The sequence below is a fragment of the Salmonella sp. NW884 genome (assembly GCF_051700745.1).
In the GTDB taxonomy this organism is placed as follows: Bacteria; Pseudomonadota; Gammaproteobacteria; order Enterobacterales; family Enterobacteriaceae; genus Salmonella; species Salmonella enterica.
Genome location: NZ_JAMMDE010000016.1, coordinates 1 through 52,968 on the forward strand (window position 1 = coordinate 1; position 52,968 = coordinate 52,968).

The window sequence follows — 52,968 nt, forward strand, 5'->3', positions numbered from 1 at the left end:
TTTAGTCCCCTTTGGCTTTGCAGGGCGATGGCCCCACTACGTGATGCCATCACCCCGCCAGCAGGGTATTTTCTGTGCAGTTGTCAACCACTGAATCGGAACCCCAAAGGGGCCCCCACGATTCAGCAGTTGACAATTTTAGCTACCGTGACGTCATACGATCCTTTTGATCCATCCTCTGAACGTAACAGGAGCCACTCAGAACCGTTTTAAGCAGCTCACCCTGGCAAAGTACCAGCAAAGCAGAAAAAATTGCTCAGAACGCGATACAGGGGTTGTAAACAATTAGGCTTCAGACCCCTAAGCGACAAGCTGCCAATATTATGTATCGCAGAAATTTCGGCGGTTCCGGCATAAAACCTCATCAGGAATAGTTCTGTCATTACCCCTTCCGGTTAAGTCCCTTCGTTAGGACTTAATTATCTTTCGGCGTAACTCCCCTTTTTTGTGAAAAGTTAAATAAATTCTTGCAACACCTGCATTTGCAGGTATAATAAAAACATCGAAAGAGGAATAGTTTCTCTTTCTTCCAAAGCCCAAATTGGGCAGGAGCATAAGATGAGTAAAGAAATTGCTGTAGAAATTCTCAATCAGTTAGGCGGAAACAAGTTTATCGCAATGACCGGAGCTAAAAACTTCGTTTGGTTAGAGAAGGGTGGCTTAATTTTCAAACTACCTTCTAATTTTGCCAGAAATGGTATTAATCTTGTCAGGATTAAACTCGAACCATCAGATACCTATAATATAGATTTTTTAAAATCAAGAGGTGCATCACTTAAAATTATTGCATCATTTGAAATGATTTATTGCGATCAGCTTCAGGAAATTTTTACCGAAACGACCGGACTTTATACTCATCTGTGATAAATTATGGAGACGCCCCGAAAGGGGCGGTAGATAAATGAGTATCATCCAAAGAAAACATGACCGGAAAAAAGATGGCACCCGGTTTTATCACTCTAAAAACGGAAATATCCTTTGTCGTCTTGATGCAACGCTGAACCGATATGATTGGGAGCAGCTACAGGTTTTATTCAATTTTATCTATAGCCAGGGGAAAGCAGCGGGAAGTGAAGAACGCGCAGCAGAAATACGTATGGCGCTTGGATTTGAGGATACAAAATAAATGAATAATCAACGTCGTAAATGGATATCAGAAATTAGTAATAAGCTGGCAGCATTGAAGGATGATTTATCAAATGTTCTCGATGAGGAACAGGAATATTTTGATAATATGCCTGTTAGTTTCCAAAGTGGTTCTAATGGTGAAATTTCACAAATGGCAATCAGCTCAATTGATAATGCTTTATGTCATATAGAGGATGCTATATACTCTCTCAGTGAGGTTGAGTAATTGATTGATAAATCATGTTTATTATTAATAGCGCCTTATGGCGCTATTGTCTTTCTTTATTCAGGAGACGGTTTTTATGAATGAAGATATTTTAAAAGTGAATAAAGGAAATTATTCATATACTATAACATTCGTTAAAAATAATGTTAGCGAGATGCTACATGTTGTCAAATACGTAAAAACAAGAGGAAAACATACTTCAGGAAAAACAAAGCGAGAACTTGTTTTTGATAAGCTTTTAAGCATGGAGCAGGCTTTAGTTTTAGATGAAGGAGTTTTGAGAGAGCGTATTCAAAAATTTTTAAATGAGGGAAATAATGAAGAATAAACCAACACCTGAACAGGTAAAAGTTGCAAGAATTGCCGCTGGTCTGACTTTGAAAGAGGCTGCGGATACTTTTGGATATCAATTAAATTCCTGGCAGATGAAAGAAAGTGCTGGTAAAGCAAGTCGATCATTATCAGTTGGAGAATACGAATTACTTTTACTTCTGGCAGACTTACATCCTGATTATAAAATAATAAAAAAATAAGTTGCCATACCTTCATTTGCAGGTATAATAAAAGCATCGAAAGGGGAATGGTTCTTCTTTCATCCAAAGCCCAAATTGGGCGGGAGCTTTTAAATGAACTTATTAAAATTTAAAAACGGTACTGTTTCTGTTGGTGATATATTTGTTTCGTCCTGGGGATATGAGCAAACTAATGTGAGTTTTTATCAGGTTATTTCTCTCCACGGTAAGACCACTGTTACTGTTCGTGAGATCCGCGCCAATACTCATCATACCAAATCAATGATGACAGGATATAAGATACCACGATTAAATGATTTTTGTGGGGAACCATTAAAACGCCGTGTCCGTGAATTTTCCTGTGAACCTGCGATCTGCATTGAGGAGTTTGAAACAGCATACAAAACACAGCCGGAAGAAGAGTTCGAATTTACATCTTATTACTGATTCATCAGGGGAAGAAATTCCCCTTCTTAATTTCTCTTTTCATTCATACCCCAAAAAGGGGTAGTAAGCGGGAACCCGCCAAAATTTTGTCACGTTTGTCTCTAAACTCAGTAAGGCCACAGAGGATAAGGCTTTGAGGTGAGTGATGCTTCCAGAGCCTTCCTTTTGCAAAGCTGGCAACCGTACGCAAAGGGGAGCATCACTGATAATTAAACCGTACCATTCAAATGATACTATTCATATTGGCTTTTAGCCTGAATTTATGTGCCAATGAAGTGTCCGTTCAACCACCCTCATACGGACGGATAAAATTACGATAGCAAAATTTTGGACGGTTCCCGCTCACAACCCCAAAAAGGGTCAGTTTGGAGAACGGAAATTTTTGTACGTTAAGTGCATTATTTAATCAAGCACCCGGAGGCGTCAGGCAGGAACAACCACCCCTGGTTAATCGGTTCCTGAGCCTTCCGGGCTGCGTCATTGTAACACTGGCAAATGACGGAACGGAGGCGGCAGCAGGGGAAAATCTTCTTCAGTAAAGCTGAATGAATCCGCTTCCGACCGCGTCGCCGGTCGCAGATGGCCAGCGTCCCGCAGCGGCTGGCGCCAGTGATACTAAATAAGTAAAAACAACAAGTTAAAAAATTCAGCCGGAAATAAATGCTCGTCAGAAAAACTGAAAGAAAAATGGCAGGTCGCGGTATTCGGTAAACTAGGCGTTTTGCCGAATGGCAGGGATAATGATTGTCGATCTGTCTGGTTAATGCTAATGTACGCATACATTAGCATTAACGGGAATTCGGCTTATGCGGGATGAAACGAAAGAGGCCATGCGATTGTTTATCGATGGCAGATGTTACACGGTGGCGAACCTCGAAAGGGATTACCTGGCCGAAGTGGCCAGGTACAGTGACGACCGCTGGGAAGCGCCCCAGCGTGCCGCACGCCTAGCGGCGGCGGTAAAGCGTTACAAGACCTCAGAAATGCTGCGCTTTATCTTTGCCACCGTTGCATACGATCCCGACCCGGATTTAACCCCGCTGGCCGTGAAGCGGCTGTGTAATGCCCTGTTCGGCAGAACGGGGAGCCAGTGGCTGATTGTGGAAATTTTCGGGGAGAAGGGGCGGCAGCGGCGCAGTGACGACAGCAGCTCGGAGGCCGTGGAAAAAATGGCCGCCAGATACCGGCGTGATGCCGGTCTGCACTGGTCGGCAACGCTGGCCGAGATTGAGCGGGTAAAGCGGCTGTATCAGGCGGGAATCCGGGAATCCAGAAAAGAAGAGGGCTAGTCACCCTCGTCATTAATGATAATGTATGCGTACATTAGCATTAATGCAGGCACAAAAAAACCCGACTGGTGAGATCGGGTTTTCATGTTTTGCCCCAGATGGGGGCGGGAACGACCAAAACAATTGACTATAAAATATTACGTCATGGATGGCGTAAATGCAAACAACCTGAAATGGGGTATACTGCGCGGGTCAATCTGTTGGCGTACTCTCTCCAGTCCTCCGCTAATGCGGCATGAACGGATTAAAGTCCTGGTTGAAAAACAGGTGGTGCTGTTTCAATGCCCTGGCTGGAGTGGGAATGACCAAAACAATTGACGTTCGGGTAGCCGCTGTGACAGGCAATGTAAGGGTAATCAGCGGCGTTCCTGCTCTGTATGGAGCAAACGGATGATTAACGTGTTAATCGTCGTTCTGCGGGCGGTTGTTGCAGTGTCTAACGCTGTAATAGCTATCCTGGAACTGATCCGCCGGTTTGTCGATTGATGAATGCGGAAACGTAGCTAAAGGCGGGGAGACCACTCCCCGCCTTTTAACAACCCCACATTTACTCGTTAGTTGTGTATTTACGCTGTAAATGAAAATTCTGAAATACAGTGTATTTACTGCGTAAATACACTGTATTGTTGGTTAAGGGGGGACCTGGTATCAGAAACCTATGGACCGGCATTCGTGGGCTACCAGTGTACTTAACAGTCCTGTTAACCCGTCAGCAAAATGCGGTTTTTGTTCCAGCAGTGCTTCATAATCATCAATTGAGGAATACATTACATCCCTTATCGTGGGAAGTCTTACCGGTTTCTGCGGAGCACTGGCGACGGTTCCCGGTGTGTTGTATGATACTTGTGACATTTTTTCGATCTCCCTCTAGTGGATCGATGTGTTAAATGCGGTGAGGTGGCCGCCTCACCGCATCCCTTCAGTGTAAATCCGTTGTATTTACACTGTGAATACCATGTAGTTACATTTTGTTTGATTGCAGTAACCAGTGATACTTGGTGTTATCATCCATACTGTTCCATGCTGTCAGGGCGGCTTTCAGTATATCTGTATTCCCCTGTCCCATACGTTGAGCATCAGCTTCCATTACATCAATAAAAACCTGATTCAGACGATAGGTTCGGGATATCGCCCTGCCCTTTGAAGGGCGCTTGTCTCCTTCAGCAATGAACCGGGCCACCTCATGAGCACTGGGCTTTTCGTCCTGTGGCTGCATGACAGATGGTCTCTTTAGTTTTAATGACATAAATCACCACTAAGTTAGTGTACATACAATGCAAATACATTAACGTAAATACATGGTATTTACAATATGTATTTACAATGTATTCCTACAGTATTCCTATTTCTGCTGCGTACAGCTCAATCTGACCTTTCGCTTCACCCAGCTTACTTCCCCTGGCGACATCATGCACTCCTGCGCCTTCATTACATGCGCTTTCGAAAATATCGAGTGACGCAATGCGGGTTTTTAATGGCTGAATCCAGACCGGATCTGAACGTAAAAATTTGTCCAGATCTATTGCATCACGGACTTTTGTTGCCTTGTTGTTTTCAATACGCGTGAAAAGAACCCAGGGCTGTAATGATGGATTGACTCGCTGTGCTTTGCGGACTTTTTCTGTGACGTCTGTAAGCGTATCGCGTTCAAAAGCTGATGAGGGTTTAACCAGCGTGACCAGCACATCGGCCACTGTCAGTGCGCTTCGGAACTCCTGACTGTCATGACCGGCACAGTCAACTAATACCGTTTCATGCAGTGCTGTGAGTCGCTTAATTTCCTTACTGATGTCGCCATAGGCTTCGTAGACAGGGACCGGAGGCAGACCATTTTCCTGGCGGCGTCTGTTCCAGTTGAGTACATCCGGGTTTTTGTCCGTTTTCAGGATGGCTACTGATTTGCTTTTATTTACCAGTGCCGATGCTGTGTTAGTCACCGTCGTTGTTTTTCCCACACCACCTTTGTCAGAGGCATATATTACTGACTTACCCATAGTGCTCTCCATGTTCGGCAATACGATGTATGTACAATGTAAATACAGTTGTGTATTTACATTGCATTTACGATGTATTGTATGGATTGTATTCCCATTGTCAATACATTGTATTTACTGTTTTGTATTTACGCCGTAAATATAGTGTATTTACTTTTTTGTATTTATAGTGTAAATACGGTGTATTTACTTGCCGTCAAGCAGTTTTCTGGCAATGTCTGAATCGATGGTAAATGTCAGTGAATGAGTGGTCAGCACATCGAGCGCGAAAACCCTCGTATAAGTCTCCGTACTGCGGGCGTAACGATGTCCGAGCAATGACTGGAGTACCTTCTCCGGTACGCCGGACATTAAAAGGTGCATTGCAAAACTGTGTCTGAAAGTATGAGGAGTGACAGGGATCGGAAATGTTACGCCGTCACTCGCTGCCCGGTTCAATGCCTGATCCAGCCAGTTAACTGCTGTCTGCCGGGAACTGATATTCCAGACAGGCTGATGCCTGATGCGCTTTTTCCAGGTTGCGAGGTACTCCCGCATTCTCCGGACATAGGCGGCATCGAGCAGCGGTACAATCCGGGTGACGGGGTCCGGTGGTTTACGGTAGCGCGGATCGGGATGTGGTGGCTCCGGTTTTGTGGGCGGGCGTCCCGATCGCGTTGTTTCAGTGTTTTCACCACGGCCAGCGGCTGTGGTGAATGGCGGGAGGGCTCCAGCTCAAAATCAACCGGCCTCATGGCGCGGGCTTCGCCGGGACGGGCTCCGGTGTTCCATAGTGTGTCGAAATACATTCGCTGATGTTGATTGTCAAAGTAAGACAGCAGAACGGCCACTTCCGGATACAGCAGGTATTTCGGCATACGGGCTCCGAGCTGTGCGGCGTAATCGCGCATTGTTCGGGCTTTTTCCAGGGAAAAGTAACTTCTTTCTGGCTCATTACCGGTGACGCTACGTGAAATCTGGAACATTTCGCGGGGCAAAGTGCTCAATTATTTAATCTCCGCACATTTAAAACAGGTTGCCGGACGTGCCTCTGGCTGTTTACCGGCGCACTTAACCAGGGATGGCTCAGGGCCGTATATGTACAGGCATAATTATGACGTAAAGCGCGGCGAAGTCCGATCACATTAATTCCGATCTGCGTAACTGACACAATGGACATTTTTTCCGAATATGCTGTTTCGTCCATGTCTGCGGCGCGATTTTTCCGGGAAACAGAGGAGGGGAGGAGGCAACGACAGCGGCACGGACACAAGATGTGGTGTGCCGGACAGATGCGGACGATACCATATGTTGATTATCCACAGAAGCCGGGGATAAGTGCGGGATAACTGGACAGAATAACCTGTATGTCCAGGTGTGCGAGGAATTAAAGAAAGGAGTCCGGGAACCGGAACAAACTAGGACGCAGCCCTAGAGCGTCAGAGAACTGGCGCGGAGTGATCGTACTGCAAGCAGTGTCACCCCTCCCATAATGCAGATAATCTTCTATAATTTCTTTCAATTCTGTTGCAATGTCACTAAGGAAAAGAGGTATTTTTTATGGAAATGAAACACATCAGCGCCAGTGAAGCTAAAAAGATTAGTTCTTCCGTGATACCTGACGCAGACAAAACACTTGATCTGATATTTGGAGAAATAAAGCTCCGGGCAGGATTGGGCCAGACATCCTTTAATTGGCCTGTCCATGAAAACATTCTTGAGCAAGTGGTCAAGGTTCTAAGGGAGTCTGGTTATAGGATTAACTCATCGAAGGCTAATGAGAATAACAAAATTATTATTGAGATTAGCTGGTAGTGAAATAGAATCTACTTTTGTCTTTATTTTACCCTTGACGCCACACATTAGTGTGGCTTTTTATGGATAAAATTACCTGAACGTCCAGGCTGGCGCGGGGATTAAGGAGAATAGGTAGTTGGTATATTGAGATTGAGTCCAATCTGCTTTATGAGATTGTAAGTATTTTCTCCGGACTTACCTTCAAGTTTTGATGCTACCAAATTCAGGGTTTGCGCTGACTCAAGAATTTTAGATTCTGAGGGTATAAATCTCATTCCTATATAGCTTCTTTTTAAACTATTAGGCAAGGCTGAATACTTCGCCATTAGCTGAGCAGCGGCATCTTTCAAATCGTGGATGATTTCAGCGTCAACATTAGAATTCGTTATTTTGGCTTGCTCACGCAATAGCAGAACAGTAATCCTACCCAATTGTTCCCTGAATGATACATAAGGTTCAACGAATCTTTTTGCGATGAGTTGACCGACAACAAAAACGGTTACACCGGTGAGAACGGTTACGGTAGCAGATGATCTCATAATTGTACCTAGAGGTTGAATCATGGGGCTATCCTATCTGGAAGGTAACTGCCTGTCTACTGGACAGAATTTCCTGAACGTCCAGGTAGGGCGGTTATACTAGTTACTGCCCGGTTTTTTCTTCCCCGGTGTTAGTAAACACAGGGCTTTGAATGTTCCCGTTAGGGCAAATGTAATCGAGATTCCATTCACCGCCATTCACTGATGAACCTGATACACTGGCTAAAGAGCACCCGGCCTTTTGCTTATTGAAAATATCACGTAGCTGGAACGCTGTGAAATCTGGACCATTTATTCGTTCAGGTTCCTTGCTTATGTTATAGATAGATGCGGCGAGAATACCGCAAAAAAAACAAATCAAATACCAAACTGAATTTTTCATTTTCATTATCCTGTTTTCATCACACAATAATATCAGGCCAGATCACACACAGCCAGCAGAACTGGACGGAAACACCTGAATGTCCAGGCTGGCGCGGTGTGACCAATTACGTTTTCCGTTCGTCTCACTAATCGTAACGGTAATCATCAATACCTCACTTTAGAAGAGGGACTCGATCCATTGAAACAAGCTCTTCGAATTTTTCTAAGGCATCATCCCGGTATTTATTTACCTCATTCCACTTAGATAAATCTGATTCCTGACGCACAATGAAACTTGCCAGTCTTCGCCAAAAATTCAGGGTGCCTACGGCCCAGTTGAAAAACATTTCTGCCTGCCATTGATCTTTGGCATCTATTGCTTTCTGCATATCTTCTGTAATTAATTTTTCTGCTTCATCAGTAATTTGCTTTATATTCATTTTATCACCCGAATTATCTCATTCTTTCGCTGGCAAGATTATAAACGTCACTACGTTCACGTTTACCTACAGCTACAACAGCGATAATCCTCATTCTTTCAATAAAGGCACTCGCTCACGATCTGTCATTTTCTGAAACTCTTCATGCTGCATTTCGATTTTCCTTCTTAAATCATAACTCGCATACCTGTTCTTTTTATGTATATCTATATCTATTTTTGTGACGAGTTCAAACCACAATGATCGCACCCCCCATGCAGCGTTGTGAAACATTACCGCAACGTCTTTAGAGTCAGTATTAACGGCTTCGGTCATGTAGTCGCTTATACGTTCAGCGGTGATTTTTGTTATTTCATCATAGTTCATTTTATCCCCCTGCAAGGCTATTTAATGGAATTACGGTAATATTTCTTTTGCGAATTTTGGCATCGTTTCACCTCTGTTATAGTCCAATGAATCAACGACTAATAAATTCATATTACACATCATCATCAATGTGAGCAATAACAGGGATAATTTCCTGTGAAACTCTTCCTGTTATAATCAAAAAACGTCTCCATACCCCATAAGGAACCGGACGTTCACCATTTCTGAAGGATCTTATACGGCGGTCAGTATTTCCTGTTAATCCGAGTAATATCCCTAACTTTTTGTCAGACTTGTATTCCGGGAATGAAGTTTTAAAGTGTTCAAACCAGGCATTAACTACCTCAGTTGCCGGAGGTGCCCATCCCTCATTTTCTGTTTTCAGGTGAGCCAGATCGAACTGACGGTAATTAAAGCCAGTCGGTCCGGGAATGTGTTTAGCCTGAAGATTGTTTTTCAGTTGTGCGCAAGCCTGGCGTACAGCCTCTTTGCGCACGATATCTTTTTGTGTTTTCAGGTCCGGAATATCTATTTTTATCATTCATTTTTCCTCTACTGATGTTGTGCTGGTTAAGGTGGGGACTACCCCCACCTTCGTTATCAGCGTGGATTCAGCACGATAGATCTTACGTCTGAAACCCTGATGTTGACCAGCTCCAGTGTACCAGTGGCTAACGGTTCCCAGACACCTTGTGAGTGAAGCCATTCAAAACACACGAAAAGGTAGTCAGGTAACAGCAGGTCTGTTCTTTCAACCTTTACCCCTATGTGTTCTGGATTGTACTGGCGGGTTGGTTTGCCACAGGTTTTTAAAGAGCCCCGGCGAGTAATCCAGAAATCTGCTTCCTGAAAATTCGTCCGGATGGTCGCGACATCTGACAGCTTCATTCGTTTCCTTATCGGCGGCTTGGCCTTCCCGGAACGAGTGACCTTCTGTTGCCACCGTGATAACCATAATAGGCGCATTGCGCCTATTTGTCAAGTGTGTTTAGCTCCTAAAATTAATAAGTTACATGTTTTGTCTGGTCTGAATTATTTTATAAAGCTGGTTGCGTAACAAAGGAGTTATCTTATTGATTTTTATAGATGTGCTTAAAAAAGAGTTTTTATCTACAAACCGATCTTCGGACGATCGATTCGTTTATGTTTTGTTGTTTTTATAGATCGAAGATCTGATTAATTTATGTTAAACAGAATTATATTCTGATTTATTTGTTGTGATTGGATGTAAGATCTAGTTTTTGTGTGTTTACAAGTTTAATGTTTTGATCAAAGATGTTTGTGCAATTAAAGATTTTGTCGACACCGTACAGCCGATTCCTCTGGCTGTATAAAAATCGGACCGAGGTCATCCGAGTCGAAGGAGCGCACGAAGGGAAAACCTATATGAAATGGTATGTTCTTCAGTTTACCGCTACACGGTTTCAGACAGTTTTTAAGCATCTTGAAAATATGGGCGTGAAATTTTATTGCCCTATGGATGTATCCAAATGTTACCGGCGTCCTGATAATCAGATCGGTTTCAGAAAAAGACCAGTACCTTTATTCCCCGGTTATTTGTTTGTGAATGTTGATTTTGGTTTTATCCATTCCACTAAAATTACGGCGCTGCCGTGGACTCAACGGTTTATCTCATTTGGTGGGGAACCCGTTCCGATCAGTGAAGAAGATTTAACAAATATGCTTGTTTTTGAGAAAGTGCGTAGCAAGTCACCATCGTCAGAACAAGTACCTGAAGATATTGTTAAATCTATTCCTCATAAACTGGCGGTTGTGCTCCTAGAAGATAATCCAGAAAAACGAAGCATGTTGCTTCTACGTTATCTGGATGAGCGCTTCCGTTCGTCAGTGGAAAAAACCGAGAGCCTTAGCGCTTAGGTCGTTGTGTTGATATCATCCGGTTCTGGCTTATGTCTGAACCGGAGATTTTTTGTATGAGTGAAGATAAAGATGGGGTGCCGCAGTGGTATCTGATCAAGCATGAAAGAGGGGAAAGCAATAAAGAGCTTCTTATGCAGTGGCTGTCGCTCAGGGAGATAGAGTCCTGGGCACCAGTGATGATCCGCAAAACTCCTCGTGCAGATAATATAGTTGGATTCCGTAAACGAAGTGTACCTGTATTTCCAGGGTATATTTTTGTTTATGTAACAATGAATAAAGATGTTCAAAAATATATAATGTCGAGTTCTGCTTTTCATCATATTATTTCCGCCGGAAAAGCTTTGTTACCAGTTAAAGCTGATGTAGTTGAACGGCTGAAAAGAATTTTCCCTGAAACTGGAATTAAAGAAGATATTAATGAAAAAGATAAAGAAACACTGGTCTATCTGAATAATGAAAAGAATAATGTCATGCGTGAAGCATGGCTGATGAAACAAATACTTTCTTAATTTTTAAAATTAAATGCCTTCATTTTTCATAAAAAATGAGGGCCCTTTTTATCATAAAAAATATTATATATATGTGTGTAATATGTTCACAAAAAGCCCTAAGCAAAAACGTAGAGACGCATTAAGTAAATTGATTAATAGAGGTTACAGATATGTTCTGTTAAATGAAGATAAAGTATTTATGGCTTTCTGGTATGAACGAGAAGCTATCCCTTATAAACGTCGGGGAATGGTTCTAAAGAATATCACGGAGTTAATTAACGAAATTTAGTCTTTCGGTAATGTCAAATTAATACATGGGTGTGCCTGTTTACACAGGTGCTTTTTATTACTCCTGAAGGAGGAGATAATGACAACGTCAACATTAAAGAAAATGGTTTCGGGAAGGAAGAGTACTTCATCACGTCGAGGTAGGGTATTATATATTCCAGAAGATAAATATAAAGAGCATGATGATTTAGTATGGGAAGTGTGTCAGAGGGTAGGGACGGTTGTTGCTCGTTCAGCCGTTTTGCATGGCGTTATTGATATTGTTCTTCATACTCCAGAATTGAAAGAGCAGGTTATCAATGAAATCGTTAAACGGGAAAAATCATTCTGACAGAGAAATAATTGTTATTAGTCAGGGAGGAAATCAATATGTCGGTTATGACTACCGGTTCGTTTCTTGCGCTGGCGATACAGTGTGCGCCGAACGTACATCCGGATACGTCTTTGGATGTCGTAAGAGTTGAATCAGGGATGAATCCTTATGCTATTGCTGAAATAATTCCCAGGTCAGAACGTAAACACGGACAACGTGGATTTATTAGTTACTTACCAAAGAGTAAACAGGAGGCACTGAAGATAGTCAGTGAGATAGAGAAAAGAAAACATCGTTATTCTGTAGGGTTAATGCAAATAACCAGTACAAATTTTAAAAAACTCAATGTGACAGCAGATGATTTATTTTCTCCATGTGAAAATCTGAAGGCATATGAAAAAATAATCACAGATTGCTGGTTACGGGGAGGAACACTAAAAAGAGCACTCAGTTGTTATTATTCCGGAAATTTTTCAACAGGGCAGGAGTCTGAACCTGAACTGGATAATACCAGCTATGTGCAACGTATTGGCTATGTACCTCCAGACAAAAAATATGTTGTTCCTGGTACTAAAGATGATCAGCATCAGGGGAACTCTCTTCCTGTACAGACTTACGAAAGACAGCCTCCTGCGTTTGAAAGTTGGGATGTGCTGCGGGAATACCCGCTTCCCCCGTCAGGAACGCTTCCGCCAACTCCACAATCTGAAAAAATAAAGGATGATGTAAATGAACAAGCTGATGGCTCTGTTTAAAAATAAAAAAATCACAGCTACACAGTACATTACTGCCTACTATGCTCTGATTCTTATTTTTACTCCTGCTTATGCAAATGCAGCCTGGTATGACCCAATTTTAAATACTCTAAATGATTTGAAAACATTCATTATCATTGCCGGGGGTACAATTGCGGTTGCCTCTCTTGCATATATGGGGATTGCCTGGGTTGCTTCTCGTATATCAGGAAATATGGAAACAACAGCTATGGATTATTTTAAACATGCGATGGTTCTTGCTGTAGTCGGTGGGGCTGTATCTCTGGCTACCTGGGCTTATAGTTTATTTGGAGGATCTGTCAGTTGATGGAGCAGGAAAACGAAATCCTCAAGTTTGAAACCTATAAAGCGATGAGTCGGGTTCCTAATTTTGCCGGAGTTCCTGTTTTTGCTTTGTTGTTTCTTTCCATTGGCGGAGTTATTAGCACATTCCTTTCTGTGTATTTCTGGGGATGGTGGGGACTTCTTGTCGCATTACCTTTTGTTCTGATTATTCTCGGATTACGAATTATATGTGAACGTGATGATAAGGCGTTCCGGCGTCTTCGTTTCATTCTTCGTCGTCGAAAAATGAACCGTAAATATGGTCGACATCTTCTTATTACCCCCCGAAATCCTCGCTGGAGAGAAAGATATGCAAGACGAGTTATCAAGAAACGTATTCTCGCCGGAGAGTAATGCAAAGGTTCCCTGGTTGGGACATCACGTACATCCTGAAATCTGTACTCTTGGTTCGTCTCATTTACTGGCGTTGGTTCGTTTTACGGGCGTTCCGCATGATACGCGTGATCAGGCAACCCTGAATAATGAATTCAGTCATCAGGCTCGTTGTTTCAGGGCAATGGGGAAGAAAGAAGGCAGTAATCTGAAACTACAGACTTATATATTCAAAAAGCGTATTCACCTTGATCATAAATACCAGGTGGAATCATTAGTTCTTCAGGAACTGGTTGACACCTATGTTAAACCATTCCGGAACGGTACTTTCCGTCAGGTCGGCTATGCGATGGCGTTGATCCTCAAGTATCGTGATCTTGACCAGGGCATTGCGAACATGATGGATTTGCTGTCACTTTGTCGTGAAATGATGAGTGATTTTGGGCCTACCGTCATGAGCATGGAAGAACGTAATGGCAGACTCTATTCCCAAATTGGGCGATTCTACTCGTTTATTTTTAACGGCGTTGATGTTGACGTACCTGTCACCGATACCCCTCTTGGTGACGCCATTATCGAAAGCGAAACAGCTTTTGGTGCATATGACTATGTTGAAAACCGTCCTTACAGCGGCCAACGGCGTTTTGCGTCCACATATGATTTACGCGATTACCCGGAAGAATCATATCCCGGAATGTGGGATGAGGCGCTTGAAGAGCCTTATGATTTCTGTCTGGTGCAGAGTTTCCTCTTTGAGGACAGAAACCGTATTAAACGTCGTCTCAGGGTTCAGATGGCCGATCTGGCATCTACGGAAGGCCAGTCCAGCGATACTGAAGATTTGGCCGATAGCGTACAGGAAGTGACACAAGGGAAAAGAATATTTGGTGAATACAATGCCAGTCTTATCGTTTTTGGCGATACGCCTGAAAAAGCGGTTGATCATGGTGCCAAAATGCAGTCCCTGATGATGTCAAAAGATACTGGTTTTGTACGTTCAACGAGTACCAATTATGTTTCCTGGCTGACGCTCTTTCCGGGATATGGTGATGTTATTTACTCGATGCCGAAATCCACGGATAACCTGGCGTGCGGGTTTTCTCTGCACGCCACACCATCCGGCAAAGCTACCGGAAATCCTCCTGGTGATGGCTCGGCGCTGATGCCAATGATGACCGAGAACGGAGGCCTGTTCTTCCTGAACTCGCATGTCAGTCCGTTGGGGCAGTTCAACACGGGTCAGCCGCTCCCCGGACATAAAACCACGATTGCCATGACCGGTGCAGGGAAAACCACTGTTGAAGCGATGGAACTGCTGTTTTTCAGTCGCTGGAATCCCATGATTTTCACTATTGATTACAACAACTCACTGGAACACATATTAGTAGCGCTTAAAACTCAATACTTTAATGTCAGGGTCGGGGCTTTTACCGGAATACAGCCTTTTCAGTGGCCGGATTCTGAGGAGTTACGTATCTTTCTGTTTTCCACTGTGGTTCAGTGTGCGGGCGGTGCAGACAGCCATGAAGAAACTGTAATACAGAAGGCTATCAGCAGTGTGATGAACCATCACAATGTAGAGGCCCGGTGTTTTTCACTGCTTCTTCACGCTATACCCGATACAGGTCCGACAGGGTTACGCGCGAGACTGACTAAATGGTGCCGGGATGTGCAGGGGGCGCGCGGTCATTACGCCTGGGTACTGGATTCGCCTCGTAACATGTTTGATCCCGGAAAAAGTCGCAGGCTGGGGTTTGATTGTTCTCAGTTACTGACTAAGGAATTTGCTAATCAAAATCCGGCTGTGGTTGAAGTTCTGCTGAACTCTTTCTTCTACATGAAGCGCTGGATGCAGAAAGCAGAACCGGGATCATTGATGATTAACACGGTTGCTGAATTCTGGGCCGCTCTTATGTTTGAGAGTACGTCGGAGGCCATTATGGAAATCCTTCACGCGGGGCGTACTCGTGGTGAGATGTTAATGATGGATACACAGGTTCCGGAATATGTTCTCGAACACCCGAAAGGTCCCTCTGTTCTTCAGCAGACTATCACGCAGGAATGGATGGCAAATGAAAAGGCGAGAGAAAAGTATGACAGTTATCGTCAGTTTGGCGTATCGAGGGCTGAATTTGAGAAAATAATTGAATTTGGCATTCATAGTCGCAAGGTGCTGGTTAAACAGGCTGGAGGTGCTGTTGTAGTTAAAATGGATCTCGGTGGAAAAATGAAATACTGGCTACCGCTGCTTTCGTCAAGTGCGAAAAATATTCCTGTGGCCCGGAAAATACGTGAATCGCTAGGGAGTGATGATCCTGATGTATGGGTGAAACCGTATTTGGACGAAATGCTTGCTATGGATGTACGCTCGGAGATTCGTAAGGACCATCCTGAACTTGATGTAGACGACCCCGCAGTATGGCACTCACTTTTTGAGGCGAGAAAAAGGGAATTGGGCTTGTCAGCCTGACATTAAGGAGCATGGATTGTGCCATGCTCCTTCTTTTCAACCAGTACCAGCAGCACATGCAGAACTTAGATATGTTTAAAAAATCGAAAAATATGTACATATTCGCTTGATGTGTCGATCTGACGTACATATAATGGACATATGTCGATAAAATTGGATTTTTTAAACATGTCATGGAAACCAGAACGACCCTTTAACCAGCTTCCGCTTTTACCACCTGAACTCTCTCAAATAGAGACGCGGGCAGTGTTAAAAGCCTGCATTGAGGCCAGATCAGCTCTTGCTGAACTGAAAACAGCCGGGCAGTTGCTTCCCGATCAGGGATTACTGGTTAACATTCTTCCAATGCTGGAAGCAAAAGACTCTTCTCGTATTGAGAATATTGTGACAACCAGCGATCAGCTATTCCAGTATGCGGACCGTGCAGAACTGGCTGACCCGGCAACTAAAGAAGCGTTGCGTTACCGTACAGCGATGTATGAAGGGGTAAAACATATCGGGAAATATCCATTATGTACTTCTACAGCTACTGTTATCTGTACCACGCTACGCGGTGTTGATACTGATGTGCGTAAAACTCCCGGAACGGTACTACGGGATCAACATATGAATGTGGTTTATACGCCTCCTGAAGGCGAAGAGGTTATCCGTGGCTTGCTAACTAACTGGGAAACATTTATTCATGCTCAGGACGATATAGACCCACTTGTGAAAATGGCAGTTGCACATTACCAGTTTGAGTGTATTCACCCATTCCCGGACGGCAATGGGCGTACCGGGCGCATTCTGAATATTCTCTATCTGATTCAGAGTGAATTGCTGTCATTACCAATACTTTATCTTTCACGATTTATTCTGGAACGACGTGCTGACTATTACGCGTTATTGCGTGACGTTACAGTGAGGCAGGCGTGGGAAGAGTGGGTATTGTTTATGCTGGAAGGTGTTGCATCAACAGCAACCTGGACGACTCAAAAGATCGCGCAGGTAAGAGCATTGATGAACAGTACGGCTGACTATGTGCGTAAAGAGCTACCAAAAATATATTCCTGGGAATTGATTCAGGTGCTTTTTATGCAGCCTTACTGTCGTATTGAAAATGTTGTGGGAGCCGGGCTGGCACGCCGCCAGACGGCATCTGTTTATCTGAAACAGCTTGTCAGTATTGGTGTTCTTGAAGAGATGGTTTCCGGCAGAGAAAAACTCTATATCAATACCCGGTTGCTGAATGAGCTGAACGCATAACTGGCCCTATACGACCGGGCTGCAATTAACAGGAGTACATAGGTGATTAACCATGAATATGATGGAGATCCTCAATGAACAGTAAAAAACATCTTGCAGCCAGTATTGCACTGGTTATGTCTGTCTCTTTGTGTCAGCCCGTATTTTCTGCTGGCGTACCAACAGTCAGCGTGGCTGAACTGGCTCAGTTGGTACAGAACGCTCAACAACAGGCACAGCAGGCACTGGCGCAGTTGGAAAAGGCGAAAGAAGCTATTCAGCAGGCGAAAAGCCAGTATGAGCACTATAAGTCTATTATGGAGGGGAATGACAAATTAGGCTCATTCCTGAACGATCCGTATGTTAATCAGCTCCTTCCCGCCCGTGACTGGCAGGATATTTATAATCAGACTCAGGATTTGACGGACTTACGTAAGCGGTATGGTGTAAGTGGTTATGAACCTGAAGTGCAGAAGGTTTTTGATAAGTTGCTCCGGCAGGCTGGCGTTCTGGAGGAACAATATAAGGCTACAAATATACGTAAGAAAAACGCTGAAACCTTGCGAAACAAACTGAATGAGGTCCAGACCCCGGCAGAACGTGAGCAACTGGCACTTCGTTATCAGCAGGAACAATTGGAACTGGCGAACCAACAGACGCAGCTTCAGAACACGCGTTACTTGATGGAGCAGCAGGAGAAGCTGGAACAGAAGAAAAAAGAACAGAATTTTGTGGACTATATGTTAGGTAAAAGTAAGGTTCGTCCAGAGTAACGCAATGGTAGAATAATTTTAATTTTCGTGGCACAGTTATCAGTGTGCAACCTAATGCCTGATTATATATGGGATTTATATATGAAAAGAATATTGTTTTTTTTAATGGTTATTACTGCTGTTTTTATATCTGGATGTAAGGATAAAGGAACTGGGTTTATTGGAACTTGGAATGAGGTTACTAAAGAACAATACCCGTCAACTGTTGTTGTTAATTACGATGATGGTGTATATCATGTAGATGTAAAATATCTTGATAAGAAACTTGAAGATAAAAAAAGAGCACAGGCATTTGAGGATTATATGTTGGGGAAAACGAAAGAGCGCCCTTCAAATTTAATGGATCTTAGTGACTGTTATAGTGTGAGAACTCTTGAGGCTAAGGCATTAAATGATACGACCTTACAAGGAGATGGCTTCACTATGAGAATAGAAAATGGAAATCTTAAATACAATGGTAAGACTTTTGTGAAAAAATAGGATGAATTATGGCTATTGAGGTTGCACAACCCGTATTTAATGCCATAAACACCGCCACACAATCCCAGATGGCAAGCATGAATACAGTAATGTCAGTTATTGGAATTGTTATTGGCGGTTTCTGGATTGTTTATATTCAGATGAAATCTCTATATTGGTATTTTGACGGGCTTACGGTTATTTTCAAAGATATATTATTTACAATATTAAAAGCTAGTCTAATACTTTATATGGCATTGTCTGTTTCATGGTACAATAGTACAGTTATTCCTGTTGTTACAGACTTTCCTGTTTGGTTAGGTAATACTATTTCTGGAACCACTCATAACTCAGGTAACTTAGTGGATGGTTTGATTAATGCTTATTATGATGGGTTTATTGCTCTAGTTAATTCCATTAAGTTTAGTATATGGGATGCTGCTGGTAATACAATATTTATTGCAGTGTGTTCCGTTTTATTCTATGTTCTTGGTGGTCTCCCATTTCTTGGTGTTGCGATTGGTACTCTCATTACTCTAAAAGCAGCTACGGCGATTATATTAATATTGGGGCCTATATTTATTGGATTTCTTTTATTTCCTCAGACAAGCCAATATTTTTGGGGCTGGGTTGGAACTATTGGTGGTTTTATGTTGACGCAGGTGCTTTTTGCTGTAGTGCTAGGGCTCGAAATATCATATATAAATAATTTTATAATAAAGGACGGAGTTATAAATACAGATTTAATTGGTTGTTTATGTATTCTTTTGTACTTTGGGGCATTTACCATGCTTGCTACAGAATTACCTGGCTATGCTGCTTCAATCATGAGTGGCGCTCCTAGTGGAGGTGTCAGTGGCGTGGGCGGCCTTATCGGTAAAACGACTGGTGTAGGTGCCGCAAGAAAAATGAGCCGTACATTAGGTAGAACTTTGGTTAACAGGTTTAATAAAAATCGCTTAGGGCCGGGGTGAGTAAAAAAATTTAATATCTTAAATTTTTACTAAGCATTTGAATCCTGCATTTTTCTTCGATTTCTTTTATTTAACCTGGTAAATAAATTATGAATATATCCATCGCTTTGTGCGTGGCGTTTTATGCTGCGCTTTTGCCATTCCCGGAGGAGTAGATGTTATTTGGTAAAGGAAAGAAAAAAATAGATGAAGAACGCCAGTTACATTATGGTGATGGGAAACTGGAGAAAAAGAATAGCGAAGTAATACAGGACATCCGGGCTTATACAATGGCCGCTCGTTGGTTCGAAAAACGTGTGGCTGAAGACTACCGAAAAAAAGCCAGGAACAGCCGTAGGCTGTCTATATTTTTCGGTATTCTTGCTTTTGCATCTGTTATTGCTGTTATGGGGCTTACACCATTAAAAACGGTGGAGACAACTATTATCCGTGTTGACCGGAATAGTGGTTATATGGATGTGATTCGTCCAGGATGGAAAAAAGAAGATACGAAAGAGGTTGCGGATGATAAACATTATATTTCGATGTATATACTGGCGCGTGAAAGATATAACTGGGCCAGTCAAAAAGCAAATTTTGCTATTGTCCAGCAACTTTCTTATCCAGATGTTTTTAATGAGTACAAAAATTTCCAACTTTCCAGTAAAGGATATGTAGCTACGTTAGGCTCATCCCGTCAAGTGGATGTATCGATTGACTCAATTGTGCCTTTACCTGTCAGCCATGAAAAGAAATTGGGTGAACGCGACGATATAAAAACGTATCAGGTACGTTTTTCACAATCGCTACTTGATGCAGAAGGCAAACCTGTTTCCGATATTGGTCAGCAGTTGAAGCTTGATGCCGATGGTAAACCTATTGCAGAACCAAAGCGTGTTTACTGGACGGCGATAATTTCTTTTGACTACAGAAATGCACCGTTAACCGAAGGGGCCGGATGGGTTAATCCGAAGGGATTCGGTGTACTTGCATATAGCAAAACACAGGAAATCCGGGAGGGGCGATGACCACTTTTCGCAAGGGATTTTTGGCATTAAGCCTTATAGCCACCTTGTTACCGAACGCCAGCGCTGAAATCGCAGGAAAGGGATCTGCGCATGATGGGAGAATCCAGACAGCTACTTACAGCCCGGATAACGTTTTTCGTATCTACGCAATGAAAGATCGCGTGACGATGATACGTCTGGAGGACGGCGAAACTATTGATAGCGATGATGGAGCTATGAATGTTGGTAAGCCTGGAGATCCAAAAAATCGTGAATGGATTTTGGGCGCTAACAAGAGAGGGAGTGTGATCATGATTAAGCCCAGCCGCTATGCGGAGGAGCCGGAAACAAACATGATCATCAATACTAATCGTCGCACTTATTTAATAGAACTGAAGTTGGCTAAATCGCTGGCCTCCATGACATACATGCTGCGTTTCGATTACCCCAAACCTGCACCTGTGGGAGAAACACCATTCAAAGGACGTGACCTTAACGTTAACCCTTGTGACGGGAAAATTAACACTCAGTACCAGCGACGCGGTGATATAGCGATTTCGCCATATCAGGTATGGGATAACGGTACTTTTACCTGTTTCCGGTTCCCGACGAACGCCCCGCGTCCGGTTATTTATGAAGTGTTACCAGACGGCACTGAAAGCATGGTCAACATGAGAACAGTAAATGATATTACGGTTGTTCATGGAGTCAGTCAGGAATTTCGTCTTCGCCTGAATAAGTTGGTAATGGCTGTTCGTTCTAAGGTGCCAAATACCGGCTGGTATAACTATAACGGCACCACCACGGGTGAGATTCGGGAGGTGAAAAAGTGAATCAGGATGAACAATTATCACCAGACCAGAAGAAGGATAGTTCTCCTGTAACATCGTCAGAGTCCCGGAGCGGGAATAAGAATGTAGGTCAGGGGGCTTTTTCTTTAAAACCGGCGAGTCGAAAGAAGCCGATTGACTGGAAAATTGTTGGCGTAATTGCCGGAGGGATCATTATTACGCTTATGATCATCATCTCGTTTGCGGCAGCGGTGATCAAAAGCAATGCGAGACCGGAACCTGAAATTGATGAGTCAAAAGTCAATGCTGAAGCAGTTACGCAGGTCAACCGGACGCCTGAAGATGTGATGGGCGCATTTATGGAGAAGAACCGACACTCGATCAGTGATTCTTCTGCGGGAAAGAAAACAGATGTCAATCAGAAGGATACTGCCCAAGCGAAAGATACCACAGAAACGGCCATCAAAACTAAGCCAGCAGAAGATGCAGAATATTATGATAAAACTCCGCCAGTACGGGAGGAGGAAGATATGTTTTCTCCTGTCACGCGCTTTGACTCGGCAGGTATAAGTCAGGGGGTTGGAGGTAGTTCGTCAGGCCGTTCTTCTTCTGATACTGAAGAACGTCTCCGCGCATTTGCTAATGCAGATCCAGACGAACTGGTGAAACAAGCGCTCGCAAATCAGGGAGGAGGTGACGACAACGGTTTGTCTGGAGGCTCCAGTGGGCGTGGTTCTGTGCGGGCGTTATTAGGCAGTTCAGGCGAATACGCAATGACAAGGGCTCGTCGCTCCCCTGAGCGTAAGTTTCTACTGAAGCGTCAGACCAGGTTCCAGTGTGTCCTGTACAATCGCGTCAAAACGGATTATCCGGGATTTGTCAGTTGTTATCTGTTACGACCGTTGTACTCATCTGATGGTAGTGTCATCCTGGCTGAAGCTGGGGCTGAATTGACGGGGGAGCAGACGGTAGAAGTGAAGGCTGGTCAAAGTAGTGTTTTCACTTCCTGGAGTGAACTTGAAACCGCGCCGGATGGGATTCGTGCTTCATTGAGTGGGCTGGGAACAGATCCTATGGGTAGTAGCGGCACTGAAGCGTATGTAGATAATCATTACGGGAAAAAATTTGGCGGTGCGGTGATGCTTTCCTTTATTCAGGATGCGTTAGGTTCTGTTTCAAATCTGACAAAAAGGAATTCTGGGAATGGATACACGGTAGAAAACTCAGAACAGAATGCGGAAGATATGGCAAGTAAGGCGCTTGAAAATAGCATAAATATCCCACCAACGGGATATGTATTACCAGGAACAGTTATTACCGTGATAGTGGCTCAGGATATTGATTTCTCCAGCGTCTATAAAACCAGAACCTCTCGTTAAACTGATGGGAATAAGTACCCTGACGTTTCGGGTACTTTCTGTTTTTAATATTGTTTTTCTTATATTGAATTATCTGGTTGTGAATTAAATTTGGCGCTGTTTTATTATATTGTTGTCAGAGGTTTTTATGAAACTAATGGATATCGTCAGCAATTTTATTGAGCGTATTCCTCGCCGTCTTATCTGGGCGCTGGGAATGTTTTCGGTCGCATTAATAATAACTTTTTTAAAACCAGATACCCCGGCTCCTGTGAGTGAGCAGAAAACAGAATGCAGAGATATTTCTCGCCATCAAGGGGAATTACCCGAATCTTGTATTGAAAACCTGAAGGAGAAGTGAAGCCGTGAGTGATTTTGCATATGGCGACGTTTCTGGTTCGCTTCGCGAAGACGAACTGACATTGGGTTATCTGGAACAATCGGGGGTAACAGAAAGGCTAAAGCGGAAAGGGGTTACAGAAGTGGCTATTAATCGTCCCTTTGAGATCTGGATTGAAACCTCAGCGGATGGATGGTTGCGTGAAGAAGCCCCCTGGTTGACGTTGGATATGTGTGAACACCTGGCTTCTACACTGGCGGTATACAACCACAGGGCGTTATCCCCTCAGTCACCGATTAAAACGGTGGAGTTACCAGAAGGTGAGCGTGGTCAGTTGGTTATTCCCCCTGCATGTGAACGTGGAACCGTTTCTATGACATTCCGTAAGCCATCGTTGCAACGATTCACTTTGGATGACTATGTGTCCAGTGGTCGTTTCAGAAAGGCGAATCAAACTGTGAACAGGCAGAAGGAATTATTCGACTGGCAAAAAGAAATGAAACGGCTGATTGCTGCACGTGAATTCATTGAGTTTTTCCGGCTGGCTGTACAGCACAAACTTAATATTATCATTTTCGGTGGTACTGGCTCAGGTAAAACGACTTTTGCTAAAGCGGTGGTGGATGTTTACCCCAGAAATAAAAGATTACTGACGATTGAAGAACTGAATGAGATGAAGCTTCCTTATCACCTGAACCATGTACATCTTCTTTACGGAGATTACGTCACTCCGAAAGATCTGGTGTCGTGCTGTATGCGTATGAAAGGTGATCATATTTTGCTGGCAGAACTTACCGGGGATGAAGCGTGGGATTTTATGGAGCTACTGAATACGGGGCATCCGGGCACGATTACAACAGCACACGCTAACGGCAGTCTTCATGGTTATGCTCGTATTGCCGGGCTCATTAAGCAATCTGCTGTCGGGGCCGGGCTCGACTTCAGCTATATCGACAGACGGGTACGCACTTCTTTTGATGTGGTGATGTACATGGAGGATACCGAGATCCTCGATGTCACCTATGAACCTGAAGTTCAGTTGGCGCTCTTGAATGGCGCCAGTATCGAAAGCGCACTCTCATGCGTTCATTGAGGCCAATATGGAAAAACTAAAGCTGTTAGTCGTCATTCTCGTTCTGTGCTGTGTATTTTTTATTATCGGCCTGTACGCAGGAGGCTGGATGTGGCTTACGTTGTCTGGCGTACACGACAGAGCACCGTCATTATTTACCCTGATAAATCAGGGAGGGATCACATCACTGACTGACCGTTCCAGAATGTTGTTGCCCTGGGCGTGGGTCGTCACCGTTCTTATTACGTTCTTCCCGGCTGGAGTATCGCTTTTTGCTCTTACTGTTGGGCGTGACGGGAATCGAAAAGATTTACATGGTAATGCTCGTTTTGCCAACCGGCGCGAGTTACGCCGTATGTGGTATACCGGGCCTGAACAGGAGGATAAATACTGATGGGACAAAAAATTCCGAAAGGTTGGGCAATAGAGAATGGGCGCTGTATTCAGAAGAAAATAACCAGTTATCCTCCTATAATCTTTGGAAAAGATCCGTACAGTAATAATTTCCTGGCATCTTATGGGCAGACTTACCTGATACTTGCTGCGCCTCCGGCAAGTGGTAAAGGTGTCAGTATAGTTGTACCTAATCTGCTTACGTATCCGCATTCGGTTGTCGTCAACGACACCAAATTCGAAAACTTTTATTTGACGGCGGGATTTCGTAAAGCCTGCGGTCAGAAGGTATTTCGTTTTTCTCCGGAACGACTGGAAACGCACCACTGGAACCCGTTGAAGGTGATTAACAAAGACCCTTTATTCCGTCTCGGTGATACGCGGACCCTTACATCCTCGTTATATGTACCGGACAACATGAAGAACGCCAGTTGGTTTTCGAAAGCTGGGGATGTGGTAACGGCCATTATTTTGTATCTCATAGAGACGCCGTCTTTGCCGTTAAGCTTGCCCCAGGTATATGAGATTGCAGCACAGGGAACCCGTCTTGGCGAATGGGCTCAGCGAGTGGTTGATGAGCGGCACGGCAGATCCGATGAATTATCTTCTGAAACTGTACGTGAGCTGGGGGTGATCATATCTGAATCGAAAGGCAAAGAGTTTTCCACGCTCATGTCCTTTGTCACTGGCCGCTTGAGTGTATACGGTGAAAAATTGGTAGCGCTGGCATTAACGGAAAGCGAAAACGAAGAAGAGAATATAGATTTCAGCAGATTACGTGTTGAACCAACCAGTATCTATTTTTGCGTAACTGAAGGTGCGCTAAAGAAATTTGGTCCTCTGATGAATCTGTTCTTTTCTCAGGCTATCCGTGAAAACAGTAAAGTTCTTCCGGAACAGGGAGGGAACTGCGAGGATGGATCGCTGCGGCTGAAATATCAGGTACTATTCCTGGAAGATGAGTTCGCGGTTATGGGACGTATTGAAGTAATGGAAACTGCACCGGCACTGACGCGAGGTGCAGGCTTACGTTATATCATCATCTTCCAGAACGAAAGTCAGATTTGCTCAGATAATTGTTACGGTCCTGAAGGTGGTAAAGCAGTAATGGAACCATTTCATATTAAAGTTGCATTTGCACCTGGTGATATAGATACGGCAAAAAAATACAGTGAACGTCTGGGAAATACGACGATTAAAGTTGCCTCAACCAACACGAACGTATCTGAAGGACAGCGCCGTTCTCGTGGACGAGGTTTTTCATTACAGGCAAGACCACTGATGCTCCCACAGGAAATTAATGAATTACCGTATAAGGAAGAACTGGTTTTTATTCAGCCTACAAAAAATAACCCGACAATGAATATGAGGGTAGAAAAGATTTTTTGGTATAAGGAACCAATATTTAAAGAAAGGGTGGATGAAAAAAAATACCCACTACCTGATATTCCTGAAGGTGATACTTCAAAAATTGAAGGGCTTGTTGTTCCAGTCAGACCCCCGGTGAAGAAAAATGTATCCATATCATCACCTGAAGGTGATGAGCTTAACGCGGAACAGAAACGCCGTATTATGGCTCCTGGTGTGGAATCAGAACAAGATGTTTATGAGGATGAATAAAAAAAGTATTTGTTGTGTATTTCATCTGCAATCTGTTTATCCCGCTCTTATAATGTATGCTTGATTTATTATGAATTGGGGAGTGAAAATGAAATTTTATTTTGTTGCTGTGATGATGTTTTGCTTTGTTGTGAATTCGGCATATGCAGAAAAAAATAAAGTTGATCCAAATGACCCTTGCGATGTTTATTTTTGTATGGCAGGCATGGTTTATGGTAATAAATCTGAATGTCAACCAGCTATAAAGAAATTCTTTAGTATACAATCATTCAAAAAACATCACCGTTTTAATCCCTCGAAAACTTTTAGAGAGAGAAGTAAATTTCTGGGGCAGTGTTCGACCGCCGATCCCGCTCATGTCAGTAAAATTATGAGTAAATTTGGCAGGATGAAGGGCTAGGAAAAACTGATAAAATAAAAGGCACGGAAATGTACAGAAAAAGACTGATACTTGCCGGGGTTCTTGCAAATATCCTTACAGGATGTAGTTCTCCGCCAAAATTAACGGAACCTGAAGGACAGTGGGTCGATTTTGACACGTCAGGGGCGATTGTCGGTACAGTTGCAACTTCTTCTCCGGCTTGCCTTAATTGCTGGCAGGAAATACAGGCACCGATACCAAAAGAGAGTACAGTAGCAAAACGGATATCCGCAACATCCACTTTGCTCTCATCACCATCTCCGGCCATAACCACTGCGCCAGTAGTTAAAATAAAAGAGCATACAGAAAGTAAACCGGATATGAAGAGTTTTGTCAGCAAGGACGGTGAGAAAGTACCACTGTATAAAGCATTACGTGAAATAATTCCTGCTGAATGGAAGGTAAATTTGTCACCTCCGGTTGTGGAGAAATTTACCCATAATGTCTCATGGAAGGGAAATGACCAATGGCCGTATGTATTAAGAAAGATGCTTGTATCCTACGGATTAAAGGCCGAGATAAACGACAAAAAAGCTGAAATTGTCATTCTGTATGCACAGCAAGCAAACGTTCCGGTCAAATCTGTAACGCCATCGGCTAACCCACTGATAACACGGCTATCGGAAACCATAGTTCTGAAACCCCCTGTAGTGCCGGTTGTGACACAGGGTATCTTGCCTCCGGTTAAGAAAAATGCACCGTTAATTAAACCTGCCCCTGTGCCGGTGCTAAAAGTCTGGACTCTGGATAAAGGAACAACTTTACAGAAAGGATTTAATTCCTGGGTCGAAAAAGAAATTTGTCCGACAGCGAAGAGAAAATGGACGGTTCGATGGGATACCGATACTGATTATCCTATTGACTATCCTCTGACATTCCGTGCTAAAAACTTTGAAGAAGCGACAGACCAGCTCTTCCTTCTTTACCAGCAGGCCCAGATTCCCTTATATGCAAGTGGCTACAGGAATCAGTGTCTGATTATAATTCATGAGAGGAAATAAAATGGATTTAAATTTTTGTGGATTTTTTTGAAATAAGCAATATCGTAATTAATAATTAAATCCATTAGTGGTTAGTCATCAGTCGAATACCTTAATTTCAGGTTATCATATTTATGAACAAAAAAATTATAGCGTCAGCTATTGCTGTTGGTGCGTTATTGCTTTTGTCGCTTTCAGGATGCACCATTCAACGAATGAATGAAGTGAAAAAGAGAGCTGAAGATACTGGAGTTAAAGCATCTTCATTAGTTCGCCAGATGGGGGATAACTACCCTGTAGTCCAGTTTAAAAATAGCCAGTATATAAATACGACTCCTTTGCCAAAGCCTAAATACGATGCGCCGCGTCAGGTGGTTAACTGCAATATTCAGTATTTAACCGTCAAACCCCAGGATATATTTGAATTAAGTCAGGATCTCAGTGAACAGTGCCATATTCGCTTTCGCGTATCTCCCGATGCCTCTGCATATCTGGGGACGGTCGGCGCTGGTAGTGGTGTGACACAGCGTCTGACTGATGTTCCATCTCCGGTAATTAACAGTGGCGAAATGAAGCCGCTGGCGATGTTTGGTGCTCAGGCAAATAATAATGCAACTCCGGCTACAGTTGCTACCAGGAAGATTACGGATATCAGGTACTCTGGCCCGCTGGGGCGTTTCCTTGATCTTATTACTGGAAGGCTTGGTATTTCATGGAAATATGAGAACGGGGAGGTAATTTTTTACTACCTGGAAACGAAGCGCTTTGATATTCAACCAGCCGATGCTTCCTACAAACTCACAGGGACAGTCACCAGTGGGTTATCGAGCTCTACTGGCACGGACAGCAGTAATTCTGGTGGCGGCTCAGATTCTGGTGTGTCCGGGTCAGGTGGATCAACAATGTCCTCAACCGTTGGTATGGGGAACGACCTGTATAAGGATTTAAAAACCACTGTCGAGAGCATGTTAACTCCGGGTGTTGGCCGCCTTAGTCTTAACTCGACGACGGGAACGATGATGGTGACGGATGTACCGGAAGTTGTTCGTCAGGTTGGCGAGTATATAGAAGATGAAAACAGTACGCTCAGTAAGCAGGTAATTCTCAAGGTTGTGACATATACCGTTAATACGGATACCAGCGATCTCGTTGGAATCGACTGGAACCTTGTCTGGAAATCTCTTAGCGGCAAATACGGTATTAAGCTGGCGAATAGCAGCCGTACCGGTTCAGATGATGCAATTACCGGTGGGTTTAGTGTCCTTGATACGGCTGAAGGGGCTGCAAAACAGTTTGCCGGGACGTCATTCCTGCTGGATGCACTTTCACAGCAGGTTCGGGTAGCAGATGTCAAAACCAACACGGTGATGACAACAAATATGGCTGCGGCACCTGTGCTGGTAGGCCAGCAGACTACATATCTGAAAAGTTCTGAATCGACACCTTACGTTTCAGGAAATTCAACCGTTACGACTCAGACCCTCACGCCGGGCAGTGTAACGACAGGTACAAACATCACGATCTTCCCGAAAATCCTCAAGAACTCCGATCGTCTGATGTTAAATATGTTCATGGATATATCTTCACTCAAGAATATGCGTGTTATTACCTCAGATACGCAGAAGCTTGAGGCTCCTAACGTTGATACTCGCTCATTACAGCAACGTGTATGGCTGAAACCGGGTCAGACGCTTGTGATGTCCGGATTTGAGCAAAATACGGATAATTCAACCCGTAAGGGCGTTGGTGAGCCGGAAAATATTGCGTTTGGCGGTTCATTATCCGGAGCTAAAACTAAGCAAACTTTTGTTATTACGGTGACGCCTTATGTTCGCTAAAAAGAAGCTTCGACTCAGAACGGAAAAAGTGAAGTCCACGGAAAATAGTGATGCTGATGCCGCAATCCGAATCCTGAAGATTCACGGTTATCGTTTTGTGGTTGGGCTTAAATGGGAACTGATCAAGGCCCAGCGCAACATTATGAAGGAAGTTCGCCGGATAGGACGGATTCGCAATCTTGACGTTGTTGCGCTCAGGCAGGCCGAGGCGATACAGGCTGGATTTGCACCGAAAACCCGGCAGAAACTTCGGGGAACTTACTCATTGATTGTCGCGCTGGCCTCACTGATGGATGGTGCCTGCATTGCGGTGATCCCGCTCGGTAAAAATCATCACGGGAAGGATGAATTCACGTTGCTGGGACGTACAGCAAAAGGAACCATCCACCCTGGTTCGGACCGTATACTTGGTCATGACGAAATCGGCCAGGCCGTTGTTGATCTGCGTCAGGATATGGCCGGAAACCGTCAGGACGTCATTCCGGTATATGGCGATCCTGATATCGGTAGTTGGGTGACAGATGTTCTGGATCTGGACGCCATACTTACTCCTGGCAATATCCGCAAAGATTTTCGATTGCGGCCGCTACGCTGGGGAATGACCCGAACACAGCTACTTTGGTTTGTCAGTGCGCTCTTCGTTTTACTTCTTGTGTTGATTTTTTACCTCAAATGGCTCAATGAGCAGGAACGACAGCGGGCCATTGCCATACAAGTGAAGATACAGCAACAGGAAGAGGTTAATCGTAAAGCGAGATACAAGGCTGCGCTCGATAAACTGCGCCATCCGTGGATAAACACATCATCCGTACAGGATTTTCTTACCGGATGTGAAGTAGCGCTTAAACGGCTACGCCTGTCCATTGAGGGCTGGGAGCTTTCTGGAATGAAGTGTGACCAGAGCGGGATGAGTGCGAGCTACAACCGACCTAATAACTCCGTTGCTACTGCTGAAAAGTTTGTGGCGGCTGTGCGAAAGATTTACGGCATAGAGCCGGAGGTCAATTTCAAAAGCACATCTGTATCTGTATTCACTCTCCCGCACACGTTGCCGCCCAACGGCGATGATCCGATGAACAATATGGGTGAGCAACTGGTGAAGGTTATCTCACTGTTCCAGAGCGTGAATATTCAGGCGTCATTCAGTGCAGTGCCTGTCAATGACGTGAAGAAAAACGAGCAGGGAGAAGATATGCCATTACAGGACTGGCAGGAATATACCTTCAGCGTGGATACAGCCGTTCCGCCACAACTGGTATTCAGGAACGACGAATTCACCGGGGTACGCATTAATAACATTATTTATGAAATTGGTCAGGCCGGGGAGCTGGCCTACAAAATTACGGGGACGGTCTATGGCGAATACAAACGCAAATAAATATTTGGGGGCAGGCTTAGGCTTGTTGTTACTTTCCTTTTGTTTTATGGCCGGGGCAGAAGATTTGACCGGAACCGCCTGGGATCTGGATACCCTGCAAAAACAGCGGGTTCTCTATGAAGCTCAGGCGGCGGTCAAAAAAGCACAGGCAGAGGCTGAAGGCGTGGGGGGAAGTATCAGCACAGGTACGCTCTCATCGTCGACCGGCGAGGCCGGTTCGGGTATGCGAAATACCGTGTCTGCCACACCGGACATAACGCCGCAACTGGTGAAAATTAACGGAAGAAATGCGGTGATCAGTATGCCTGGCGGTAAGACAATAACGGTTAACTCCGGACAGATGCTACCTGGCGGACGCTGGCAAGTAGTGAGTGTCAGCCTCAATGGGGTGAAGGTGCGCAATATCTCCACCCGACGTGAAGAGATACTGAACTGACAGGAATAATATTAATGAGCGAAAACAGTCAGAACGAAAGACCTGGCAGTGTTGAAAGCCGGTTTTCTGAACGTACCCACAGTTGCATTAACCTCCGTCAGTTATTGAAGGGGGAAAGCATTATCGCTGATATCCAGGATAGTGTCCTGTTGTTGAAAAATACGGAAGATAACACCTGCCAGTTTCTGGTGCTGGATAAACTGAATCAGACGCCTCTTTATCTGGAGTTAATTGCAAAGCTTCGGCAGAGCGGGCATCGTCCTGAAGTTATTTGGGTCAACAACGAAGAAATGGCTCAGGTAGCATGGAAGTTTGATGCAGGACAAGAAAATGAGCAGCCTGAAGACGAGGCCAGTCTGCAAGGTAAAGTAAAAGATCTTCTCGCCCGTGCAGTCGCTGTTGGCGCGTCAGATATGCACTTATATGTCAGTGACCACTATTTCCGTGTCTGGTTTCGTGTTGATGGTATACGCCGTCCGTTCCATGAATTTGATGATTCAGCGAGTAACGGCAGGCGTCTGATTCAGTCGATGTTTAATACCATGTGTGCAGGTCAGAGTACCAACACATTGAGCTATACACAGTCTGCAGATGCCCGTTTCCGCGAAGAGTTCGTAACAGAATTTGGCCTCAGTACCGCGCGAGTTGCCACTCGCCCTGGGGGAGACAACCGGATTCTGGTCGCGATACGTCCCATCAGCAAACGCAAGGAGTCGCTGGCGCTTGACTCGTTAGGCATGACGCCACAACAGATAGCGTCAGTCCGCCGTGCGGCAAGAAAGATCACCGGCATTATTGTCGCTAACGGACCTACCGGGCATGGTAAGTCCACGCTGTTACAGTGCCTTGCCGAAATGGTTCTCAGAGAAGACCCCGGTATACACCTTATTACCGTGGAAGATCCCGTAGAATCTCCGATTTTTGGAGCGATTCAAACTCCTTTGATGGAGGAGTGGCCTGAAGCGATACGAAATCTACTGCGTCTTGACCCGGATACCATTTATTACGGAGAGGCGCGTGATGCCGAGTCTGTCTATGGTGTGATTGAAGCGGCACAAACCGGGCATGAAGTGTTGACTACGACGCATACTACCTGGGCCATTGATGTTCTCCAGCGCTGGAAACGCTTTGGTGTTGATGAGAGCTATCTGACAGATCCCACATTGATTACCTGCCTTGTGGGGATTCGACTGACGCCGTTGTTGTGCCCGGATTGCAAACAGCCGTATTCCGGGCATCGTGACAGTGTTGAGCCGGAGATCGCAGAAATTATTGCCAGGTACACCCGACCGGAAGGGGTATTCAGCCGCAATCCGGCAGGGTGTCCGGCGTGTAAATTTACGGGGTTTCGTGGACGTACTGGCGTTTTTGAGGTCATCGAGACGGATCGAAAATTCATGTCATTATACCAGCGGGAAGGAAAATTTGCCGCCTGGCAATACTGGAAACAAAAGGGGAATACCTCCCTGGCAGAAAACCTTATCAGTCTGATTAATGATGGTCTGGTAGATCCTGTAACGGGCCATACCAAAGTCTGTAACCTGAACAGAGATGAGACTTTTAATGAACCGGATTAAACGCTGGATTTATCAGAAAACGTTTAATGCCTCAGATCGCATGGAAATATATGATAATTTTCGTCAGTATTTGCTCGATGGTTTGAGTGCGCAAATAACCTTTGAAAAACTCATTGATAATTACACACGACGAGGTAAAAAAACGGGCGACCCAATAGGCGAAATTCTGACGGAATGTAGCCAGAATCTTAAAGCGGGCTTTTCCCTTGCTGAATCCTTTAAAGAGTGGATACCTGATCAGGAACTCAGTATTATTGAGTCCTGTGATAAAGCCGGGAAACTGGCTGATGGATTTAAAAATGCCATGATTATTGCAGAAGGCACAGATAAAATTTCCGGTTCTGTCTGGTCAACGTTATTAAATTTTGGTTATATCCAGTCTTTAGCTATCGGTCTGGTTGCTATTTTTTGTATAACGTTAGTACCAACGATAAAACAAAGTGTCCCGCTGGAAAAATGGAATACATTACAGACTGGTGTCTGGTATTTCTATTTAGCAATTACAGATTACTGGTATCTGATGCTGGCTGTCGTTGTTGCATTAGCCGTTACGGTCTATAGATCGTTGTCCGTCTGGACGGGTAATCTCCGTTTCTGGTTTGACCGCTTTCCACCCTGGTCGGTGTACAGGCGGTTACAGGGAGCCTCGTTTATTCTCAACGTGAATGCCATGTTATCTGCCGGCATTCCGATAGAAACCGCTATTCGTGGGATGTTTGAGTCCAGTACCTCTCCGTGGCTACTGGAGCGGCTGGAGGCCATATTGAGGAACATTGAGGCAGGGGAGAAAAACCTGGGGGCGGCTATGGATGCCACCGGCTACGAGTTTCCAGGGGAGGATGCCATCATTAAGATGCAGAGCCTCTTTGAAACCGCGAATCAGGAAAACTCTCTACATCGTTTTGCTGATAAATGGCTGGAAAAGACGGTGAAGACGGTTGAGAAGTCAGGAACAGTCATTCAGGTGATGGGATATTTTGGAATAGCTATTGCGATTCTGTTACTTATTCTGGTGATGTCCGATCTTATTCAGCAGGCATTCTTTATATGATGTGATTACTAATCACAATAGCACTTCTTCGTTGTGTATCATAAATAATCTGGAGAAGTATAAAATGAAATCGAGGGAAAATAAAAAGAAATCGAGGAGAAATAAAAAGAAATCGGGGGAAATTGGTGGGGTGTCATTTTATCCCCCCCCGATTAACATTACAGACCAAATTTTTTGTATGGGTGTTATGTTTGTTTTTCTGGTAGTTGTTATGGTTGCTTGTGTCTATTCAGTTCACAGTAAACTTGGGGTTTTTGGGGTTTGTTTGTCATAAATAACATGGAGTAAATTGAAAATGAAATTAAAGAAAGTTAAACGTGGTTTGATAAACATTACAGACCAGAGTGTTAATATGGGGGTTATTTTTCTTGTCCTGGGGATTGTGGCTGCTGTTGGCTATACAGTCTACAGTAAGTTCTGGGCTGTAAATGAAACGAATGTCATCAGTAATATTATTAATGAGGTTCGAAATATGGGAGAAGGTAATGGTGGCTATGGAACAGCCAATTATAACCAGGCCATTATCAACTCGGAAGCTATTTCAAGTAAGGTAAAATATTCCGGTACGACGATTTACAATCATTCTGGTGGCACAATTACCGTTGTTGGTGCAAATACCGGATTTACAGTGACCAGTACAGGGCTTTCCAAAAAGGATTGTATTAATATGGCTTCGCAACTCGGCACAGCAGATATGGCTTCAACAAAAATTAATTCAACATCTGTCACTGGTGTGGTGTCGACAATTGCGGCAACCGCAGCCTGTACTTCTGACAGTAACACGGTAGCGTTCACTACGAGGGGCTGACAGGAGGAACGCCGGGTACGCTGTTGTGCCCGGCAAACAGGAGCGTGCCACATGAACCGATTAAACGAATTGAGTTTTATTGACCTGTATCTCGGAGAAGGATTTGCTGAAATAAAGGGAATGAAAGGCGCAAGTGCATATCTGACCGATTTGCCGGATATCTACCAGAGCGATGCCTTTGAACTCAGGAACGCGTGCAACGAAATTCATTTCAGCACGCATAAAACGGAATTTTCCTTACGCTATGACGGGCGCATTTACCGTGTGACGGTCGTTTGCAATGACTGGTCGGGAGCCAGTTTTGTGATCCGCCAGACGCCGGAACGTATCCTGCCCTTTACCGATGTGCCACTCAGTACACCATTACGTAGCTCCATCACTCGTCCTGGTGCAACCGGATTGTGCCTGATTGCTGGCGAAATGGGATCGGGGAAGACGACTACTGCTGCCTCAGTGTTACGTCAGCGTATTGAGATAACAGGGAGTCTGGGGGTATCCATTGAAGATCCTATAGAAACACTGCTGCATGGCCGACACGGTAACGGGCGGTGCCTCCAGCTCGAAGTTAGTCAGAATGAATCGTATTCAACAGCGACGAAAAAGGCCCTGCGCATGGGAGCATCCTGCCTGCTGCTGGGGGAAATACGCGACGGGCAAACGGCACATGAGGTACTGAAAGCATCGTTGACAATGTTTGTCGTATCGACGATCCACGGTTCATCTGTCTATGAGGCCATTGAGCGTTACGTGATGTTTTGCGAGGAAATCAACCACAACGCGAAACAGAATGTAGCCAATACGCTGTACATCATCGCTCATCAGACAATGACCTCAGTACGACGTGGTGATAAGGCTACTGGCCGCAATATCAGCATCAACGCTTTTAATCTGGTGAACTGTACGCAGAACGCAGCCATCAAATCCAAAATCATGCAGGGCAATTATCGGGCCTTGCAGGATGAATTCAACGGTATCGAATACACCCTGTAATATGGAATCAAGAAAATGGCTATCTTAATAAATCCTCCCCTGAAGCGCGGCATGATCAATATCACCGATGCTGCTATCGGAATTGGTGTCTTGTTTCTTATTATGGGGGTTATTGTGATCCCCATGAATAACTGGTTATCGAATCAGGCAAAAGCGATTGTGGCTGCAACCCAGGCAAAACGGGTACAAAAGGCGGTACAGCTCTACATCAAGGATAATCACTCAATGATAGCCAGCACGGCCACAGCCAGCACGCCGTACATATTTGGCGTTTCCCGGTTAATCAGCGCCGGATATTTGCCTACAGGATTCTCCACGACTAACGGTTTTGGTGCTACATATCAGACGCGAGTATTTGAGCCGACAGCAGATAAATTACAGTCCATGACCTATCTGGCAGGTGGTGCCAGGCTGTCAAAAAGCCTGGCCCGAAAGGTTGCGATCGGAATTGGCGCAGAAGGGGGAATCATTGACGGCAACACAGCGAAAGGAGCGCTGGGTAGCTGGAGTGTGGCGCTGTCTTCGTTTGGCGGTTATAACCCCGGTGATGGTAGCGTCGTGATTGCGGGTTTTTACGATCACGGTATCAGTATTAATGATTACTTGTATCGTAAATCCGTTCCCGGACATCCGGAATTAAATACGATGAGCACGTCCCTGAACATGGGAAATAACAATATAACCAACGCAGCCACTACAACGACAACCACGCTGAATGCAACTGATGTTAATTCTACTAATGTCACCGCAACAAACAATGTAACAGGTACGAATGTTAATGCCAGGACGACGCGCACCGAAGGGGAGACATACACCGGGGGATGGTTCCGCACAACCGGAGATACGGGATGGTATAGCGAGAAACACGGTGGCGGCATTTATATGACGGATAATTCCTGGGTCAGGGTATACAACGACAAGAATTTCTCAACCGGAGGGCAGATCAAAGGGGGGACAGTAAGAGCTGATGGACGACTGTATGCAGGAGAGGCATTACAGCTTGAAAAAGTGTACACCGCTGGTTCTGGTTGCTCACCAAACGGGCTTATAGGGCGGGATGCTTCTGGTGGTATACTTTCCTGCCAGTCAGGAATATGGAAATCGTCGGAATTTTCTTTCCGGGTTGCCGGAACGTTCCAGGTCTGGCCGGGGCAAACAGTAAATCTGGGGCGGTTTAAATTGTGTATCAACACGTACCGTATTGACGGACGAGAAATGGCTCTGACAGAACTTATTCCTACCGATGGTCCTGACTCAAACGGCAACATGAACTGGCGTGCAATGAACGCAACTCAGTATCCTTCGTATTATATGGGAATTCATTGTTTTATTTAACTGGTGTGCCTGAAATTAGATCTTGTATTATACATGTGGCAGGTGCTGATATTTATTTTCATAGGAAAATAAAGATGAAATCCTTTGTTGTTATTTCGCTACTTTTTTTATGGCTGGCTTTTTATGGAAACCTCCGGGATGATAATGACAATTATGCTGCTTCATTGAGGGAGGGCAAAGCCCTCCTGTTTCTGAATTACGTTAATGTATTTGACTCTTATTATGAATTAAATCCTGACTATAATGGAAATGTGACTCATAACGTCACAGCTCCGTCATGGCTTCCGGCTAATGTGGATATTCAAATGTTTATTGAAAATAAAAGGGGATATGTGTTTATGCCCGCGTACCCAGGTGTTTACAATAATATTCTGAAGAGAACGGAAGGAAGTGTTCTTGTTGGTGTTTCGGATAGTTCGTCTCTTGTGACAGAAGCCGGAAGGATTAACAAACCCTCCTTCATTCCTTCTGGTTACATTGTTTATATGAGGTAAGTATGACATGGTACTTACTTTTACTCACAGTGATTTTATTTTCCTGTACTTTTGCAGTTAAGCTTCCAGCTATTTACTCAAGAGAGAAAAAAAGAGCAATTATTCAATGCGAAGATTTGAAAAATGAAATGGATAACATCGGAGTGTATCCGCTGGCCGCAGTTTGTATGTTATTAATACCCGTTTCGATATTTTACTTTTCACAAGATATATTGTTATCTTCATATCTTTTTTTTCTTGCAATCGTTTCCTATACTGATTTAAGCGCCAGATGGATTCCTGATTCAGAAATATATTTTTTGGTTGCTTTATCAGTGTATTCGTTGAAGGATAAAGATACTGTATCTCAACTGTTATCTGCTGCATTTTTTATATTGCCAGCTCTTATCCTTCATCTTTATGGCTATCTGGTGAAGAAAGAAATATGGATAGCGTCCGGCGATTTTTATGTTATACCGACAATTGGTATTATGGTCCTTCCGGAGTATGCAGCCACTCTAATGCTTGTCGCACTGGTTATCTGTATTGCTGTTACCAGATGGATTCCCAAAATACCTTTTGTCACAGTCCTGTTTTTTGTTTTTTCAGGCTATCAGGTTCTGATATTAAGCGGGGCATTATGAACAGATTATTTCTTATAATTATACTTATTATGTTTTCTCCGTTTGGTTTCTCTCAGGTAGAAAAAAACACCAATGGTTTTTACAACTGTTTCAGAATGGCTGGTACCCGTTACTCAATTGATCATCGTTTACTGATTGCTATCGCAGAAGTGGAAAGTGGTATGAGCCCTAAAGCGATCGGTCTGAATAAGCGAGGTGGTAAGGTTGTCAGTGAGGATGTAGGCTTAATGCAAATCAACTCATCCTGGTTCCCAACTCTTAATAGTATGGGTATTACACGAAACGATTTACTTGAAAACCCATGCCAGAACATTTATGTCGGCGCATGGATACTTGCTAAGAACATTTCATCCAACGGTGTTAACTGGGAATCAGTTGGTGCTTATAATGCAGGGTTTAAAGGCGCTAATGCACCATTTCGCATGAAATATGCAAAAAAGGTTTATGCAAAGTATCTTGCTCTAACCGGAGAAGGTTAATAAATTCTAATTCCTATTTAAATTTCAGGCAGTCCACACTTAATTTTAAGAGGTTCAGGGATGCATGTGATTAATCAATTGGCATGTAACAGTAATACACTTTCATTGCATGATATTTTTAAAATATGTCAAAACACCTGGGTTCTTCGACTTGTAAAAACAGAGGAAGACGAAAAATATATTCGAATTATCATTTGTGGTATTTATCGCATTCAAAAAAATAAAAAAAATGGCAAGGTCAGCATGTGGGGCTACAAGCTGAAAGATAAAGAATCTGGAGTATGGTGCCGAAGAAATTCGCTTCCGAGTAATGTGTATTTATTCTGGTCGAAAAAGGCAGCATTTGATATGGACGACTGGCTTAGGTGCGCGATTAATTATGTGATCAAATCATTAGTTGAGGCTGGTTTTTCAATTGCCGACAAACTTTATTTATACCGTATAAGAGCACGTAACGGGAAGAGCGCCTTTGTTTCCACGCTAATACCATCCAGTGTAATTCAATACTTGTATTATGGTGAACTGTATCATCCTCTGGGGAAAGTCGCATTGTTTAATTACCCCTATAGTGCGCAGCATATCACTAAACATGAATTGCTTGAAGAAATAGAAAAGAAAATCTATCAAAGAGCATATAAGGTTATTGGGGTAGATAATGAATTTAATGCTTCAAAAGCTCTAAGTAAAAGCATATGGATGATTGTTGATAAATCCATTTTCACAAAATATGCAAGGGCCTCACATTGCTCTATAACTTACAATTCTGTTCGCCAGGCAATTTTTAAAGACTATCTGGACTTTTCAAAACGAATTCATATTACTGAGGGGGTGGATTTTGGCGGTCTGTGGCCTATGGTTGGACGTCTCAGACGCCAGCATAAAACAGGACGATTTATTTTATCAGGAAAGACTAAAGAGTTGTTTGAGAAACTTAATTTTCCCTGCAACCTCAGTTATGGGGATTTCAGGAAGTTACGGCATACCCGATTGTCTTTGGTCTCAGCTTTAAATGATAATCGCTATGAGTCCTTCAGGCTAATAACCAGATTGTTACACAATCCACTTATAAAACGTTATCCAGTAAAAGTGGTTTTCTGGATTATAGAGTATCTGGAGTCGCGTTATCGTTATGACAAAGAGGATGACATTTATCGTGTGTGTTCAAAATGGCTTGAATACCATTGTGATTTATTTAAAAACATTGGGTTCCGTGAACACCACTCAGAACCCTGGATAATGTCTCGTTGGGAAACGGAAAAAAATTTTCTGTGCCATGCAATTGACTGGCTATTGGATGAAGAACCGTTAATTCACAAAAACCAGCAGTGGCCTTCTTTCTGGAGATTATCTGATGAGTGGACACAGCGAGTAAGGCAAAACGCTACGGCAGCAATAAAAGAATGGAAAGGAACGGGTATTGACTGGAAGGCCATTGATAAGGGTGTTACTGAACTGGTCACCTTTGAAGGCCTGTGTAATGAAGGGCGGGAGATGGAACACTGCGTTGCCAGTTATGCTGACTGGTGTGCCTCCGGTCAGTATCTTGCTATTTCAGTATCAATGGAAAATGAAAGAGCAACACTCGGCCTCTCCAGAACTGAGCATAATATTACATATCAGTTTGACCAGATGAGAGGTATTCATAATCAGGCAGTTTCAAGGAATATGCTGTACAGAGGTAAACACATTTTAAAAACTATTAATACCATTTTGACAAAAACGGATTCAGTTTAATGCGAGGATTAATCATGGTGAATGATAAAAATCTTTCCGCTGAATTCAGAGAAATTTAACTGTCTGATATTTTAAATCACTATTCAGTATAACATTGTTAAAAGAGGATATATATATGGCTAGTAAAGGTGTCAATAAGGTTATTCTTGTCGGGAATCTCGGTGCAGATCCAGAATTAAGATATATGCCGAATAATGTTGCAGTCGCAAACTTTACTCTTGCGACCTCAGAATCCTGGAAAGATAAACAAAGCGGAGAAGATAAGGAGAAGACTGAATGGCACAGAATTGTTATTTATAACAAATTAGCTGAAATTGCCGGAGAATATCTGCGTAAGGGAATGCAGGTTTATATCGAAGGAAAGCTACAAACCCGAAAATGGCAGGATCAACAAGGGCAAGAGCATTATACAACTGAAATTGTTGTTGACCAAAAAGGGGTGATGCAAATGCTTGGTGGCAGTCGGCAAAATGGCAATATAAAAGCAGGAGGAAATAGTGGAGGATGGGGGAAAACACCTACGGCAAATGGGAATGGAACTCCGCAGTCGTCCGTTCCGGCCTCCGCTGGGGAACCACCGATGGATTTTGACGATGATATTCCCTTTATTGGACACGGATACGGGGTTTGTCGTAAGGCTATTTACGCTATTTCCTGATGGGCGGGGCATTATTGCCTCTCTTATTTTATTAACTATATAATCACATAGTCGGGATGATTAAATGAAAATACTTTGGATAGCGGAAAAACCGGAGTTGGGGCGGCTTATTGCTCAGGTTCTGGGAAATGGTCAAACTCATGATGGATACATCGTTTGTGGATCACATATTGTTTCCTGGTGTATTGGACATTTAGTTAAATTAACTCCTCCAGGAGAACTTAATCCAGATTACATAAAGTGGCGTCGGGAAACATTACCGATGAAACTCCGTCCGTTGCAGTACAGCATTTTACCGAATACTGAACAGCAATTTAGGGTATTGACCAATCTTATTAATGGTGCTGATGAAATTATCCATGCAGGCGATCCCGATGAAGAAGGACAATTACTGGTTGAAGAGATTCTGGATTACTGTGGTAATAAGGCTCCAGTGAAGCGAGTATTAATTAACGATCTGAACCCGGAGGCCGCACATCGGGCTATGCGTAATCTTCAGGATAACCAGGCGTTTTACGGCTTGTACCAGAGAGCACTGGCGCGTAATGCAGCAGATTATTTGTATGGCCTGAACATGACAAGAGCATATACCATTGCGGCTATAGAAAAAGGGCATACCGAGACAATTTCCGTGGGAAGGGTACAGACGCCGGTACTGGGGCTGGTTGTCAGGCGCTTTGAGGAGAACAGGGACCATAAGGCATCGTTCTATTGGGTTGTTGAAGGTGAATTGTCCGGTGAAAAAGGTGTTTGTCCGGTGGTGTTGAGTGTACCTGATGATGCACCTGTGGATGAAAAGAAACGGATTATTAACGAATCATATGCAACTGATATTGTTAAACGTTGTCAGGGGAAGACGGCGACAGTAACGCTTGCAATAACGGAACCGAAAAGCAAGCAGCCACCCTTACCGTTTGCCTTGCTGGATCTTCAGGTGAAAATGAACCGCCAGTATGATTTCGATTCAGAAAAGACACTGGCAATAACGCAACGTTTGCGGGAAGAATATAGGGCAATTACCTATAACCGCTCAGACTGCCGTTACCTGTCGTCAGAACAGTTCTTACAGGCTCCAGCTACTCTAATCATGCTACGCCAGCGGTTCCCGGAGCTGGAGAAGTATTTGGATCTGGCCGACAGTAGCCGTAAAAGTCGCGCATTTAATGATAAAAAAATCAGCGCACATACTGCGATTATCCCCACGCCGTTACCTGTTAATCTCGATAAAATGACAACTGATGAGAAAAAGGTGTACGACGTAATTGTTGCACAATATCTGGCTCAGTTTATGCCGGAAAAAACTTTTGAATCAACTGTTGCAGAGTTTGATGTTGATGGTCTGGTGTTCCGCCAGAGAGCTATTCATCAACTTGAACCCGGATGGAGCGCATTACTTTCCGAGCGAGAAGATGGGTGTTCACAGGATAGTCAGGCTGTTTTCAATGTGATTTCTGCATTGTGTCCAGGCGAACAGATGGTATTTAATAAAGTGATCTCTCGTCGTGAAGCTACGTCACCGCCCTCATTGTACACAGAAGCATCATTACTCGAAGACTTACAGCGAGTGGCGAAATACGTTGATGATCCCCGGATTCGCCAGCTTCTGGTGGATAGAGACGAAGGAAAAGAAGGCGAACATGGGGGAATTGGTACGCCAGCCACCCGAAGTAAGATTCTGGCGCTTTTGCAGCAGCGTGGCCTCATGGTTCTTCAGAATAAAAAGTTTGTTCCTACAGAACTTGGGATTTCTTTTATCCATGCCTTGCCGCCTGTTATGACTACACCAGATATGACGGCGCTATGGCACGAGCAACAGCGTATGATTGAGGCTGGAGAGTTGACCGTTGATGAGTTCCTTAATGAGCTGGAGCAATTTATTTCCTATCAGGTGGAACATGTTGATGTATCCGGACTGAAGGTAACTGTTTATCCATGCTCCTGTGGTGGACGCTATATTCGTCGACAGAACGACAAAGGCGTATTTTGGGGATGCAATAATTATCCTGATTGTCGTAATGCAGTTCCGGATAAAGGCGGTGTACCTGATTTCAGTGTTCGGGAGTTTGAAGCTAAGGTCAAATGCCCGATGTGTGGCAGTAAAATGAAGGTTTCTCCAAAAGCTTACAGTTGTACAAATATTCCAAAGTGTGAGTTCCGTTTGTGGGGGACTCAGTTTAACAAAGAGCTTACTATGACTCAGGTAGTGGATCTGCTGACAAAAGGGAAAACAAGAGAGATTAAGGGATTTAAAAAGAAGGATGGTAGTAAGTTCGATGCAGTGTTGACTCTTAATCAGGATGGTTCGATTACACCGACTTTTCTGAAGAAAAAAAAGCGATCTGCTTTTTGAAGAGCAGTTATATCAAGATTGCCACGGAGGGCGGTCCTGAATCTTTTGCCAGTCAGATTGGCACATCTGGTGCGCCGTAAAACCCTGTCCTTCAGGGAGGAGTATTTTTTTTCAGATTTTTTGTTGCGACCGGGGACGTATTCGCAGATGGCCAGCATCAGATAAGTGATGCCGGCAATTTTTATATTGTCTATTTTTCAGTAGGTTAAATGTATTTTTGGTCGATTATTAATATTCATTTTTTTTGATTGATTATTACTACATACAAGGTTAGGAACAACGAAATAGAATAACTACTTGCCTTGTGTGTATATGTGTGTATAATGGTTTGCAGGTTAGGGAGGACATATGAAATCTGCTGACCTGTTGAAAGAACTGATAGCCGCAGGATGTGAGCTTCGACGGCATAACGGAGGGAGTCACCAGATATGGTGGTCTCCCATAACAGGAAAAACCTTTCCTGTTCCGCATCCGAAAAAGGACTTGCCCCTCGGTACTGTCAGATCAATCAAAAAAATGGCGGGGATTTAATCCCCGCCGACTTGGAGGTAAGGTATGTTTTTCTCTGTTGGGATTGAGTCCCCAAAAAATGCCAGCACTGCATTTGGTATTATTGTTCCTGCTTTTGACCAGTTTAATTATGGTTGCGTCTCCGCAGCGGACGAACAGGCTGACATTCCGGTAATGGCTCGTGAAGCTATTCTAAGCATCGTTGAAGAAATGATTATCAGCGGTGCTCACTCTGTTGAAGATATTACGGATGCCGGTTTTATGGTCTATGCCGCCAACCCTGAATATGCGCATTGTGATACCTGGTTCATGATTGACGTTGACCTTTCTGAATTCGAAGGAAAACAGCAACGAGTCAATATCACTCTTCCTGATGTGTTGATTAAACGGATTGATGGTTTTATCCAGGGGAAACGCCCTGTATATAAGGACAGAAGTCATTTTCTTGCACAGGCTGCCAGACGTGAGCTGTCAAGTAAATAGAGAAGAGTCACAGTTTTCCCGCTTGTATGATTAATAATCACTGGGTACGGAACGTGAATCCGTACCCATCTCTTTAATGCGCGTAGCGCATGGAAGCGACAAACACTGCTTCAAATAAACATATCTGGTTCATGTCGCTGGTGACGCGGCGTAGCCGCCCGTGATCCGAATAATAAGAAGTAACCCCCTCCCCGCCCTGCCAAGCGGGTTTTTTGGCGTGGCGAGCAGTGCGCAGCCATGCCTGCGGGATGTCAGATCAATAAAGGTTTGATGGTCGAAGACAAGCAATATTTTCAGGAAATTTAAAGGAGAGGAATTGTGGATGACTGGCGTTCAAAGCCCAGAACCGGGCGCGCAAAAATAACAGAACATTCAACTGAAATAAGAATACTTCTTGCTGAAGGAAAAACAAACAGGCAGATATATAATCTTTTGACCAACAAAGGATTAGATATTAGTGAATCTCAATTTAATCGTCATATTAAAAAAATATTTCGCCCTCATGATAAACAAAGTAAAAGTCAATTGTTTAATTCCGAGGTTAATGAGAAGAAATGTGATAGTGCCATTAATTCAGATATCTCTTTGCCCTATGAATGGAATAATATCGGAGTTTTTTCTGAAAAGTTAATCACTGATTTAGAAAATAACGGTTATACACCTGGTATCGTGAGAGAATGGGGGTTGCCGGAGTCTCAAATTCGGCAGAGGTTAATTATTGAAAATGCACGTCAGAAAGGAAAATGAAAATGAATATTAAAATTGCTGTGGTAAATAATTCAGGAAACATGGGGAAGTCAACAATCTGTGATTCTTTGTTATTACCTCGTCTTGAAGGAGCAAAAGTTGTTAAAGTTGAAACTATAAATACTGATGGTACAAATGATGTGAAGATCAGTGCAAAAGAATTCCTTGAAATAACTAAAAAAATTGGTGCGAAAGGTAGCGTTATTGTTGATGTCGGTTCATCGAATGTTGAGATATTTTTTGAAAAAATAAGGGAGTTTCATGGTACGCAAGAGGACTTTGATTATTTTATTGTGCCTGTTACTCCTGAAAATAAGGGGCAAATGGATACCTTATTGACTATTGGTGCATTACTGGATCTTAATGTAGAACCTGAAAGAATAAGGGTGATATTTAATAAGGTTGATCCGGGGCGGGCTTTTGATAAACAGTTCTCAGGGATTCTTGAAAACCAGCTATTTTGTTCTTTAAAGATTAAACGCTATCCAATAATCAGAAATACAGAGTTGTTCTTTCATCTTAATGAAATGAACAAAACGCTAAAGGAGGTTTTGGATGATGATCGTGATTTCCGGAAGTTGATGCGAGAATGTGAAGATGATGATGAACTAGAGATATTATCAACAGAACGTGCTATTAAACGGCTGGCTACTGGAGTAAATGAAGATTTAAATATGGCCTTTAATTTGTTAGATATTGTTTGAGGTTAATATGTCAGATAATATTGATAAAATAACATCTGAATTTATACAGAAGTTTGAGAGTGAACTTAACAAAAAGGTTGAGGGTGTACTGGAAAATAAAGTAAGAGGGATGTTGGTTGATTTTAGAGACTTGCAAAAAAGAATTGAGGATTTTCCCGGTTTATTTGCTTCTAAAATTGATGATGTAAATGATGCTATACGTGCGACACCTGGTACTCTTGAGGAGTCATTACAAAAGGTTTTTGTCTCCGTAGAGGAAATGGAGAAAACAACCGAGCGTCTTCTTGATGACTATAAAGTTACTATGCGGGCCAACTCCATTAATGAACTTGAGTTAATTAAGCTGAAAATAGCAGGACAAATTCATGAATCTATTCAGGATGCGCTTGATAAGCCTTTGGAGGAAGCAAAGGAAAAAACGAAGGAGATAAACACCATTTTAAAAAATGGGCTTAGAGCAGAAATGAGCAGCCGCGTGGCATTAGGACTAGGAGGGTTAATTGGCATAGCATTTTTATCAATTTCAGGGTGCCTTGCGTTTGGAATTCTGTATCTACAGCAACAGGATAAAGCAGAACAATATTATAACGCATTCCGTGATCAAAAGGCAGTTATCGAACGTATGCCGGAGGGGGTACAACGTCAGTTCCGGGAAGAAACAAAGAAATACTTTAACCTTAATTGAGGTGACGGCATCTCTCTCCTGCAGTTCCTGGATTGCCATTAATACGTATTAGTGCGCTGGAATGCGTATTAGTGCGTGTGTATTTGATTCGTAGTACGTATCAGTGCGCATTAATGCGTTTATGTGAATTGTACCGAAAAATAGTGCGCATCAGTGCATATTAATGCGTGTGGATAACACTATGTCTCATAGTCAGAGGCACGTGACCGATGTTTACAGAATGCCGGAAGCATTCTGTAAAATCGACGTGCCAAAGGGGATACCCCTTTGAAACCCCCGCAGGGGCGATTTACCTGGCGGTGGCGAAAGGGATTTTTACCAGAGGTGGCATATGACAGAAAACATTAAAAAAGACAGGGTTGTCTCATTCCGTTTATCAGAAAGCGAATTTGCTCCTTTTGAAAAAAAACTCGCTGCTTCAGAAATGAAAAAATCTGAATTCTTCCGCGAAATTTTTTTAAACGCTAATGTTAATCTTACAGTAAAAGGAGCACCATCAAAAGAATTAAAAGACCTTGTTTATATTTTTAGTAAATCAAGTAACAATCTTAATCAGATTGCATATAAATTAAATTTGGCTCATCAAATGGGAAGGGTTTCTGAATCGTTGTACATAAATATTCTTAATCGCCTTGTGAATATCGAGGAGCTAATGTTAGCAGGAGTTAATAATGCTGATTAGGGTTTCTGGATATAATGATGGTGCAAAAGAATACCTTGAGGAGGGAGTTAAAAAAGAGAGAGAGTTTACCCGCGACGAGCTGGATGAACGTGTCATGCTTTGGGGAAATCTTGATTTAACCCAGAAAATTTACCAGCAAATTCCGGATAATGGTCAGGAACGGTATGTATCAATAACAATGTCTTTCTTTGAAGAGCATATTCCTGTTGAAACTATGAAGGATATTGTTCAAGAGTATCGTCAGTTTTTAATGTATGCTTACCGTGATGATGAATATAATTTTTATGCCGAAGCTCATCTCCCAAAGATAAAGCAAGTTCAGGATAAGAAAACTGGAGAAATGATAGACAGGAAGCCTCATATTCATATGATAATACCAGAGGTTAATCTTTTGTCCGGGAATATCATAAATCCACGAGGTAATTATACAGCAAATGAAAAATATTTTGAGGCATTCCAGGAATACATAAACCAGAAATACAATCTTGTTTCTCCACGAGAGCGGGTACGTGTTGATCCTACAAACGCTGCCGATGTTCTGTCACGTTATAAGGGAGACGACTTCAATAATAAGAATAGAGAGTTTAAACAGCAACTGGTAAGAGATATTATTGATAAAAACATTACAACCCGTAATGGCTTCTATGATTATGTTGCATCATTTGGTGAAACCAGAATACGTAATAAGGGCGGTGATAACGAGTATATTGCTGTGAAACTTCCGGAAGATAAAAAGTTTACCAATCTGAAGGAGAGTATTTTTTGCGATGATTTTATTGTACATCGGGAGCTAAAAAAACCACCACTCGACAAAAATGTTATTTATCAACGGTTACAGGAATGGCCGCAGCGCTCATACGAACTTAAATATGTCAGCAAAGCCAGTGAAGGTTTCCGTCATCAGTACAGAGACTCATCTCCGAGTGAAAAATTAATTCTACTGGAACAGCGAAAAAAAGAATTCTATCAGACTTACGGGGGAAAAAATGGCCTATACCCTACCCAACGGGAAAGTAATAACCAGCGAAGTATTACTGAAACTGAAAGCAGAAGAACTTCCTGGGTTGCCTATAGCTTGCAAAGTATGCCCGGCAGCGACATGGCAACTGACGGGAAATCTGGATTCACCAGGCCTCCGTTGCTTTTGCCGGGTGATGCATCTTTTCAGTTGGGACAGCCGGAATCCACCGGAGGAGATTCTGGATTGCGACATGATTTACGAACCGGAAGAAGAGGACGACGAGACGATTCACGACCAGGAGGACAAACTCCCTCCGTTCCTGGCATCCCGCCGCTCTCTTCTTACTCAGGATGGTCAGGAAGTAAATACCGATCAGGACTTCGAGGGATTATGGCCGGAGGCTTAAACCTGCCTCCTTATGCTGGAAATCCCCGTCGAAAATCCACCACCAAAGATGTGGAACAGCGTAGTCAGTTATTGCTACGGCGCAGTACCAGTGATGGTAACTGGTATTTCAGTCCGGCACGGAAACAATGGCCGCACAGGGAAAAGAATGCCTCATATGTAGCAGCCTGGTTTCTCCGTCAGAGCGAACAGAATCAAATTCTGCCAGCTCAAAAAAGAGCTATTCGCAGCGTCGATAGCCAGTTTTTTACGGCCAGACGACTCATTTTTCAGGATGAACGTCTTACACGATCGGAGAAAACACAATTGCTGTCTGTATTAACTTTTGAGCGCCTCAAGGCTCATCGTGGTATTACCAGGCCGGAAGAACCGGCGTTAGAGGAGATCAGAGATATGGGAAGTGAAGATATTCGTAAGTTGATTAAAGAAAAGAGCCGTACATCAAGAAACAGCATTGCCGGTGATGACGAAAAAGATAAATCTGTTCCTCCTGCCGGGCATCGTTTCTCCCGGATAGTCCATAAACTGAAAAATCAAATTGAGGGCGACGACATTCACCAGGAACGTCAGAAAAAACTGACGGCAGCGGATCTTTATACCCGCAGGTCAAAACTCACCAAAAATGTACACTATAAAGACAAAAAGACGGACAGGACGTTATTTGTTGACACGGGAACAGCGATTGCTGTTCGCAGGGAAGGTATGTCATCAGCGGCGCTAACTGTCGCTCTGGAGTTAGCAAAAGAACGTTTTGGTAGCACGTTAAACATTAAGGGAACAGCGGAATTTAAGCAGCAGGTTATTGATGTTGTTGCGAAGAATGGTCTGGATATTCACTTCACCAGTAAGGAGATGAACCGACAACTGGAAGAGAGAAAAGCGGAGCTGGCCGCAGAACGAGACGGGCAGGCCATAGAGCAACCAGACGTTGTTCCGGAAAAGGCACCTATGTCTCAGGATACTTCTCCCGTTGCGCCCACCACAAGACAACCGGATGAAGCAAATGCCAGTGATGCGAATACGGACAGCGAGTCCTCTGATGTTAATGTGCCAGTAGATTTACCATTCTGGCGAACTGTGGTTCATCTTGAAGGAAAACTAATTGATCACGGAAGGGCCCCACTTGAGCATCAAAAAGGCAACGTAGAGAGCTATTTTGTTACGGTCAGGGATAAAGACGGAAATGAGAGAACACACTGGAGTTCTGACCTTCAGGATGTAATGAAAGGTCGCCGCCGGGGGCAAAATATTTCTCTTGAACAGAAAGAATCTCGTCCTGTAGAGGTGAACGTCCGTGATGAACACGGTAATTCTGCAATCCGGGAGGCCGTGCGCCGTGAATGGAGCTTCTCGCGGCTTCCAAATGATGTCGTTACGAAAGAGAGCGATAGCCCGGTTCAGGGTAGTAAGGAGCAGGCTACAGATATTAAAACTATTCAGGAGGACGCAGTGGCCGGTTCTCAGGACACAGAACTGGAAGACATGGCTGACCTGAATATGATTCAGTCCGGAAATGCCGTTGATATGATCCTGTCGAATCCGACGCTCCGTAATATGGCAATGACAGCCGGGCAAAAAGCGCGAGAGTTTAATGCACCGGCGGACGAAAAAAACACCGTTAATGCGCAAATTAATGCTGAAATTGTTGAACGATTTAAAGGAGTAGATCAGGAGCGCGAGCCACTTGAATTGATTCTTTCGGATACAGAACTGCGTGGTATGGCGCTTTCGATGGAGCAGAAAATGCGTGAGCAAGCTGCGCCGCTGGACAAGCTGGATGCTGTGGTAGCGGAGATTAATGGGGAAGTTGCTGCAAGGGTTGCCCGATTAGCCAGTGTTCCCATTCCTTCTTCTACGGTGGCCGCAACTGTTCAGACGAAAGATATCCATGCAAGGAACCAGGAGAAGGAAGGCAAGCCGACTGTACCCAGGAGGGATAAAGTTCATGAAGGTGTACTTGTGGACAGTGGTGCGGCTCCATACAAGTTTAAACCAGATATGAATAAGCCTGAAGAAGAGCGTAATGACAGTTTCTATGTGAAGCTGAAGATGGAGGATGGTAAGACGCGAACGCTGTGGGGGGTCGGACTGGAAAATGTTGTACGAGACTTTCAGAATGGGGAGCGTGTGAAATTGAAGGATAAGGGTGTTGAACCCGTAACATGGAAAGAGACCTTGAAGGATGGGCGTGTGGTTGAGAAATCCGGCGATCGTCGGATCTGGGAGGGTACATCATTAACCCGCGAAGCAGAAATAATGAAAGGTTTCCGTGTATCGAATATGGAACATGATAACGACGGTCCGGACATAGCGTGACTGCTGTTATCACCAACCTGGCATTTCTGGTCAGGCATTACGCCGGAACCAGAAATACAAGTCTCCACAATGCCAGCTCTGCGGGGCTGGCCCACTCAGTATTCAGATAGTTTTTTCGCCATGCTCATGCTAACTGCGTGAGTAAAAACACGAATGTCTGTAATACGGGCTGCCAATTTACGGAATTTGTAGTAGTCTCTGTCAAATGATCCTTTTTAGATCCTTGAGGAGGCAGAGATGTCTGATGCCGTAAACCCAGCTACTTCCTCAAAAAAAACGAAACGGTCGTATCGTAAAGGTAATCCGATTCCTTCAAAAGAACGGCAGCAGGCTTATTTGAGCAGAAAAAGTGAGACGCATAAAGCTCTCAGTGCTGTTATCCGTATTCCATTGAAAAAGAAGCTGGAACAGTTTGCAGCAGAGGAAGGGATTACCCAGGCGGAGATGATTGAAAGGCTGATTGAGTCTGAAATTATCCGGCGCTCCGAGAATTTGTGAAGTTTGTCAATATTTACAATTTCTTGATCCTTTTCGGACGGAGTGATAGATTACGGATCGTTTGTTACCGTGAATTTTTGGTTGGTCGCGCCATAAGGCGGCTGGGAACTGGTTCTGATGAGGTGTCTACCCGGAGCCAGAAAAGCAAAAACCCCGATAATCTCTCTATGTTTGGCGACGAAGAAGATTACCGGGGCCCCATCAAAACTGCATAGCCATCAATCAGACTATGCAGGGAGTATAGTTTTATGCTCAGAAAAATTCAATACTTGTTTCTGTGCTCATTACTCCTTCCGTGCATTGTAAGTGCAGGAAGAAGTGACTGACGTTACACATTACCTACAGGTCAAAAATCCTAACCCTCAGTTCATAGAACCTGCGGACAAGGAGACTCTTTCCTTCTGCCGGAAGATGATGGAAAAAGCTCAGGGGTTCTCTGAACGCTTTGAGTTTCTTGTGCATGTAGCGTTTTCACGTTCGATTGGGAAGCGTCGGCGTAAACCGCCTGTTTTACGTTGTCGGGCGATTGACGCCCTGATGCAGGGCATGTGTTTTCACTATGACCCCCTGGCTGGTAATCTCGGACGTGTTCAGTGTTCGACAACCACCCTTGCGATAGAGTGTGGACTGGCAACAGAATCCAGAAATGATAAGCTGTCCATCTCACGGGCAACCCGTGCCTTGCGTTCCCTTGCCAGTGATTTTGGACTCATTACTTATGATACAGAGTTTGATCCGGAAATAGGGTGCAACATACCGTCCAATATCCAGTTTACCCCGGCGCTGTTTGAGGCTCTTGGTATCTCGATGGCGTCACTGGAGGCTATCCGGAAGAATCGTGCGGAATGGCAGAATAAACAGCGAGAGAAGGAAGGTCTGTCACGTCTGTCTCTCGAAGAGCTGGCACTAAATGCATTTAATTATGTTCGAAGCAAATTCCGGGAATATCATCGGGAGCTACGTTTGCACGGGCTTAAACGCGCCAGGGCGAAACGTGATGCAGAACGCAGCCGTAATGAAATCAGGACACTGGTGAAGCGTGAACTCACCAAAGAAATCTCGATGGGACGTTTTCCGGCCAATATGGAGCTTGTTAATCGCGAGGTTGAGCGGCGGACGTCCGAGCGAACAATCATGTCCAGAGGTAATTACTCTCGTCTTTCCCCTGCCCCCGCCTGATAACTCTTTATGTATCCGGTTAACGCCGGAGGTTTCCGCACGTCCATAGAAAATATTTGTACAAAATTACACCATTCAGTACCGGTAGTTGCCGGGCATCCAGCAATTATAACCTGTAAATTTTACGGCCAACGGTCAAAAAATATATGTGAGTGGTCGTTTTGTGTACCAGGAACTGTTATCAACATATAACTGCAAGGGATTTACACTAATAAGTAGCGATCGAGGACGCCAATAAGTGCTGTTCGATAATGTTTCAAACTGCCACATTTCTTTTAAACCCCTGTTCTGTACTCTCATTTAAACTTCTAAAGTAAAAATCCATTAAATAGATAACCTATTCACCGCCTGCCCTGTGGACAGGCTAAATGAGGCCCGTTCTTGCAGCGGACTAACGTCCGCGCCGATCCGGAAACACCAGATAGCACCTCCCACCGCCAAAGGCGGCGGGCCCCAACAATCCACCACTTAGTTACAACATTAAAAATAAAAACCGCCAGAATCAGCACAAACCCAACCATCCAGCTCCCACCCACCACTGAAAAGCGCCGCCGCCCCGGCCCGAAGGGCCGGAATGGAGTCGCTTTTAATGATGGATGATGTAACTAAACTACTGAGTGGCTTTTAGTCCCCTTTGGCTTTGCAGGGCGATGGCCCCACTACGTGATGCCATCACCCCGCCAGCAGGGTATTTTCTGTG

At 43.9% G+C, this 52,968-nt stretch carries 61 protein-coding genes and 2 pseudogenes; 53 read left to right on the top strand and 10 right to left on the bottom strand.

All coding sequences use genetic code 11. The annotated features are described in order from the left end of the window. Nucleotides 1-558: 558 nt before the first annotated feature. The 8 genes from NA197_RS21815 to dqlB all read left to right on the top strand — a co-directional run bounded on the left by NA197_RS21815 (nt 559) and on the right by dqlB (nt 4,088). A complete protein-coding gene (locus tag NA197_RS21815; protein ID WP_001749335.1) occupies nt 559-864 on the top strand; it encodes a hypothetical protein in 306 nt (101 codons plus the stop codon). A 37-nt stretch (nt 865-901) separates the two neighbouring features. Continuing rightward, nucleotides 902-1,126: a hypothetical protein gene (locus NA197_RS21820; protein ID WP_001749334.1), complete on the top strand. Its 225-nt coding sequence runs from the start codon at nt 902-904 to the stop codon at nt 1,124-1,126. After that, complete coding sequence (locus NA197_RS21825; protein ID WP_001749333.1) at nt 1,127-1,354, top strand: hypothetical protein; 228 nt, start codon at nt 1,127-1,129, stop codon at nt 1,352-1,354. A gap of 76 nt (nt 1,355-1,430) precedes the next feature. After that, nucleotides 1,431-1,682 (top strand): hypothetical protein, encoded by a 252-nt coding sequence (locus NA197_RS21830; RefSeq protein WP_001749332.1) that lies wholly within the window; start codon nt 1,431-1,433, stop codon nt 1,680-1,682. Beyond that, nucleotides 1,672-1,887 carry a hypothetical protein gene (locus tag NA197_RS21835; protein WP_000792037.1) on the top strand — a complete coding sequence of 72 codons (216 nt, stop codon included), beginning with the start codon at nt 1,672-1,674 and terminating at the stop codon, nt 1,885-1,887. The genes NA197_RS21830 and NA197_RS21835 overlap by 11 nt, the downstream gene beginning before the upstream one ends. 93 nt (nt 1,888-1,980) lie before the next feature. Continuing rightward, nucleotides 1,981-2,313 carry a hypothetical protein gene (locus NA197_RS21840; RefSeq protein WP_001749331.1) on the top strand — a complete coding sequence of 111 codons (333 nt, stop codon included), beginning with the start codon at nt 1,981-1,983 and terminating at the stop codon, nt 2,311-2,313. An 806-nt stretch (nt 2,314-3,119) separates the two neighbouring features. Beyond that, the gene (locus NA197_RS21845; RefSeq protein ID WP_001749330.1) at nt 3,120-3,602 is read left to right on the top strand and encodes a hypothetical protein; all 483 of its coding nucleotides are present in this window, start codon (nt 3,120-3,122) and stop codon (nt 3,600-3,602) included. A gap of 390 nt (nt 3,603-3,992) precedes the next feature. Further along, nucleotides 3,993-4,088, top strand: coding sequence for a DinQ-like type I toxin DqlB (gene dqlB, locus NA197_RS21850; RefSeq protein ID WP_000611312.1), 96 nt, complete (start codon nt 3,993-3,995; stop codon nt 4,086-4,088). 475 nt (nt 4,089-4,563) lie between these two features. Here the strand turns inward: dqlB and NA197_RS21855 are convergent, their stop codons facing one another. The 3 genes and pseudogenes from NA197_RS21855 to NA197_RS21865 all read right to left on the bottom strand — a co-directional run bounded on the left by NA197_RS21855 (nt 4,564) and on the right by NA197_RS21865 (nt 6,582). Continuing rightward, nucleotides 4,564-4,818 carry a hypothetical protein gene (locus tag NA197_RS21855; protein WP_001719665.1) on the bottom strand — a complete coding sequence of 85 codons (255 nt, stop codon included), beginning with the start codon at nt 4,816-4,818 and terminating at the stop codon, nt 4,564-4,566. Between the two features lie 115 nt (nt 4,819-4,933). Then, nucleotides 4,934-5,596 carry a peptidyl-arginine deiminase gene (locus NA197_RS21860; protein ID WP_000520510.1) on the bottom strand — a complete coding sequence of 221 codons (663 nt, stop codon included), beginning with the start codon at nt 5,594-5,596 and terminating at the stop codon, nt 4,934-4,936. A gap of 186 nt (nt 5,597-5,782) precedes the next feature. Beyond that, nucleotides 5,783-6,582 (bottom strand): annotated as a pseudogene (locus NA197_RS21865) (tyrosine-type recombinase/integrase). Between the two features lie 553 nt (nt 6,583-7,135). On the opposite strand from NA197_RS21865, the gene NA197_RS21870 reads away from it, so the two are divergent. Then, a complete protein-coding gene (locus tag NA197_RS21870) occupies nt 7,136-7,390 on the top strand; it encodes a hypothetical protein (RefSeq protein WP_001749329.1) in 255 nt (84 codons plus the stop codon). A 101-nt stretch (nt 7,391-7,491) separates the two neighbouring features. Here NA197_RS21870 and NA197_RS21875 read toward each other — a convergent pair whose 3' ends face one another. From NA197_RS21875 to NA197_RS21905, 7 genes and pseudogenes are all read right to left on the bottom strand, one after another. After that, on the bottom strand, nt 7,492-7,935 hold the full coding sequence (locus NA197_RS21875; RefSeq protein ID WP_001749328.1) for a hypothetical protein: 444 nt from the start codon (nt 7,933-7,935) through the stop codon (nt 7,492-7,494). 79 nt (nt 7,936-8,014) lie between these two features. Continuing rightward, nucleotides 8,015-8,293: a hypothetical protein gene (locus NA197_RS21880; RefSeq protein ID WP_001749327.1), complete on the bottom strand. Its 279-nt coding sequence runs from the start codon at nt 8,291-8,293 to the stop codon at nt 8,015-8,017. A gap of 154 nt (nt 8,294-8,447) precedes the next feature. Continuing rightward, entirely contained in the window at nt 8,448-8,714 is a 267-nt protein-coding gene (locus NA197_RS21885; protein ID WP_001749326.1) for a hypothetical protein, read from the bottom strand. A gap of 13 nt (nt 8,715-8,727) precedes the next feature. Then, a pseudogene (locus NA197_RS21890) lies at nt 8,728-8,817 on the bottom strand (type II toxin-antitoxin system RelE family toxin); the annotation flags it as partial. Continuing rightward, on the bottom strand, nt 8,805-9,080 hold the full coding sequence (locus NA197_RS21895) for a hypothetical protein (RefSeq protein WP_001749325.1): 276 nt from the start codon (nt 9,078-9,080) through the stop codon (nt 8,805-8,807). The gene NA197_RS21895 and the pseudogene NA197_RS21890, both read right to left, overlap by 13 nt. A gap of 112 nt (nt 9,081-9,192) precedes the next feature. Then, nucleotides 9,193-9,621, bottom strand: a complete 429-nt coding sequence (locus NA197_RS21900; RefSeq protein ID WP_001749324.1) for a hypothetical protein — start codon at nt 9,619-9,621, stop codon at nt 9,193-9,195. A 59-nt stretch (nt 9,622-9,680) separates the two neighbouring features. After that, the gene (locus tag NA197_RS21905) at nt 9,681-9,968 is read right to left on the bottom strand and encodes a hypothetical protein (protein ID WP_001749323.1); all 288 of its coding nucleotides are present in this window, start codon (nt 9,966-9,968) and stop codon (nt 9,681-9,683) included. Nucleotides 9,969-10,466: 498 nt separating this feature from the next. Here NA197_RS21905 and NA197_RS21910 point away from each other — a divergent pair, with 498 nt between their 5' ends. The 44 genes from NA197_RS21910 to repA (NA197_RS22125) all read left to right on the top strand — a co-directional run bounded on the left by NA197_RS21910 (nt 10,467) and on the right by repA (NA197_RS22125) (nt 52,268). Next, nucleotides 10,467-10,958 carry a transcription termination/antitermination NusG family protein gene (locus NA197_RS21910; RefSeq protein WP_001749322.1) on the top strand — a complete coding sequence of 164 codons (492 nt, stop codon included), beginning with the start codon at nt 10,467-10,469 and terminating at the stop codon, nt 10,956-10,958. Between the two features lie 56 nt (nt 10,959-11,014). Next, nucleotides 11,015-11,470, top strand: a complete 456-nt coding sequence (locus NA197_RS21915) for a transcription termination/antitermination NusG family protein (protein ID WP_088493147.1) — start codon at nt 11,015-11,017, stop codon at nt 11,468-11,470. 349 nt (nt 11,471-11,819) lie between these two features. After that, a complete protein-coding gene (locus tag NA197_RS21920) occupies nt 11,820-12,071 on the top strand; it encodes a hypothetical protein (RefSeq protein ID WP_001749319.1) in 252 nt (83 codons plus the stop codon). A 38-nt stretch (nt 12,072-12,109) separates the two neighbouring features. Continuing rightward, nucleotides 12,110-12,808, top strand: coding sequence for a lytic transglycosylase domain-containing protein (locus NA197_RS21925; RefSeq protein WP_170927910.1), 699 nt, complete (start codon nt 12,110-12,112; stop codon nt 12,806-12,808). Beyond that, complete coding sequence (locus NA197_RS21930) at nt 12,783-13,136, top strand: TrbC/VirB2 family protein (RefSeq protein ID WP_001037906.1); 354 nt, start codon at nt 12,783-12,785, stop codon at nt 13,134-13,136. The genes NA197_RS21925 and NA197_RS21930 overlap by 26 nt, the downstream gene beginning before the upstream one ends. Next, a complete protein-coding gene (locus tag NA197_RS21935; protein WP_001749317.1) occupies nt 13,136-13,507 on the top strand; it encodes a VirB3 family type IV secretion system protein in 372 nt (123 codons plus the stop codon). Before NA197_RS21930 ends, NA197_RS21935 begins: the two co-directional genes overlap by 1 nt. Continuing rightward, nucleotides 13,464-15,956: a VirB4 family type IV secretion system protein gene (locus NA197_RS21940; RefSeq protein ID WP_024139106.1), complete on the top strand. Its 2,493-nt coding sequence runs from the start codon at nt 13,464-13,466 to the stop codon at nt 15,954-15,956. The genes NA197_RS21935 and NA197_RS21940 overlap by 44 nt, the downstream gene beginning before the upstream one ends. Before the next feature lie 168 nt (nt 15,957-16,124). Continuing rightward, nucleotides 16,125-17,201 (top strand): protein adenylyltransferase Fic, encoded by a 1,077-nt coding sequence (gene fic / locus NA197_RS21945; RefSeq protein WP_024139105.1) that lies wholly within the window; start codon nt 16,125-16,127, stop codon nt 17,199-17,201. 74 nt (nt 17,202-17,275) lie between these two features. Continuing rightward, nucleotides 17,276-17,953, top strand: coding sequence for a type IV secretion system protein (locus NA197_RS21950; RefSeq protein WP_001086129.1), 678 nt, complete (start codon nt 17,276-17,278; stop codon nt 17,951-17,953). An 81-nt stretch (nt 17,954-18,034) separates the two neighbouring features. Next, nucleotides 18,035-18,433 carry a hypothetical protein gene (locus tag NA197_RS21955; protein WP_140236368.1) on the top strand — a complete coding sequence of 133 codons (399 nt, stop codon included), beginning with the start codon at nt 18,035-18,037 and terminating at the stop codon, nt 18,431-18,433. 8 nt (nt 18,434-18,441) lie between these two features. After that, entirely contained in the window at nt 18,442-19,386 is a 945-nt protein-coding gene (locus tag NA197_RS21960; RefSeq protein ID WP_001749312.1) for a type IV secretion system protein, read from the top strand. A gap of 155 nt (nt 19,387-19,541) precedes the next feature. Then, nucleotides 19,542-20,393, top strand: a complete 852-nt coding sequence (locus tag NA197_RS21965; protein WP_000897122.1) for a virB8 family protein — start codon at nt 19,542-19,544, stop codon at nt 20,391-20,393. After that, nucleotides 20,390-21,205, top strand: coding sequence for a TrbG/VirB9 family P-type conjugative transfer protein (locus tag NA197_RS21970; protein WP_001749311.1), 816 nt, complete (start codon nt 20,390-20,392; stop codon nt 21,203-21,205). The genes NA197_RS21965 and NA197_RS21970 overlap by 4 nt, the downstream gene beginning before the upstream one ends. Further along, entirely contained in the window at nt 21,202-22,542 is a 1,341-nt protein-coding gene (locus tag NA197_RS21975) for a TrbI/VirB10 family protein (protein WP_001749310.1), read from the top strand. The genes NA197_RS21970 and NA197_RS21975 overlap by 4 nt, the downstream gene beginning before the upstream one ends. 127 nt (nt 22,543-22,669) lie before the next feature. Then, entirely contained in the window at nt 22,670-22,882 is a 213-nt protein-coding gene (locus NA197_RS21980; RefSeq protein WP_024139104.1) for a hypothetical protein, read from the top strand. A gap of 4 nt (nt 22,883-22,886) precedes the next feature. Beyond that, complete coding sequence (gene virB11, locus NA197_RS21985; RefSeq protein WP_001749309.1) at nt 22,887-23,954, top strand: P-type DNA transfer ATPase VirB11; 1,068 nt, start codon at nt 22,887-22,889, stop codon at nt 23,952-23,954. Between the two features lie 7 nt (nt 23,955-23,961). Further along, entirely contained in the window at nt 23,962-24,327 is a 366-nt protein-coding gene (locus NA197_RS21990) for a hypothetical protein (RefSeq protein ID WP_001749308.1), read from the top strand. Continuing rightward, nucleotides 24,327-25,946 carry a type IV secretory system conjugative DNA transfer family protein gene (locus NA197_RS21995; protein WP_140236369.1) on the top strand — a complete coding sequence of 540 codons (1,620 nt, stop codon included), beginning with the start codon at nt 24,327-24,329 and terminating at the stop codon, nt 25,944-25,946. The genes NA197_RS21990 and NA197_RS21995 overlap by 1 nt, the downstream gene beginning before the upstream one ends. Before the next feature lie 88 nt (nt 25,947-26,034). Then, a complete protein-coding gene (locus tag NA197_RS22000; protein WP_001749359.1) occupies nt 26,035-26,346 on the top strand; it encodes a TrbM/KikA/MpfK family conjugal transfer protein in 312 nt (103 codons plus the stop codon). A gap of 29 nt (nt 26,347-26,375) precedes the next feature. Beyond that, nucleotides 26,376-27,368 (top strand): TcpQ domain-containing protein, encoded by a 993-nt coding sequence (locus NA197_RS22005; RefSeq protein WP_238560371.1) that lies wholly within the window; start codon nt 26,376-26,378, stop codon nt 27,366-27,368. A gap of 113 nt (nt 27,369-27,481) precedes the next feature. Continuing rightward, nucleotides 27,482-29,185, top strand: coding sequence for a PilN family type IVB pilus formation outer membrane protein (locus NA197_RS22010; RefSeq protein WP_024139111.1), 1,704 nt, complete (start codon nt 27,482-27,484; stop codon nt 29,183-29,185). Continuing rightward, nucleotides 29,175-30,563 (top strand): type 4b pilus protein PilO2, encoded by a 1,389-nt coding sequence (gene pilO2, locus NA197_RS22015; protein WP_001749356.1) that lies wholly within the window; start codon nt 29,175-29,177, stop codon nt 30,561-30,563. Before NA197_RS22010 ends, pilO2 begins: the two co-directional genes overlap by 11 nt. After that, complete coding sequence (gene pilP / locus NA197_RS22020; protein WP_001749355.1) at nt 30,541-30,999, top strand: type IV pilus biogenesis protein PilP; 459 nt, start codon at nt 30,541-30,543, stop codon at nt 30,997-30,999. The genes pilO2 and pilP overlap by 23 nt, the downstream gene beginning before the upstream one ends. Before the next feature lie 14 nt (nt 31,000-31,013). Next, on the top strand, nt 31,014-32,576 hold the full coding sequence (locus tag NA197_RS22025) for a GspE/PulE family protein (protein ID WP_001749354.1): 1,563 nt from the start codon (nt 31,014-31,016) through the stop codon (nt 32,574-32,576). Beyond that, nucleotides 32,563-33,627, top strand: a complete 1,065-nt coding sequence (locus tag NA197_RS22030) for a type II secretion system F family protein (protein ID WP_001749353.1) — start codon at nt 32,563-32,565, stop codon at nt 33,625-33,627. The genes NA197_RS22025 and NA197_RS22030 overlap by 14 nt, the downstream gene beginning before the upstream one ends. A gap of 295 nt (nt 33,628-33,922) precedes the next feature. Continuing rightward, complete coding sequence (locus tag NA197_RS22035; protein ID WP_001749351.1) at nt 33,923-34,435, top strand: type 4 pilus major pilin; 513 nt, start codon at nt 33,923-33,925, stop codon at nt 34,433-34,435. Nucleotides 34,436-34,486: 51 nt separating this feature from the next. After that, nucleotides 34,487-35,425: an ATPase, T2SS/T4P/T4SS family gene (locus tag NA197_RS22040; protein WP_001749350.1), complete on the top strand. Its 939-nt coding sequence runs from the start codon at nt 34,487-34,489 to the stop codon at nt 35,423-35,425. 15 nt (nt 35,426-35,440) lie between these two features. Continuing rightward, on the top strand, nt 35,441-36,760 hold the full coding sequence (gene pilV, locus NA197_RS22045; protein ID WP_001749349.1) for a shufflon system plasmid conjugative transfer pilus tip adhesin PilV: 1,320 nt from the start codon (nt 35,441-35,443) through the stop codon (nt 36,758-36,760). Nucleotides 36,761-36,834: 74 nt separating this feature from the next. Beyond that, nucleotides 36,835-37,254 carry a type IV pilus biogenesis protein PilM gene (gene pilM, locus NA197_RS22050; protein WP_001749348.1) on the top strand — a complete coding sequence of 140 codons (420 nt, stop codon included), beginning with the start codon at nt 36,835-36,837 and terminating at the stop codon, nt 37,252-37,254. A gap of 2 nt (nt 37,255-37,256) precedes the next feature. Further along, complete coding sequence (locus tag NA197_RS22055; RefSeq protein ID WP_001749347.1) at nt 37,257-37,877, top strand: prepilin peptidase; 621 nt, start codon at nt 37,257-37,259, stop codon at nt 37,875-37,877. Next, on the top strand, nt 37,874-38,356 hold the full coding sequence (locus tag NA197_RS22060; RefSeq protein ID WP_001749346.1) for a lytic transglycosylase domain-containing protein: 483 nt from the start codon (nt 37,874-37,876) through the stop codon (nt 38,354-38,356). Before NA197_RS22055 ends, NA197_RS22060 begins: the two co-directional genes overlap by 4 nt. A 60-nt stretch (nt 38,357-38,416) precedes the next feature. Beyond that, a complete protein-coding gene (locus NA197_RS22065; protein WP_438795266.1) occupies nt 38,417-40,090 on the top strand; it encodes a PcfJ domain-containing protein in 1,674 nt (557 codons plus the stop codon). Nucleotides 40,091-40,205: 115 nt separating this feature from the next. Next, nucleotides 40,206-40,748: a single-stranded DNA-binding protein gene (locus NA197_RS22070; RefSeq protein ID WP_001749344.1), complete on the top strand. Its 543-nt coding sequence runs from the start codon at nt 40,206-40,208 to the stop codon at nt 40,746-40,748. Between the two features lie 64 nt (nt 40,749-40,812). Then, nucleotides 40,813-43,098: a type IA DNA topoisomerase gene (locus NA197_RS22075; RefSeq protein WP_024139110.1), complete on the top strand. Its 2,286-nt coding sequence runs from the start codon at nt 40,813-40,815 to the stop codon at nt 43,096-43,098. Nucleotides 43,099-43,446: 348 nt separating this feature from the next. Further along, entirely contained in the window at nt 43,447-43,629 is a 183-nt protein-coding gene (locus NA197_RS22080; RefSeq protein ID WP_000833472.1) for a type II toxin-antitoxin system HicA family toxin, read from the top strand. Nucleotides 43,630-43,653: 24 nt separating this feature from the next. Beyond that, on the top strand, nt 43,654-44,091 hold the full coding sequence (locus NA197_RS22085; protein ID WP_001749342.1) for a type II toxin-antitoxin system HicB family antitoxin: 438 nt from the start codon (nt 43,654-43,656) through the stop codon (nt 44,089-44,091). A 318-nt stretch (nt 44,092-44,409) separates the two neighbouring features. Continuing rightward, entirely contained in the window at nt 44,410-44,838 is a 429-nt protein-coding gene (locus tag NA197_RS22090) for a hypothetical protein (protein ID WP_001749341.1), read from the top strand. A 2-nt stretch (nt 44,839-44,840) separates the two neighbouring features. Beyond that, complete coding sequence (stbB, locus tag NA197_RS22095; RefSeq protein WP_001668755.1) at nt 44,841-45,542, top strand: StbB family protein; 702 nt, start codon at nt 44,841-44,843, stop codon at nt 45,540-45,542. 7 nt (nt 45,543-45,549) lie between these two features. After that, the gene (locus NA197_RS22100; RefSeq protein WP_001749340.1) at nt 45,550-46,227 is read left to right on the top strand and encodes a hypothetical protein; all 678 of its coding nucleotides are present in this window, start codon (nt 45,550-45,552) and stop codon (nt 46,225-46,227) included. Between the two features lie 331 nt (nt 46,228-46,558). After that, nucleotides 46,559-46,909, top strand: a complete 351-nt coding sequence (locus NA197_RS22105) for a plasmid mobilization protein (protein ID WP_438795267.1) — start codon at nt 46,559-46,561, stop codon at nt 46,907-46,909. Then, nucleotides 46,899-50,591 (top strand): LPD7 domain-containing protein, encoded by a 3,693-nt coding sequence (locus NA197_RS22110; protein WP_001749338.1) that lies wholly within the window; start codon nt 46,899-46,901, stop codon nt 50,589-50,591. Before NA197_RS22105 ends, NA197_RS22110 begins: the two co-directional genes overlap by 11 nt. A 237-nt stretch (nt 50,592-50,828) precedes the next feature. Continuing rightward, nucleotides 50,829-51,089, top strand: coding sequence for a replication regulatory protein RepA (repA, locus tag NA197_RS22115; protein WP_001749337.1), 261 nt, complete (start codon nt 50,829-50,831; stop codon nt 51,087-51,089). Nucleotides 51,090-51,337: 248 nt separating this feature from the next. Then, the gene (gene tap / locus NA197_RS22120) at nt 51,338-51,415 is read left to right on the top strand and encodes a RepA leader peptide Tap (RefSeq protein WP_031607063.1); all 78 of its coding nucleotides are present in this window, start codon (nt 51,338-51,340) and stop codon (nt 51,413-51,415) included. Beyond that, a complete protein-coding gene (gene repA, locus NA197_RS22125; protein WP_001749336.1) occupies nt 51,408-52,268 on the top strand; it encodes a plasmid replication initiator RepA in 861 nt (286 codons plus the stop codon). Before tap ends, repA (NA197_RS22125) begins: the two co-directional genes overlap by 8 nt. Nucleotides 52,269-52,968: the final 700 nt, after the last annotated feature.

Coding starts and splice junctions, on each gene's coding strand:
- NA197_RS21960 (WP_001749312.1), top strand. CDS start 18,442: ATGGCTATTGAGGTTGCACAACCCGTATTTAATGCCATAAACACCGCC.
- NA197_RS21915 (WP_088493147.1), top strand. CDS start 11,015: ATGAGTGAAGATAAAGATGGGGTGCCGCAGTGGTATCTGATCAAGCAT.
- pilV (WP_001749349.1), top strand. CDS start 35,441: ATGGCTATCTTAATAAATCCTCCCCTGAAGCGCGGCATGATCAATATC.
- pilO2 (WP_001749356.1), top strand. CDS start 29,175: ATGTTCGCTAAAAAGAAGCTTCGACTCAGAACGGAAAAAGTGAAGTCC.
- fic (WP_024139105.1), top strand. CDS start 16,125: ATGTCATGGAAACCAGAACGACCCTTTAACCAGCTTCCGCTTTTACCA.
- NA197_RS21930 (WP_001037906.1), top strand. CDS start 12,783: ATGAACAAGCTGATGGCTCTGTTTAAAAATAAAAAAATCACAGCTACA.
- NA197_RS21920 (WP_001749319.1), top strand. CDS start 11,820: ATGACAACGTCAACATTAAAGAAAATGGTTTCGGGAAGGAAGAGTACT.
- NA197_RS21955 (WP_140236368.1), top strand. CDS start 18,035: ATGAAAAGAATATTGTTTTTTTTAATGGTTATTACTGCTGTTTTTATA.
- NA197_RS22010 (WP_024139111.1), top strand. CDS start 27,482: ATGAACAAAAAAATTATAGCGTCAGCTATTGCTGTTGGTGCGTTATTG.
- NA197_RS22060 (WP_001749346.1), top strand. CDS start 37,874: ATGAACAGATTATTTCTTATAATTATACTTATTATGTTTTCTCCGTTT.
- NA197_RS22100 (WP_001749340.1), top strand. CDS start 45,550: ATGTCAGATAATATTGATAAAATAACATCTGAATTTATACAGAAGTTT.
- NA197_RS21950 (WP_001086129.1), top strand. CDS start 17,276: ATGAACAGTAAAAAACATCTTGCAGCCAGTATTGCACTGGTTATGTCT.
- NA197_RS21840 (WP_001749331.1), top strand. CDS start 1,981: ATGAACTTATTAAAATTTAAAAACGGTACTGTTTCTGTTGGTGATATA.
- NA197_RS21815 (WP_001749335.1), top strand. CDS start 559: ATGAGTAAAGAAATTGCTGTAGAAATTCTCAATCAGTTAGGCGGAAAC.
- NA197_RS21990 (WP_001749308.1), top strand. CDS start 23,962: ATGGAAAAACTAAAGCTGTTAGTCGTCATTCTCGTTCTGTGCTGTGTA.
- NA197_RS21910 (WP_001749322.1), top strand. CDS start 10,467: ATGAAATGGTATGTTCTTCAGTTTACCGCTACACGGTTTCAGACAGTT.
- pilM (WP_001749348.1), top strand. CDS start 36,835: ATGAAATCCTTTGTTGTTATTTCGCTACTTTTTTTATGGCTGGCTTTT.
- NA197_RS21870 (WP_001749329.1), top strand. CDS start 7,136: ATGGAAATGAAACACATCAGCGCCAGTGAAGCTAAAAAGATTAGTTCT.
- NA197_RS21995 (WP_140236369.1), top strand. CDS start 24,327: ATGGGACAAAAAATTCCGAAAGGTTGGGCAATAGAGAATGGGCGCTGT.
- stbB (WP_001668755.1), top strand. CDS start 44,841: ATGAATATTAAAATTGCTGTGGTAAATAATTCAGGAAACATGGGGAAG.
- repA (WP_001749337.1), top strand. CDS start 50,829: ATGTCTGATGCCGTAAACCCAGCTACTTCCTCAAAAAAAACGAAACGG.
- NA197_RS21860 (WP_000520510.1), bottom strand. CDS start 5,596: ATGGGTAAGTCAGTAATATATGCCTCTGACAAAGGTGGTGTGGGAAAA.
- NA197_RS21970 (WP_001749311.1), top strand. CDS start 20,390: ATGACCACTTTTCGCAAGGGATTTTTGGCATTAAGCCTTATAGCCACC.
- NA197_RS22040 (WP_001749350.1), top strand. CDS start 34,487: ATGAACCGATTAAACGAATTGAGTTTTATTGACCTGTATCTCGGAGAA.
- NA197_RS22105 (WP_438795267.1), top strand. CDS start 46,559: ATGACAGAAAACATTAAAAAAGACAGGGTTGTCTCATTCCGTTTATCA.
- NA197_RS21900 (WP_001749324.1), bottom strand. CDS start 9,621: ATGATAAAAATAGATATTCCGGACCTGAAAACACAAAAAGATATCGTG.
- NA197_RS21875 (WP_001749328.1), bottom strand. CDS start 7,935: ATGATTCAACCTCTAGGTACAATTATGAGATCATCTGCTACCGTAACC.
- NA197_RS22035 (WP_001749351.1), top strand. CDS start 33,923: ATGAAATTAAAGAAAGTTAAACGTGGTTTGATAAACATTACAGACCAG.
- NA197_RS22030 (WP_001749353.1), top strand. CDS start 32,563: ATGAACCGGATTAAACGCTGGATTTATCAGAAAACGTTTAATGCCTCA.
- tap (WP_031607063.1), top strand. CDS start 51,338: ATGCTCAGAAAAATTCAATACTTGTTTCTGTGCTCATTACTCCTTCCG.
- NA197_RS21935 (WP_001749317.1), top strand. CDS start 13,136: ATGGAGCAGGAAAACGAAATCCTCAAGTTTGAAACCTATAAAGCGATG.
- NA197_RS21925 (WP_170927910.1), top strand. CDS start 12,110: ATGTCGGTTATGACTACCGGTTCGTTTCTTGCGCTGGCGATACAGTGT.
- dqlB (WP_000611312.1), top strand. CDS start 3,993: ATGATTAACGTGTTAATCGTCGTTCTGCGGGCGGTTGTTGCAGTGTCT.
- NA197_RS22080 (WP_000833472.1), top strand. CDS start 43,447: ATGAAATCTGCTGACCTGTTGAAAGAACTGATAGCCGCAGGATGTGAG.
- NA197_RS21895 (WP_001749325.1), bottom strand. CDS start 9,080: ATGAACTATGATGAAATAACAAAAATCACCGCTGAACGTATAAGCGAC.
- NA197_RS21855 (WP_001719665.1), bottom strand. CDS start 4,818: ATGCAGCCACAGGACGAAAAGCCCAGTGCTCATGAGGTGGCCCGGTTC.
- pilP (WP_001749355.1), top strand. CDS start 30,541: ATGGCGAATACAAACGCAAATAAATATTTGGGGGCAGGCTTAGGCTTG.
- NA197_RS22005 (WP_238560371.1), top strand. CDS start 26,376: ATGTACAGAAAAAGACTGATACTTGCCGGGGTTCTTGCAAATATCCTT.
- NA197_RS22065 (WP_438795266.1), top strand. CDS start 38,417: ATGCATGTGATTAATCAATTGGCATGTAACAGTAATACACTTTCATTG.
- NA197_RS21835 (WP_000792037.1), top strand. CDS start 1,672: ATGAAGAATAAACCAACACCTGAACAGGTAAAAGTTGCAAGAATTGCC.
- NA197_RS21885 (WP_001749326.1), bottom strand. CDS start 8,714: ATGAATATAAAGCAAATTACTGATGAAGCAGAAAAATTAATTACAGAA.
- NA197_RS21825 (WP_001749333.1), top strand. CDS start 1,127: ATGAATAATCAACGTCGTAAATGGATATCAGAAATTAGTAATAAGCTG.
- NA197_RS22025 (WP_001749354.1), top strand. CDS start 31,014: ATGAGCGAAAACAGTCAGAACGAAAGACCTGGCAGTGTTGAAAGCCGG.
- NA197_RS22055 (WP_001749347.1), top strand. CDS start 37,257: ATGACATGGTACTTACTTTTACTCACAGTGATTTTATTTTCCTGTACT.
- NA197_RS21830 (WP_001749332.1), top strand. CDS start 1,431: ATGAATGAAGATATTTTAAAAGTGAATAAAGGAAATTATTCATATACT.
- NA197_RS22110 (WP_001749338.1), top strand. CDS start 46,899: ATGCTGATTAGGGTTTCTGGATATAATGATGGTGCAAAAGAATACCTT.
- NA197_RS21845 (WP_001749330.1), top strand. CDS start 3,120: ATGCGGGATGAAACGAAAGAGGCCATGCGATTGTTTATCGATGGCAGA.
- NA197_RS21880 (WP_001749327.1), bottom strand. CDS start 8,293: ATGAAAAATTCAGTTTGGTATTTGATTTGTTTTTTTTGCGGTATTCTC.
- NA197_RS21980 (WP_024139104.1), top strand. CDS start 22,670: ATGAAACTAATGGATATCGTCAGCAATTTTATTGAGCGTATTCCTCGC.
- NA197_RS22000 (WP_001749359.1), top strand. CDS start 26,035: ATGAAATTTTATTTTGTTGCTGTGATGATGTTTTGCTTTGTTGTGAAT.
- NA197_RS21965 (WP_000897122.1), top strand. CDS start 19,542: ATGTTATTTGGTAAAGGAAAGAAAAAAATAGATGAAGAACGCCAGTTA.
- NA197_RS21905 (WP_001749323.1), bottom strand. CDS start 9,968: ATGAAGCTGTCAGATGTCGCGACCATCCGGACGAATTTTCAGGAAGCA.
- NA197_RS22085 (WP_001749342.1), top strand. CDS start 43,654: ATGTTTTTCTCTGTTGGGATTGAGTCCCCAAAAAATGCCAGCACTGCA.
- NA197_RS21820 (WP_001749334.1), top strand. CDS start 902: ATGAGTATCATCCAAAGAAAACATGACCGGAAAAAAGATGGCACCCGG.
- NA197_RS22075 (WP_024139110.1), top strand. CDS start 40,813: ATGAAAATACTTTGGATAGCGGAAAAACCGGAGTTGGGGCGGCTTATT.
- NA197_RS22070 (WP_001749344.1), top strand. CDS start 40,206: ATGGCTAGTAAAGGTGTCAATAAGGTTATTCTTGTCGGGAATCTCGGT.
- NA197_RS21940 (WP_024139106.1), top strand. CDS start 13,464: ATGCAAGACGAGTTATCAAGAAACGTATTCTCGCCGGAGAGTAATGCA.